This window comes from Pseudomonas sp. D(2018) (assembly GCF_005502555.1).
GTDB classification, from domain to species: domain Bacteria; phylum Pseudomonadota; class Gammaproteobacteria; order Pseudomonadales; family Pseudomonadaceae; genus Metapseudomonas; species Metapseudomonas resinovorans.
On sequence record NZ_SCOK01000035.1, the window covers coordinates 1 to 55,992 of the forward strand.

A 55,992-nucleotide genomic window follows, 5' to 3' on the forward strand; every position below is an offset into this window, starting at 1 on the left:
CGGCGAGGCCGTCGAGGGCGTCCTTGGCCTGGGGCACGTCCAGCAGCACCACGTCGGCACCGTCGCGGGCCAGGGTTTCGGCAATGGCGGCACCGATGCCGCGGGAGGCGCCGGTGACCAGCGCGCGCTTGCCGGCCAGCGGGCGGGTCCAGTCCTGCACCCGCTCGGCACAAGCGGTCAGGCGCAGCACCTGGGCCGAGACGTAAGCGCTCTTCGGCGAGAGGAAGAAGCGCAGGGCGCCTTCCAACTGGTCCTCGGCACCCTTGCCCACATAGACCAGCTGCACGTTGCCGCCACGGCGGATTTCCTTGCCCAGGGAGCGGATGAAGCCTTCCAGGGAGCGCTGCACGCTGGCGGCCACCAGGTCTTTGGTGGCTTCCGGTGCGCGGGCCAGCACGACCACTTTCGGGCATTTGCCCAGGCCTTTCATGGCCGGCTGGAAGAAGTTGCGCAGCTCGATCAGTTGCTCGAAACGGGTCAGGCCACTGGCATCGAAGATCAGCGCCTTGAGTTTCGGGCCGTGCTCGGCGGTCCAGCGTGGCAGGCCGAAGCGGCCGTCTGCGTCGGCGAAGTTCTGGTCAGTCAGTTTGTTCAGTACCGTGCTGGCGGCTTCCGCCAGGGCACCCTGGCCACCGATCAGCAGGGCACCGTCCACCGGCCGTGCGCGGCCCGCCATCCAGCGCTCCAGGCGCACCGGCGCCGGCAGGCCGAGGGCGCCAACCAGGCGCCGGCCGGCGTTGGAGTTGGCGAAGGCGAGGTAACGGTCGTTCATGGGGTAGCGCTCCTGCTGGAAAATCGAAAGTGGGCTCACTCTACGCAGGCGCAGGTTGCGCGCAATTGACCGCGCTGACCTGCCGCCCGGCAAGGCGGCCAATCCAGGCGTCTAGTCTTGTATCCGACACTGCAACCTGCCAACCCTCATCGCAAGGAGTCACCATGACCCAGCTTCGCCGGGTCGCCATCGTCGGCGGCAATCGCATCCCTTTCGCCCGCTCCAACACGGTCTACGCCACGGCGAGCAACCAGGACATGCTGACCAGCGCCCTCGAAGGCCTGGTGGAACGCTTCAACCTCCATGGCGTGCGCATTGGGGAGTTCGCAGCCGGTGCGGTGCTCAAGCACTCCCGGGATTTCAACCTGGCCCGCGAGTGCGTGTTGGGCTCGCGCCTGGCGCCGGAAACCCCGGCCTATGACATCCAGCAGGCCTGTGGCACGGGTCTCGAAGCCGCCATCCTGGTGGCCAACAAGATCGCCCTGGGGCAGATCGAGAGCGGTATCGCCGGCGGCGTGGACACCACTTCCGACGCGCCCATCGGCGTGCATGAGGAGCTGCGCAAGATCCTCCTGGAGGCCAATCGCGGCAAGACCACCGGCGACAAGATCAAGACGTTGCTGAAGGTGCGTCCGCGCCACTTGGCGCCGCACATTCCGCGTAACGGCGAGCCGCGCACCGGGCTGTCCATGGGCGAGCACTGCGAGCTGATGGCGCAGACCTGGGCCATTCCCCGTGATGAGCAGGACCTGCTGGCCATCGCCAGTCACCAGAAGCTGGCGGCCGCTTATGCCGAAGGCTGGCAGAACGACCTGATGAGCCCCTTCCGTGGCCTCAACCGCGACCAGAACCTGCGCCCGGACATCAACGCCGAGAAGCTGGCGAGCCTGAACCCGGTGTTCGAACGCGGCCCGCGCGGCACCCTGACGGCGGCCAACTCCACCCCGCTCACCGACGGCGCTTCGGTGGTGCTGCTGGCCAGCGAGGAATGGGCCAAGGCGCGCGGGCTGCCGATCCTCGCGTACTTCAAGGATGGCGAGGCGGCGGCGGTGGATTTCGTCAGTGGCGAGGAAGGTCTGCTGATGGCGCCGGTCTACGCCGTGCCGCGCCTGCTGGCGCGCAACAACCTGTGCCTGCAGGATTTCGATTACTACGAGATCCACGAAGCCTTCGCCGCCCAGGTGCTCTGTACCCTCAAGGCCTGGGAAGACGCCGACTACTGCAAGACCCGACTCGGCCTGGACAAACCGCTGGGCGCCATTGACCGCAACAAGATGAACGTCAAGGGCAGCTCACTGGCCGCCGGCCACCCCTTCGCCGCGACGGGCGGGCGCATCGTCGCCAACCTGGCCAAGCTGCTTTCGGTCGCCGGAGAGGGGCGCGGCCTCATCTCGATTTGCGCCGCCGGCGGCCAAGGTGTGACTGCGATCCTGGAAAAGTAATCCAATACCCGTGGCGGCAAGTCATCGCCGCCACGTGATGTAAGCAACTCCGTGATTTAGGGCGGCCCGCAATGTCGGGGCCGCCCTTTTTTTCGCCTTGCGCCAGGCCTCGGGGGCGTTACCCGCTCATCCGTCGATCAGCGCGCCGCGCCTGACGATCTTCACCATCTGGTTGAACTCGAGCCGCACCGGGTCGCGGCCGGTGATGCTCCAGCCCAGATAGAGCAGCAAGTCGATGTGGGCGCGCATGGCGTGATAGCAGCGTCGCTCATCCGGAGCCCGGCGTTTACGTACCACGACCCATTGCCCTGCCACGTACTCGATCCAGGGATGGTCGGCCTGGGGCTGGCCGGGGACGGCCTGAAGTCTTGCGTCTGTCATTCGAAAGAACCTCCCTATTGCTCGCCAGCGTGGGCGCGCGCTTGCAGCCTTCCCGGCCTGCACCTGGGTACTGAGCAGTTGCAGTCGTGTCGCAGCAATGGCTGTGCCATGCCGCCAGGGGCGCTCTAGCCCGCTAGTTTCAGAGGCTTGCGGCGGCTTTCAGGTGATTGGAGTGGGGATTTGCACTCAGGGGTGGGGCAAGCCTTACCCCGAACGGGGGAAGTGCTTCGAACAGGAGATTTCGGCTGGCGCGGGGGCCGGAAGGGCGGGGGTGAATCTACAGCGGTGCGCGGGACGGTGGGTATTGGGCGATCCGGTTTTCTAGAAGGTCTGGGCTGCGTCCCACTGAGGACGCAGCCGTCGTTTCAGGCCTTCCACTCCAGGTTCAGTTCCTCCTGCCATGCCACGCGGACGAAGTGGCTGCCGACGATATCTTTCAGGCGCTCCAGGCCCTCCGGCGTCTGGCTTTCCACGGCCAGGGTCAGGCCGTCGCCATCGACGCGCAGCAGGCCGAGGCCCAGGTCGAATTCGATGCGGCCCTGCTGTTCGTCGTAGCTCACGGGCACGCGGTGGGCGAAGTGCTTGCACAGGCGGCTGATGTAGCGCGCCGGGGTGGCGGTGGTGACATGGGCGGATGCGGTCAGGGTCATGGGGGCTCTCCTCAGTAGCCGACAGTGAAACGTTGGCGGATGTGCTGGGGTTGTTCCAGCTCGTCGATGATGGCCACGGCCAGGTCGGCGACGCTGATGCGCGCCGGGTGATCGCCGCTCATCAGCAACTGGTCGCCGCCAATACGGAAGCGGCCGCTGCGCTCGCCCGGCTCCAGCAGCGCGGGTGGGGAGAGGAAGGTCCAGTCCAGGCTGTGCTCTTCGCGGATCAGGTTGAGCGCCTGGCGCGCGCCTTCGGCGCCTTCCTTGTAGGCGGCGGGGAAGTCGGGCGTGTCGATCAGTTGCAGGTTCGGTGCGACATACAAGCTGCCGGCGCCGCCTACCACCAGCAGGCGTTTCAGGCCGGCTTGCTTGACCCCGGCGAAGATGGCCTGGGTGCCCTGGATGAACAGCTCGCGAATCCTCTCCTCGCCCCAGCCGGGGTTGAAGGCGTGGACCACCGCCTCGTGGCCGGCCACGGCCCGGGCGATGGCGGCGGCGTCATAGGCGTCACCTTTGAGGGCCGTCAGGTTGGGGTGCTGGGGGAGTTTTTCCGGGTGGCGGACGATGGCGGTCACTTGGTGGCCGCGTTGCAGGGCTTCGTCGAGGACGGCGGAACCGACGAAACCGCTGGCGCCGATCAGGGCGATTTTCATGAGCATCTCCAAGGTGGGTTGCGAGGTGGCGCATAATCGCTGCTGGATAATCGATGGAAAAAGTGCTTGAAAGCGCTTTCACAATTAAGCGGAGCTTACGAATGGAACAGCTCAAGCGCATGGCAGTGTTCGCCACGGTCGTGGAGCGCGGCAGCATGGTGGCCGCGGCAGAGGTGCTGGGCATGACGGCCTCGGCGGTCAGCCAGCAGATCCGCAAGCTGGAGGCGGAAACCCAGGTCAGCCTGCTGCACCGCACCACCCGCAAGCTGACCCTGACCGAAGCGGGCGCGGTGTTCTACAAGAGCTGCGCCCAGGTACTGGAACTGGCGCAGCAGGCCGAACAGCGCCTGGCCGAACTGCGTGATGCGCCGGTGGGCGAGTTGCGTATTGCCGCTCCGGTCGGCTTCTCCAACGGCATGCTCACCGAGGCGCTGGCGCCGTTGCTGGAGGCTCATCCGGGCCTGAGCCTCCAGCTGTTCTTCCATGACGAGCAGATCGACCTGGTGGAGCAGCGCATCGACCTGGCTATCCGCGTCGGCCGCCAGGAAGACTCCAGCCTCGTGGCCCGCCACCTCGCCGATTGGCCGGCGGTGCTCTGTTGTGCTCCGGCCTACCTGGCCCGCAGTGGGCCGATCCAACGCCCGGAACGCCTGCTGGAGCTGGATTGGATCAGTCTCAACGGCGAACGCCAGCAACACCAGGTGAGCTTCACCGGTCCAGGCGGGGAAGAGCAGCGGCTGCGCCTGGAGCCGCGAGTGGCCTGCAACAACATCCTCGCCGTGCGCAGCTTCACCCTGGCAGGGCTGGGCCTGTCCTTGCAGCCGGAGCCGGAGGTCCGGGAAGAATTGGCCAGCGGTCGGCTACTGGCGCTGCTGCCTGAGTGGCAGCCCAAGCCCGTGGGGCTCTACATCGTCACCCCTCGGCGCGATGCGCAGCCGGCCAAGGTGCGCTATGCCATCGAAACCCTTCGTCGTGGTCTTTCGCGTCGTGGATAGCCGTCGGAGCCTGCATGCCGTATAACGTCGGCCAGTGTTCCACTTCCCCCGACGATGCCCGCTGCACCTGAATGAAGACCCCGAAACGCCTTGAGCCACTGCTGGAAGATGGCCTGATCGATGAAGTCCTGCGCCCGCTGATGAGCGGCAAGGAAGCCTCCGTGTACGTGGTGCGCTGCGGCAGCGAGCTGCGTTGCGCCAAGGTTTACAAGGAGGCCAACAAGCGCGGATTCCGCCAGGCCGCCGAGTACCAGGAGGGCCGCAAAGTCCGCAACAGCCGTGATGCCCGGGCCATGGCCAAGGGCTCGAAATACGGCCGTCGCGAGCGCGAGGACTCCTGGCAGAACGCCGAGGTGGCCGCGTTGTTCCGCCTGGCCAACGCCGGGGTGCGGGTACCCAAGCCTTACGACTTCCTCGATGGTGTGCTGCTGATGGAGCTGGTCAGCGATGGCGAGGGCGATGCCGCACCGCGCCTGAATGACGTCGACCTGACGCCCGAGGATGCCCGCGAATTCCACGCCTTCATGATCGGCGAGATCGTCAAGATGCTCTGCGCCGGCCTGGTCCATGGCGACCTGTCCGAGTTCAACGTGCTCCTCGATCCTTATGGTCCGGTGATCATCGACCTGCCCCAGGCCGTGGACGCTGCTGGCAACAATCACGCATTCCGCATGCTCGAGCGTGATGTCGGCAACATGTCGGCCTATTTCGGGCAGTTCGCGCCTGAGCTGCTGTACACCCGCTATGCGAAGGAAATGTGGGCGCTCTTCGAAGAAGGCAAACTGACCCCGGAAACCCCGCTTACCGGCGAGTTCGCCGAGACCGAGGACACCGCTGATCTGGATGCCGTGATGCGCGAAATCAAGGCCGCCCTCGCCGATGAAGCCCGTCGCCAGGCGGCCTTGTCCGAGCAGGACGCTCCGGTCGGACGGGAAGAACCGACACCGCCATGGATGGTCAGCTGAGACTGACTTGACCGGGCTGGATCGGCGCACGATCCTTGTTCATTGGTTTTTTCAGGAGATGGGCAGATGCAAGGCCAAGCTGAAGTGGTGGATTACCTCAAGGACCTGTTGCGCGGTGAACTGGCCGCCCGGGACCAGTACTTCCTGCATTCGCGGATGTACCAGGACTGGGGCTTCAACAAGCTGTTCGAGCGCATCAACCACGAGATGGAAGAGGAAACCCAGCACGCTGACGCCCTGCTGCAGCGCATCCTTTTCCTCGAGGCCACCCCGGATATGCGCCCGCGCACCATCCACCCCGGCCAGACCGTGCCAGACATGCTGCGCGCCGACCTCAAGCTGGAATACGAAGTACGCGCCGCGCTGAGCAAGGGCATCACCCTGTGCGAGAAGCACAAGGACTACATGAGCCGCGATATCCTCGTCGCCCAGCTCAAGGACACCGAAGAAGACCATGCCTACTGGCTGGAGCAGCAGCTCGGCATGATCGACCGCATCGGCCTGAAGAACTACCTGCAGTCCCAGGCTTGAGCTGATCGAATTGAACCGGAAAGGCCGCGCTTGCGGCCTTTTTCATTTGGCTCGGACGTTGGACTTCGCGGGCCGAGCGGCTTGCCGCCTGGCCCGACCTGCTGGATGGCTGCGCAATAATTCGCTCCGTCTGGCGGGTAGGATGGGTTGAGGCACGAAACCCATGCGGATCGCGGTTGATGGGTATCGCAGTCTCGCGGAGCGCCGCCCGACCCATCCTGCGGGACTGCTGCGCAGTCCTTGGTGAATGAATTCGCCCCCACAGGGGCGGGGAGAGGGGGAGGGCAGTGATACAGCGCCCAGTGATTTTTGCAGCCTTCTGTGTCCTTACATCCGCCCGCCAGGCTGTTAGCGTGTGCTGAGTTTCTGGAGCCCTCGCCATGCCTGTCCCGCACATCCTCCTGGCCCTGCTGGTCACCCTGATCTGGGGCGTCAATTTCGTGGTGATCAAGGTCGGCCTGGAAGACTTCCCGCCACTGCTGTTCTGCGTCTTGCGCTTTGCCCTCGCAGCCGTGCCGCTGTTGTTCCTGCGCGGGCCGATGCCGGCGCCGTTCTGGCGCATCGTGCAGATCGGCCTGTTGCTCGGGGTGATCAAGTTCGGCCTGCTCTTCGTCGGCATGCACCTGGGCATGCCCGCCGGGCTGTCGTCGCTGGTGCTGCAGAGCCAGGTGTTCTTCACCATCCTGATCGCGGCGCTGTTCCTCGGTGAGCGGCCCAGTCGCCGAGGTCTGATGGGGCTTTTGCTGGCCGCTTCCGGCCTGGTACTGATCGGCTTTGGTCGGCCGCTGGGAGACAGCCTGCTGGCCTTCATGCTGGTGATCGCCGCCGCGCTGGCCTGGGCCTTCGCCAACATCGCCACCAAGCGCAGCGGCGCGAAGGACATGCTGCGGCTGATCTGCTGGGTCAGCCTGATTCCGCCGCTTCCCCTGCTGGTGCTCTCGTACCTCTTCGAAGGTCCCGAGGCCATCGCCAGTGCTTTGAGCCACCCAAGCTGGGGCGGTATCGGCGCGCTGGTCTATATCGCGTTCCTGGCGACCACTGTGGGCTTTGGCCTCTGGAGCTTCCTGCTGCAGCGCTATCCCGCCAGCCTGGTGACGCCCTTTGCCCTGGCGGTTCCGGTGTCCGGCCTGCTGTCAGGCTGGCTGCTGTTGGGTGAACAGCTCAGCGCTGCCGGCTGGCTGGCGTGCGTGCTGGTGTTCGTCGGCCTGGCGATCACCGTGTTGCCCAAAGGTGCGCTCGGCCGAGTGTTCAGTGGCAGCAGCCGCCTGACTCCAGATCCTTGAGGATCGGGCAGTCGGGCCGGTGATCGCCCTGGCAGTGGTCCACCAATTCCTGAAGGGTGTCACGCAGGCCCTCCAGCTCGGCGATCTTGCGGTTCAGTGCTTCGATATGGTCGCGGGCCAGCGACTTCACATCGGCGCTGGCGCGCTGGCGGTCCTGCCAGAGCTCAAGTAAACGTCCCACTTCCTCCAGCGAGAAGCCCAGGTCCCGCGAGCGTTTGATGAAGGCGAGGGTATGCAGGTCCTGGGCGCTGTACTGGCGGTAGCCGCTGTCGGTGCGTCCGGCCTCCGGCAGCAGGCCGATGCCTTCGTAATAGCGGATCATCTTTGCGGTAAGCCCGCTTTTCTTGGCGGCTTGGCCGATGTTCATTGGCGTTTCCTCTGTTGCGGTCCCTCGACCGTAGGCGCGAGCTTGCTCGCGAACCTTCGCCAGCAAGCTGGCTCCCACGGAGCAGGGTTCATTCTTCAGGCTTCCAGGTTTTCAGCAGCAGCGCATTACTCACCACGCTGACGCTGGACAGCGCCATGGCGGCGCCCGCTACCACCGGGCTGAGCAGGCCGGCGGCGGCCAGGGGAATGCCGATCAGGTTGTAGATGAAGGCCCAGAACAGGTTCTGGCGGATCTTCGCATAGGTGCGCCGCGAGATATCCAGGGCCGCCGGCACCAGGCGCGGGTCGCCGCGCATCAGGGTGATGCCGGCCGCGTGCATGGCCACGTCCGTGCCGCTGCCCATGGCGATGCCGACGTCGGCAGCGGCCAGGGCCGGGGCGTCGTTTATACCGTCGCCGACCATGGCGACCACGACTCCGTTGGCCTTGAGCGCGGCCACGGTGGCCGCCTTGTCGGCGGGGAGCACCTCGGCATGGACCGAATCGATACCCAGCGCCTCGGCCACCACCCGCGCGCTGCCACGGTTGTCGCCGGTGATCAGGTGGCTGTGGATATTCCGCTTGCGCAGGGCCTCTACGGCTTCGGCCGCGCCGTCCTTCAGCGTGTCGCCGAAGGCGAACAGGCCGAGCACGCGCTGCTCAGGCTTCAACTCCAGCAGCCACGACAGGGTGCGGCCCTCGGCTTCCCACGCCGTGGCGTAGTTGGTCAACTCACCGGCCGCGAGTTTCTGTTCGTCCAGCAAGCGACGATTGCCCAAGGCCAGCAGGCGGTCGTTCACCCGTCCTTGAATGCCGCGCCCGGCGAGGGCCTGGCTGGCCTCAACGACGGGGGTTTCCAGGTGGCGTTCGGCGCAGGCGTCCAGCACCGCCTTGGCCAATGGGTGTTCACTGCCGCGCTGCAGGGCGCCGGCCAGTTGCAGCAGCTGATCTTCATTGCCATCCAGCGCCGCCAGGTGGGCGATGCGCGGGCTGCCGGAGGTCAGGGTGCCGGTCTTGTCGAAGGCCACCGCCTGCACGGCATGTGCGACTTCCAGGGCTTCGGCGTCCTTGATCAGGATGCCGTGGCGCGCCGCCACGCCGGTACCGGCCATGATGGCGGTGGGGGTGGCCAGGCCGAGTGCGCAAGGGCAGGCGATGACCAGCACGGCCACGGCGTTGATCAAGGCGGTCTCGACGCTGGCGCCGGCAAGCAGCCAGCCGGCCAGGGTGGCGAAGGCGATCAGCAGCACGGCCGGGACGAATACCTGGCTGACCCGGTCCACCAGTTTCTGGATCGGCGCCTTGGCCGCCTGGGCGTCTTCTACCAGGCGGATGATCCGCGCCAGCACGGTTTCGCCGCCAAGGGCCGTGGTGCGTACCAGCAACCGGCCTTCACCGTTGATGGCGCCAGCAGTGACGCGATCGCCGGGTTGTTTGGGCACGGGCAGGCTCTCGCCGCTGATCAAGGCTTCGTCGGCATGGCTCAGGCCTTCGCTCACCTCGCCGTCAGCGGGGAAGCGCTCTCCGGGCTTGACCACCAGCAGGTCGCCCAGTTGCAAGGCGGCGATGGCGACGTCTTCCTCCCTGCCTTCTACAAGACGGGTGGCGCGTTCCGGGCGCAGGGCTTCCAGTGCGCGAATGGCCGCGCTGGTCTGGCGTTTGGCGCGGCTTTCCAGGTACTTGCCCAGCAGCACCAGGGCGATTACCACGGCTGACGCCTCGAAATAGAGGTGCGGCGTGTGGCCGGGATGGGCCGCCCACCATTGATAGAGGCTCAGGCCGTAACCGGCGCTGGTGCCGATGGCCACCAACAGGTCCATGTTGCCGGCGCCGGCTTTCACCGCCTTCCAGGCCGCGCGATAGAAGCGTGCGCCGAGGATGAACTGCACGGGGGTGGCCAGGGCGAACTGTGCCCAGGCCGGTAGCATCCAGTGCAAGCCGAACCCTTCCAGCAGCATTGGCACCACCAATGGCAGGGCGAGGGCGAGGGCGATCAGGACCGCCCAGCGCTCCCGACGCAGGCGGGTTTCGGCGTCGGCTACGGGCGGGTGGGCATCGTCCACCAGGCTGGCGGAATAGCCGGCGGCCTCCACGGCCTGGATCAGACGCTCGTTGTCGGGTTGGCCGAAGAGCTGCAAATGGGCACGTTCGCTGGCCAGGTTCACCGTCACTTCAGCGACCCCCGGCACCTTGCGCAGGGCACGTTCGACGCGACCGACGCAACTGGCGCAGGTCATGCCGCCGATGGCCAGTTCCAGGCGCTGGGCGGGTACCCGGTAGCCCGCGGCCTCCACCGCCGCCACCAGGGCCGGCAGGCTTTCGCCGGGGGCCTGGACGCGGGCGTGTTCAGTGGCCAGGTTGACGCTGGCGGCCTGCACGCCCGGCACTTTGGCCAGGGCGCGCTCGACACGGCCGGCGCAACTGGCGCAGGTCATGCCTGATATGGGCAGGTCGAAGGCGGTTGGGTTGGTCATGGGCTGATCCTCCTAATCTGCGGACTAGGTTCAACCTTGACACGAGGGAAAGGTCAAGAGGTCACTGGACCGCAGTGGTTGGCACCAGATAGAGGCCTTGCGTGCTTTGCGCCAGCCGGTATTTGCGCACCTCGCCGGCCATCAAGGTAATGCTCTGGTTTCGGAGTTGCTCGACACCCGGCTTGCAGGGACCCGGACCGAGCAGGCTGAGGCGGATCGACAGGCGCCCGGGCGGCAGGTTGAAGGAAACGATCTGTCCTTGCACCAGCCGCGCAGCCAACTGGTCCTCCAGGTAGAGGCCGACGTCGCAGGCAGTGGCCAGCTCCAGCCGTTCGCGGGAGACGATCAGTACGCCGTAATCGAGGGGTGGCTGGGCCTGCGCCAGCAGCGGGGCGGTCAGCAGGCCGAGCAGGGCAGGGCGGAGGCCGTACATGGCGGAGTTCTCCTGCAGGTTGGACAGAATCAGTGTAGGAGCGGGGCTTGACCTTGCCACCGTGGAAAGGATGAGACTGGCGCCAGGTTCCACTCACAAGGAGAACGACCATGCAGGTATTCAAGGTTCAAGGCATGTCTTGCGGGCACTGCGTCCGCGCCGTTACCCAGGCCGTGCAGGCCCGTGACCAGGCCGCCGAGGTACAGGTGGATCTGGCGGCCGGCGAGGTACGTGTTGCCACCCGGTTGGCGGAAGAACAGGTGCTGGAGGCGATTCGCGAAGAGGGCTATCAGGCTGAGCCGGCCTGATAGCCCGTCCTCTGGATGATTTCGGGGCAGCTTCGCTGCCCTTTTGCGAATGAATTGGCGATGTCTGCGTTAGCTGTTGCGAGAGACTTCCCAGCGGGCCAAGAGCCTTGTAGGAGCTGGCTTGCCAGCGAAGCGGGGCCATTCGCTGGCAAGCCAGCTCCTACGGGCAATGCAGCTGCCTGCAACACGCAATGCAGAGAGAGCTATTTCAATCGCCATTCGAACCACAGGTTCGCCATTCCAGCCTCGTGGGTCGGCTGCGCCGCCCTTGGCTAATGGATCCCCCCGCATTGAGCCCTTAATCAGTCCCAGTCCTTCACCAGCCCGCGGAACAGCGCGTCCACCATGGGTGCGGCATCCTGCAACGGGTCGAACAGCCGCGGGTCGCGGGTCCAGTCGCTGAACAGACCGATAACCAGGGCGTGGACCGCCCGGGACGCGTGCAACGGCTTGATGCCCGGGCGCAGCCGTTCGCGGCAGGCAGGGCGGTCGAACAGGGCCTCGCACAGCTGGATGAACTGGTCGACGAAGGCATAGTGGCGCTCTTCGGCCTCCCGCAGTTCCTCGGTGAACTCACAGCGATGCAGCAGGATGTTGAAGATGCGCTTGCGCTGCTCATCCCGCGCCAGGTTGATGATGGCCTCCAGGCAGAGGTCGCGCAGGGACAGCATCGGGTCCTGGCCATTGCAGCCGCACAGGCGGTCGATCATCTGTTCCTGGGGCAGGCGCACCTGGGACAGCATTTCGTGGAACAAGTGGGCCTTGTTCTGGAAATGCCAGTAGACCGCGCCACGGGTCACCCCGGCGGCGCGCGCGATCTGTTCCAGGGACGTATGCGCCACGCCGTTTTCCAGGAAAAGGTGCTCGGCAGCGTCGAGGATTGCGACTCGGGTTTTCTCAGCTTCTTCTTTTGTTCTGCGCATAGCAGTTGGGCCAATACTGTCTAGGCTTCTTGTTGGGGAGCGGAGTGTACCGATTTTGCTGGTACATGACCTTTACAGACACGAATGAATGTATAGTTCAGCGCTTGATTCTTTTGCCGACTCGGCACCGTATGGAGACGCCTCATGCCGTTTGCTCGAAACCTTTCCTTCAGCCTTGCACTATTCGTCGCAAGTACCAGTTTTTTTGGCCTTGCGGGCGCAGCTGATGCTCCGGGTGGCGCGCCGACGGCTCCGGAGGTGGTCGTGGAAACCGCCAAGGCCGCTCCGCTTCCGCTGATTCTCGAGTATGCCGGGCGCACAGCGGGCTTTCGTGAGGTGGAGGTCCGTGCCCAGGTCAGCGGCATCCTCCAGCAGCGGACCTACACCGAAGGCAGCCGGGTGAAGCAGGGGCAGGTGCTGTTCCGCATCGACCCGCGCACCTACGAGGCGGCTCTGGCGCGGGCCAAGGGGGCCTTGGCGCAGGAGCAGGCGCGTTACCGCCAGACCGAGCGCGACCTCAAGCGGACCCGCGAGCTGCAGAAGAAGGGCTTCGCCAGCGAGAGCGAACTGGATAACGCGATTTCCAACTTCGAACAGAGCAAGGCCAACGTCGAGGCGGCACAAGCCGAGGTGAAGGCCCGGCAGATCGACCTCGACTACACCACGGTGGAAGCCCCCATCTCCGGCATGACCAGCAAGGAGACCCGGTCCGAAGGCAGCCTGGTGGTAGCCGGCGACCCGAACGGCAGCCTGCTGACCCAACTCACCCAGCTCGATCCCATCTACGTCAACTTCGCCTACCCGGACACCGAAGCCGAGCGCCTGCGTGACGGCGTGAAGAACGGCAAGGTCGAGCTGCCTCCGGACGGCCTGCTCAGCGCGGACCTGAAGTTCGGCGACGGTTCCACCTATCCGCTCTCCGGCCGGGTCGACTTCACCGACAGCTTCGTCAACACAGGCACCGGCACCGTAAGCGCCCGGGCCGTGGTACCCAACCCGGAACAGAAACTGCTGCCCGGCATGTTCGTGCGAGTGCTGGTGAAGGGCTTCACCCGTCCGCAGGCCATTACCCTGCCTGAACGCGCCCTGGCCCAAGGACCGCGCGGCACCTTCGTCTATGTGGTCGACCAGGACGGCATGGCGCGCGTGCGCCAGGTCAAGACCGGCGATACCCGCGATGGCCGCTGGGTGATCGAGTCCGGTGTTACGGCTGGCGACAGGGTGATAGTCGAGGGCCTGCCCAAGGTACGCCCCGACTCGCCGGTGAAGGCGGTCGAGGCCAGCCAGGCGCCTGCCGACCAAACCTCCAAGAAATCCTGAAGGAGCGCCTAACGTGATCTCGCGCTTCTTTATCGATCGCCCTGTCTTTGCCGCGGTCATCTCCATCGTCATCGTGCTTGCCGGCCTCGCCGCCATGCGCGCACTGCCCATCGCCCAGTACCCGGAAATCCTTCCGCCGCAGGTTTCGGTTTCGGCCGTGTATCCCGGTGCCAGTTCGCAGGTGATCGCCGAAACCGTCGCCGCGCCCCTGGAACAGGAAATCAACGGCGTGGAGGGCATGATCTATCAGCTGTCCAACTCCGACAGCAGCGGCGCCATGAGCCTGACTGTGTACTTCGAGGTGGGGCGCGATCCGGACCAGGCCACCATCGACGTCAACAACAAGGTCCAGGCCGCACTGGCCAAGCTGCCGGAAGAAGTGCGCCGGCAGGGTGTGAAGGTCGAGAAGAAATCCTCCGACATCCTCCAGGTGGTCACCCTCTATTCGCCGGACAACTCCCGCGATCCGATCTTCATCAGCAACTACGCGCTGATCAACGTCATCGACGAGCTGAAGCGGATTCCTGGCGTGGGGGATGCCAGCCAGTTCGGCTCCAAGGACTACTCCATGCGCATCTGGCTGCGGCCGGACAAGCTGGCGCAGTACGATCTCACCCCCACGGATGTGGTCAACGCCATCCGCGAGCAGAACTCCCAGTTCGCCGCCGGCAGCTTTGGTCAGCAGCCGCTGAATCAGGCGCAGGACTTCACCTACACCGTCACCACCCAGGGCCGCTTCACCGATCCCAAGGAGTTCGAGAGCGTCATCCTGCGCTCCGACGCCACCGGCGCCAGCCTGTTGCTGAAAGATGTGGCGCGGGTCGAGCTGGGGGCCCAGGACTACTCCTTGATGACCTCGCTGAACGGCCAGCAGAACGCCGCCTTCGGTATCTACTTGCAACCAGGCGCCAACGCCCTGGACACCGCCGAAGCGGTGAGGTCCACCATGGAGCGGCTGGCCAAGCGCTTCCCCGAAGGCATCACCTACAAGATCCCTTACGACACCACCAAGTTCGTCGAAGTCTCCATCGAAGAGGTGATCCACACCTTCTTCGAGGCCCTGGTACTGGTGGTGCTGGTGGTCTTCATCTTCCTGCAGAACTGGCGTGCCACGCTGATCCCGGTGCTGGCGATCCCGGTGTCGTTGATCGGTACCTTCGCCGGCATGTACATGCTCGGGTTCTCCATCAACCTGCTGACCCTGTTTGGCATGGTGCTGGCCATCGGCATCGTGGTGGACGACGCCATCGTGGTGATCGAGAACGTCGAACGGGTGATGGCGACCAAGAAGATCGGCCCGCGTGAGGCGGCCATCGAAGCCATGGAGGAGGTGACTGGCCCGATCGTCGCCATCGTGCTGGTGCTCTGTGCGGTGTTCATCCCGGTAGGCTTTCTCGGCGGCCTGGCCGGACAGATGTACCAGCAGTTCGCGATCACCATCGCGGTCTCGGTGGTGATCTCCGGTATCGTCGCCCTGACCTTGTCGCCGGCCCTCTGCGCCCTGATGCTCAAACCCGGCCATGGTGAGCCGGCGGCCCCATTCCGCTGGTTCAACACCTTCTTCGAGCGCATGACCTCAGGCTATCGCGCTGGCGTTCAGTTCTTCCTCAAGCGTTCGCTGATCGGCCTGGTGCTGTTCGGTGGGATGATCGCGCTGATGGTCGTGCTGTTCGGCCGGGTACCCGGCTCCCTGGTGCCCGACGAGGACCAGGGCTATGTGCTCAATGCCTATTTCTTGCCGCCCGCCGCGTCCCTGACCCGCACCGAGGAAGTCACCAGCGCCGTCACCGAGGAATTGATGGAGCATCCAGCGGTACAGGATGTGGTCACCTTCGCCGGTTTCGACATTCTCACCTTCGGTACTCGCAGCAACGCCGGGGTGTCCTTCGTGCCGCTGAAGGACTGGAGCGAGCGCACCACGCCCGAGCTGGACGCGCGCAACCTGACGCACACCTTCATGGCCATGGCCGCCGGGCAGAAGGATGCCGTCGTGATGACCTTCAACCCGCCGCCGATTTCCGGTATGAGCACAACCGGCGGCTTCGAGGCCTATATCCAGGACCGTAGCGGCGGTACCGTGCAGCAGCTGGAAGGCGTGGTGCAGAAGTTCGTCGCGGCAGCGGCCAAGCGGCCAGAATTGGCCGGGGTCAACACCACCTTCAACGCCAGCGTGCCGCAGTACTACATCGACCTTGATCGCACCAAGGCTCGCGCCCTGGGCGTGGCCATCAACGATGTGTTCACGGCCATGCAGTCGACGTTCGGCAGCTATTACGTCAACGACTTCACCCTCTACGGGCGTACCTGGCAGGTGAGCCTGCAGTCGGAACCGGAGTTCCGCCGCAAACCGGAGGACCTGAGCCAGGTCTACGTGCGCTCAGCCAGCGATGACCTCGTCCCGCTGTCATCCCTGGTTCGGGTGGAGCGCATCCTCGGCCCGGACTCCTACGCCCGCTTCAACGTCTACCCGGCAGCCAAGATCCTCGGCGGACCGGCGCCGGGCTACAGTTCCGGCCAGGCGCTGGAGGCCATGCAGGCAGTGGCGGACGAAGTACTCGGCGAAGACTACAGCCTCGGCTGGATCGGTTCGGCCTTTCAGGAGCTGGCGTCCCATGGCTCCGGCAGTATCGCGTTCGTTTTCGGCCTGATCATGGTGTTCCTGATCCTCGCCGCCCAGTACGAACGCTGGACCCTCCCGTTGGCGGTGGTCACCGCGGTGCCCTTCGCCGTGTTCGGCGCCATCCTCGCGGTGTGGCTGCGCGGCATCCAGAACGACGTGTACTTCCAGGTCGGCCTGGTGACCCTGATCGGCCTGGGGGCGAAGAACGCCATCCTGATCGTCGAGTTCGCGGTCTTGTGTCGCGAACAGGGCATGAAGCCTGCGCAGGCGGCGCTGGAGGCCGCCAAGCTGCGCTTCCGGCCGATCGTGATGACCTCCCTGGCCTTCATCCTTGGTTGCGTGCCGTTGGCCATCAGTTCGGGTGCCGGTTCGGCAAGCCGCCATTCCATCGGTACCGGGGTGATCGGCGGCATGCTCGCTGCGACCCTGCTGGCGACCTTCCTCATCCCCATGTTCTTCATGCTGGTGGAGCAGGCCTCGGAATGGCTGGACCGCAAGAAAGCGCCCAAGGCCGAGCAGGCCCATGAGGGTTAGGGGGCCTGTGGAAAACATTGTGGGGGCGAATTCATTCGCTGATGGGCGCGCAGCGCCCATTCTCGGACTCCTGTGCCGGACCTGCCGGTCCGGTTAGCGAATGAATTCACCCCCATAGAAGAGCCTCTCCGCCGCGGTCCCCTTTACCCCTGTTACTATCTGGCGCCTTAACCGCAAGGGATGGCGCCAGCCTCGACCATGACTTTCCGCATCCTCCTGCTCCTTGGCGCGCTCAGTGCCTTCGGCCCCATGGCCATCGACTTCTACCTGCCCAGCTTCCCGGCGATTGCCCAGGCCTTCGTCACGGACGTGGAGCATGTGCAACTGACCCTGGCGTCCTACTTCGTCGGCCTGGCCTTCGGTCAGCTCATCTACGGCCCGCTGGCGGACCGTTTCGGCCGGCGTCCGCCACTGCTGGTCGGTGTGACCATCTTCACCCTGGCTTCGGTGGCCTGTGCCATGGCACCCACTCTGGAATGGCTGATAGGCGCACGCTTCGTCCAGGCGCTGGGCGGCTGTGCCGGCATGGTGGTTTCGCGGGCGGTGGTGCGTGACCTGTGTGACCCCATCGGCTCGGCCAAGGCCTTCTCGCAATTGATGCTGGTGATGGGGCTGGCGCCGCTCCTGGCGCCGCTGGGTGGCGGCCTGCTGCTGGAGTTGTTCGGCTGGCAGTCGATCTTCTGGGCACTCACGCTGTTCAGCACGCTGGTGCTGCTGGGTATCGCTGCCTGGCTGCCGGAAACCCTCTCAGACGTGGCTCCCCGCGCGCCCCTGAACGGCGCCCTGGGGCAGTACCGGCGGTTGTTCGGTGACTGGCAGTTCCTCGCCTATGGCATGACCGGTGGCTTTGCCATCGCCGGCATGTTCGCCTATATCGCCGGCTCGCCTTTTGTTTTCATCCAGCTGTATGGCGTGCCGCCGGAGCACTACGGCTGGTTGTTCGCCATCAATGCGGCGGGCTTCATTCTGGTGGCGCAAGTCAATGCCTACCTGATGCGCTTTCGCGGGCCAGCCTTCTGGATGCGGCGGGTGGTCTGGATCTATCTGGTGTGCGCGCTGGCGCTGCTGGTGGTGTCCAGCCTGCATACCCAAGCGCTCTGGCCTCTGCTCTTGCCGCTGTTCGGCTGCATCGCCAGTCTGGGGTGCATCCTGCCCAACGGCTCGGCCTGCGCCATGGCCGGTCAGGGCCAGAACGCGGGTAGCGCCTCCGCGCTGATGGGCAGTCTGCAATTTGCGGTGGCGGCGGGTGCCGCCACCCTGGTGGGGGTGCTGCACGACGGCAGCGCCATCCCCCTGGCCCTGGTCATCAGCCTGTGCGGCTGCGCGGCAGTCGCCTGTTCGCTTCTGACCTGGCGCCTCGACCGCAACGGCCAGGCGCCCTTGGGCTAACTCGCGATTCGTCGAGACTCTTCCGGCAGTACGTGAGGAGCCTTCAGGCGCTCCTCAAGGACGCTGACGAATCGGCGTGCTTCGGCTTCACTACGGAAGCTCACCGCGTGCTGGTCCAGGCAGACTTGCCAGCTCGCCCCCTGAGGGGTGGTAGTCGGACGAACGAGAATTTTCACCTCAGTCATCTCCCAATCAAGTGGTGGGGAAAATCAGTGTAGACCTGCGCAGATGACAGAAAATGACGTGGGTCAAGCAGCCGACTGGTGGTAATCGCCGTTCGTCCTAGCCCTGCTCGCCGTGACTGGATTGGCTCTGCGGAGCATGCTGGTCGAGGCTATCCAGCAGCTCCTGGTAACGATTCTCGCTTTGCCGCAAGGCGTCGCGCGCAGACTCCAAAGCGCTGAAATCGATATCCACGCAGTAGAGCTCCAACTGGTTGTGCAGATTGCGTAGCACCAGGTGACTGGAGAACACGGTCACCGGGCTACCGTCACGGCGTTGCAGGGTCAGCTCGCTGGCGGGAATGGCCGGGCCGCCGATCATCCAGTTATTGATGTCGGCGATGACCTGGGTGCGCATGGCGGGCGGGATTATCAGGTCTTCGAGATAGCGGCCCATGGCCTGGTCCACCGTGTAGCCGTAGAGCTGTTCGCTGGCGTGGTTCCAGTAGATCACCCGGCGCTGGCGGTCGTAGCCCTGCACGGCAATGCGCGGGGTCTGCTCGAACAACTGCCGGAATCGAAGCTCGCTGGCACGCAGCGCTTCTTCGTCGCGCTTCTGGGCGCTGATGTCCTGCACCGTGCCGAAGGAGCGGCCATCGGGCTGGGCTTCTCCGCGCAGGGCCAGCCAGACGGGCGACTGGTCGCTGGGCAGGTTCAGGCGTGCGTTCACTGCCAGCGCAGTGCCGCCCACGAGCAACGCCTCCAGGCCGCGTTGCACGCTGTTGCGGTCGGCCGGATGGAAACGGTTCAGCAGGCCGGCGAGGCTGTCTTCGTCGCTGCAGCCGAGAATTCGCTGGGCGCCCGGGCTCAAGGCGAAGCTTTGCTCGTATTCCCAGTTGCCAAGGATGGCGTCGCGCTGCGCCTGCTCCAGTTGCAGGCTGGTGCGCCGCAGGCCCTGGCGCAGCCGTTCGCGACCCAGGCGGTGACGGCGTTCGAGGAAGAAAATCAGCAAGGCGGTGAGCAGGAGTAGTCCGAGCATGCTCAGCGCCCCTGTGCCCCAGACCAGAAGCCAGGCACCGGCGCATAGCAGGTAGAGGCCCGCACGAATAGCGGGCCGGACAAGGGTGGGATGCATCCAGGACCCCGGCAAAGCGGAAGCGATGCGGCGCGGCCGGCCGCTGGCGAAACCAGGGAAATTCTAGTCGCTTTGCATTGGCGTACCGGACCATTCGCCAGTCCATTCGCTCGCCGGTCAGCCAGGACCCCGGCGAAGCCTTTCCACCCGCGCGTAGGGTGGGCTTCAGCCCACCATCAGGACTTGGGAGTTCAAGGCTTTCAGGCAAACCCTTCCAGCACGATCTTGCCCTTGGCCGTGCCGCTTTCCAGCAGGGCATGGGCGCGGCGCAGGTTGGCCGCGTTGATACGGCCGAAGTGCTCGCCCAGGGTGGTCTTCAGTACGCCGGCGTCGATCAGTTGGCTGACGCGTTCCAGCAGGCGGTGTTGTTCGAGGATGTCCGGGGTCTGGAACATCGAGCGGGTGTACATGAACTCCCAGTGCAGCGACAGGCTCTTGCGCTTGAGCTTGGCCACATCCAGCTGCGCCGGGTCATCGATCAGGCCGAGGCGGCCCTGGGGCGCCAGGGCTTCCACCAACTGGTCAAGGTGTTGGTCGGTCTGGGTCAGGCTGGCCACATGGCTGACCTGGGCAAGGCCGGCGCGGCGCAACTCCTCGGCCAGGGGCTGGCTGTGGTCCAGCACCTGATGGGCGCCCAGCTCGCGGACCCAGGCCTGGGTTTGCGCGCGCGAAGCAGTGCCGATCACGGTCAGGCCGGTGAGCTGGCGGGCCAGTTGCACCAGGATCGAACCGACGCCGCCAGCGGCACCCACCACCAGCAGGCTCTGGCCCAGGTCGGTCTTGCCTTCGGCAATTTGCAGGCGGTCGAACAGCAGCTCCCAGGCGGTGATGGAGGTCAGCGGCAAGGCGGCGGCCTGGGCGAAGTCCAGGGTCTTCGGCATATGGCCGACGATGCGTTCGTCCACGCGATGGAACTCCGCGTTGCCGCCCGGACGGGTCAGGTCGCCGGCGTAGAACACGCGGTCGCCCGGCTGGAACAGGGTGACGTCGCTGCCCACCGCCTTGACCACGCCCGCGACGTCCCAGCCCAGCACCTTGGGTTGACCGGCTTCCGGCGTGGCGTTGCGGCGGACCTTGGTATCCACCGGATTGACGGAAATGGCGCGGACTTCCACCAGCAGGTCGCGCGGACCTGGCTGCGGTTCCGGCAGCTCGATGTCCTGCAGGGAGTCGGGGTTATCGATAGGCAGGTTCTGGAAGTAGGCGACGGCTTTCATCGGGATTCTCCGCGTGAGGGCTTGAGGGTCCGCATGGTCGGTTATTTCGCAAGCGAGAAAAATCGGCTAGAAAGCGACAGTCTTTCAAAGGGGGTTTGAAAATGCTGCGCCTCGACGATCTCGCCTTGTTCGTCAGCACCGCTGACCACGGTAGCCTCTCGGCCGCCGCCCGCAAGCTGGACGTATCGCCGGCCGTGGCCAGCGCCGCGCTCAAGCGCCTGGAGCAGCAGCTCGACACCCGCCTCTTCGTGCGGTCCACGCGCAGCCTGCGCCTGACGCCGGAGGGCGAGCAGTTCCTCGTCCATGCGCGCAATGCCCTGGCCAGCCTGGAGGAGGGCCAGCGCCAGTTGGCCGGCGGCCGCGAGGACATTGCCGGCCTGTTGCAGCTGTCGGCACCGTCGGACTTTGGCCGCAACGTGCTGTTGCCCTGGCTCGACGAGCTCCAGCGCGAGCACCCTCGCCTCTGCATTCGCCTGCACCTCAGCGACCGGATCGCCGACCTGTACCGCCAGGCTGTGGACATCGCCATCCGCTATGGTGAGCCGGAAGACTCCAGCCTGGTGGCGCTGCCACTGGCCGCCAGCAATCGCCGCGTGCTCTGCGGCGCGCCCGACTACTTCGCCCGCCATGGCCGGCCGCGCCAGCCCGAGGACCTGGCCGGGCACAACTGCCTGCTCTACCAACTGGGCGGCCGCGTCCATGACCGCTGGAGCTTCAGCGAGGGGCGCCGCGAGCAGGTGGTGGCGGTGGCCGGCAACCGCGTGTGTGACGATGCCGATGTGGTGCGGCGCTGGGCGCTGGCCGGGCAGGGGCTGACCTACAAGTCCTGGCTGGATGTGGCTGGCGACATCCAGGCCGGGCGCCTGGAACTGGCCCTGCCGGAGTACCGCGGCCAGGCCACGCCGCTGAACCTGATCTGTGCCCACCGGGCCCAGCTCAGCAAACCGGTGCGCCTGCTCCGCGAGTTCGTCCAGGCGCGATGCTCCACGCTACTCGTCGGCGCGCCCTGGAGTTGAGTGTCGGTCGCGGCAACGTCGACGTCTGATCGTCGAATTGCTCGGAACCCAGGTTCCGCTATTGTCTGGATGAGCTGTGGCCGGCGTGGAGATTCCCGTGGCTGACTTGTTTCCGACCTGCCTGAATCCTGCCGGGCCCGCGCCCGGCGCCCGCCGTGGGAGACCCGGCTGATGCCCCGTACACGCGAACCAGGCGCTTTCTTGCCGACCCTGTTGCTGGTCTTCTCCGGCTATCTGCTGCTGGCCCTGGGGGCTGTCTGGCTGTCGCGCCAGCCCGGCAGCATCGCCACCCTCTGGTACGCCAACGCCTTCACCGTCGCCCTGCTCTGGGACCAACCGCTGCGCCGCTGGGCACCGATTCTGACGGTGGCGATGCTGGCCGACCTGCTGGCCAACCTGGCCTTTGGCGATGGCCTGGCGCTCGCGGCCAGCTTCATTGCGCCCAACCTGCTGGAGATCATTCTTGCCGCGGCATTGTTGCGGGTCAGTGGCGCCGCGCTGCGGATGAACGAAAGCCCTGGGGCCTTCCTGCAGTTCATGTTCTTTGGTGCCCTGCTGCCGCCACTGATGGGGGCCAGTCTGGGGGCCAGTATCCTCGCCTGGCAGGGGCTGGACTCCTTCGAAAGCGGCTGGATGTACTGGGTCGAGGGCGCCATGCTCGGCGCCGTCTCGGTGCTGCCCCTGGCGGTCTGGATGCGCCAGCACAGCTGGTGGGAGTTCATTGGCGAGCGTCGTCGCCACGAGCTGCTGTTCTACGGCGGCCTCGTGTTGCTGGGCACCCCTCTCGCGCTGCTGTGGCTGCCCTTTCCCTTCGTCTACCTGTCCCTGCCGTTGATGATCGCGGCGGTGCGCCTGACCTTCGCCAGTACTGCGCTGCTGGTGGCCATGACCTCCGTGAGCGGCGGCTTGATCATCGCCCTTGGCCTGCTCGATGCCACGACCCTGGAAAAAGGCTGGCGCGATCTGCTGGTCTACCTGCCGTTGCTGCTGGCCTTGCTGCCAGCCCTGCTGCTGGCGTCGGCGGTCGAGCAGTTGCGCAAGCGCCGTCGCGAACTGGCGGCGAGTGAAACGCGCTTTCGCGACGCCATGGACCACTCCGCCATCGGCATGGCCCTGGTGGGGTTGGACGGCCGCTGGCAGCGGGTCAACCATGCGCTGTGCGACATGCTTGGCTACAGCGAGGATGAACTCACCGCGCTGAGCTTCCACGACCTCACCCATCCCGAAGACCTCGCCGACGACCTCGAACTGGTCCGGGAAGTCCTCGCCGGGCGGCGCCACAGCTATCGCCTGGAGAAACGCTACCTGCACAAGAGCGGCCGGGAAATCTGGGGCCTGCTGGCGGTATCCCTGGTGCGCGACCACGAGGGCGAGCCGATGTATTTCATCTCGCAGATCGAAGACATCGATCGGCGTAAGCGTGCCGAAGAGCGCGAAGCGGAACTGGCGCGGCGCTACTCGGTGGCCACCGAAGCCAGCGGTGTCGGTGTCTGGGAATGGGACCTGGCCAGCGACCGCCTGCTCTGGGACGAAGGCATGTGCCGCCTCTACGGGCGTAGCCTTGGCGACGACCTGTCCTTTGCCGATTGGCGCGCCCACCTGCACCCGGACGATGCCGAACGGGCCGAGCGCGAAGTGCTGGCCGCGCGCGAAGGCAGTCGTCGCCTGGACATCGAGTTCCGTATCCGTCGCGCCGATGGCGGCCAGCGGGTGCTCAAGGGACACGCGCGCCTGGTCTGTGATGCCGACGGCACGCCGCTGCGCATGGTCGGTACCAACTGGGACGTCAGCGAGCTTCGCCAGTTGGCCGAACGCCTGCACGACGAGCGCGAGCGATTGCAGGTGACCCTCGACGCCATCGGCGACGGCGTCATCACCACCGACCTGGAAGGCCGGGTCAGCTTCCTCAACCCGGTGGCCGTACGCCTGAGTGGTTGGCAGAGCGACGAGGCCCAGGGGTTGCCCATCGAACAGGTCCTGTTGCTGGAAGGCGAAGACGGCCGCCTGGTTCCCAACCCGGTGCGCGAATGCCTGGAGCAGGGCAGTGCCACCAGCCTCCAGGGCCTCGCCTCGCTGCGCCACCCGGCAGGCGGCACCATCGCCCTGCGCGGTCAGGCGGCCCCCATGCGCAGTGGTGACGGCACCCTGCTGGGCAGCGTGCTGGTGCTTACCGACGTCAGCGAGGCGCGGGCCATGCAGAAGCACCTGCGCTATGCCGCCACTCACGATGCCCTCACCGGCCTGCTCAACCGCCCGGCCTTCGAGGATGCCCTCGCCGAAAGCTGTCGCGATGTACTGCAGAACGATGGCAGCAGCGTGCTCTGCTTCATCGACCTCGACCGTTTCAAGCAGGTCAACGACAGCGCCGGCCACGCCGCTGGCGATGAACTGCTGCGCCAGCTCGCGCGGCTGATGCAATCCCAGGTCCGCGCCGGGGACCAGCTGGCGCGCCTGGGGGGCGACGAGTTCGCCCTGATCTTGCGCAGTTGCCCTTTGCCTCAGGCAGAACTGCTGGCAGCGCGGCTGATCGCGCAGATCCAGGGCGTGGTGCTGGAGTGGGAAGGGCAACAGTTTCGCGTGGGCGCCAGCATCGGCATGTCCTGCATCCACGGCTCTAACGCGCAGCCTGCAGAGCTCTTGAAACAGGCTGATACAGCTTGTTACCGAGCCAAGCACGCAGGTCGGGGTCAATTTGCGGTCGAACATCGCTGAGACCGGCCGGCCCCGAAATGACAGCCCTCCAAGCCTGGCCTAATCTCCATCGTCATGGCAGTGAATGAGAAAGCATTGCATTGCCTTTAGCCAAAGCACGTACAACTCGAGGTTATTCCCATGCGTAAGCTCCTGCTTCTTTCCCTGGCCCTCGTCAGCCCGCTGACGTTCGCCAAGACCGAATGCACCACTGCCGACAAAGCCACCTGGCAAGACCAGACCAAGTTCCAGGACGACCTCAAGTCCCAGGGTTACGACATCAAGAAGTTCAAGGTGACCGAGGGCAACTGCTACGAGATCTACGGCTGGGACAAGGACAAGCGCAAGGTCGAGATCTACTTCGACCCGGTTGACGGCAAGGTGGTCAAGCAGGAGATCGAGGACTGACCCGTGAGCGCTGACACCGTTCGCCTCTGGGACCCGGTGATCAGGATTGGTCACTGGTCCCTGGTGGCGGCCTTCATCGGCGACTACTTCCTCAACGAGGCAGGTGACGGCTGGCACCGCTGGCTCGGCTACTACGCCGTGGCGGTGGTGCTGGTGCGGCTGGTCTGGGGCTTCGTCGGCCCCCGGCCGGCACGCTGGGCCGATTTCTGGCCGCGTCCGGCACGCCTGCTGGCTCACGCCAAGGCGCTGCTTTCCGGTGGCCACATGCACCGCCTGGGGCACTCGCCCCTGGGCGGGCTGGTGATGATCCTCATGCTCCTGCTGATGCTGGGGCTGGGCGTCACCGGTTTCCTGATGGAAGAAATCGACTACTTCTGGGGCGAGGACCTGCCCCGGGATATCCATGTCTTCATGGCCGACAGCCTGTTCTGGCTGGCCTGCGTGCATGTCACGGCGGCGCTGGTGGAAAGCGTGCGCACGCGCGAGAACTTGCCGTGGTCCATGGTGACCGGGCGACGCAAGGTACCGAACGAATAGGGGCCGCTGTGCGGCCCTTCTCGCATGCGCTCCCTTTGTGGGGGCGAATTCATTGGCTATGTCTGCGTTAGTTGTCGCAACGTTGAGTCAGTAGCCCGGATGTAATCCGGGGAAAGTCCAATCGCCGCTCCCGGATTTCATCCGGGCTACGATGTGCCAGCCTGCACCGAGAGTTGGCCACGCCCCCTTACAGGGGGCAAAAAGCAAGTCCAGGTTCTACGAACGTGGATGATTACTCGTCACCCTGGATGCTCGCGCCCAAACGAAGCGGCTTTTCCTGACGCGCGGGTCAAGTTAGAATGCGCGCCGTCGTTGGCCAGGGGGCCGCGACATGGGTTCCCTCACCCCATCGGTAAAAAGGATGCCAATCACCATGCCCGCTGCTTCTCCCACGGTCTGGCGCCCGGCGCTGACCGGCCTGATCGCGTTCCACATCCTTATCATCATCGCCAGCAACTATCTGGTGCAGCTGCCGATCACCCTGTTCGGCTGGCACACCACCTGGGGCGCATTCAGCTTTCCGTTCATCTTCCTGGCCACCGACCTGACCGTGCGCCTGATGGGCAAGCAGGCCGCGCGGCGGGTGATCGCGCGGGTCATGCTGCCGGCCCTGCTGGCGTCCTATGTGGTGTCGGTGCTGTTCCAGGAGGCGGCCTTCCGCGGCCTCTCGGCCCTGGGCGAGTTCAACCTGTTCGTTGCGCGCATTTCCCTGGCCAGTTTCCTGGCCTATGTGCTGGGCCAGGTGCTGGATATCCAGGTCTTTGACCGTCTGCGGCAGATGCGCCAATGGTGGATAGCCCCGGTGGCTTCGACCATCGCGGGCAACCTGCTAGACACCTTCGCCTTCTTCTCCGTGGCGTTCTGGCGCAGTGATAACCCGTTCATGGCCGAACACTGGGTGGAAATCGCCACCGTGGATTACGGCGTCAAGCTTGCGATCAGCCTGGTGTTCTTCGTGCCGCTCTACGGCATGCTGCTGGGCGGCATCCTGCGCCTGCTGTCGCCCAGCCCGGCACGGGTTTCCTGAGGCGCCTCCACCACCATCCGCGCCTTCACGTCAGCCTCTCGGCTGACGTCCATCCCCAGCGACACCACCTCCACACCGCTGTCTTCCAGTCGTTCCATCCAGGCGAGCACGCTGTCGAGCGTGCCCGCCAGGTGGAGGTTCACGCGCCCCGAGTCGTCGCCGTCCATGCGTTCGAGGGTGATGTCGGCATTGGCACTGGTCCTGGCGAGGTAACCCGGCAGGGCGGTCGGGGGGATGCGCTCGCCTGGCGGAGCGGGGTTGTGGGGCAGGTTGGCAAGGTCGATCTGCAACTGGAGTTCCTCCTGGTAACGGCGTTCGGCGTGCTGCAAGGCGTGTTGCTGGGGCTGCCAGATCAGTCGCCAGGCCAGCACCAGGCCGACGAACAGGGCCAGTGCCAGCAAGGCGCGGCGCTCCCGAGCGGGCAGGCGCTGCCAGTGCTGGTGCAGCGGGTTCAGTAGTCGGGACATATGTCAGTCCTTGATTTGCAGGCGTGCGCTGACCCCATCGGAATCGCGCACGGCGGAGTCGGAAAGGACGATCAGGCCCTGGCGCACCAGGCCTTCACGCAAGCGTTCGAGATCGGCGAAGGCCGGCGCGCGAACGCGCAGGGTCCAGCCCTCGCCCGCCTGGTAGTCGAGCCGGTCAACCTGGGCGATGGCACCGCCGCTGCTTTTCCATAGGCGCGCCAGGCTGTCCAGGCCGTGGGCAAGGCCAAGGTGGGGCTGGCCGGCCTGCTGCATCCGCGCGCGCACTTGACGGGGCAGGTCGACGACGGGGCCCGGGTCAGGGGCGTGCAGTTGCCAGACGGCCAGGTTGGCCTGGGCCAGTTCGTGGGCGCGCTGCTCCAGCATGAGCCGGTGAGCGATGTCCTGGCCCAGCTGCGCAGCCACGCCCAGGGCCGCCAGCAGCACCAGGGTCCGCCAGGGCAGGCGGCGCCCGGAAGCGCGGGCAAACTCGTCCTGGCGCAGGTCGATGGCGTGCCGCGAGCCTTCGGCCAGCAGTGGCCAGGGGGCTTCCTCACACCACTGGAGGTCGTCCGGCAGGCGCGCGCCGAGGTCGCTCCGTTGCTGGTCGTCCACGGCCAGGCGCAGGGGCGCGGCACCGCCGATCAGCCAGCGGCCGGCGCAGCGCACTGCCAGGGCACGCTCGCCCGGCAGGCAGTCGGCGTCGATATGGATGCGCCCGGGCGCAAGGCCGTGCTTGGCGAGCCGGGCGAGGACCTGGCGCAGCCAGTCGCGGCGCACCGCGAACAGGCGGCAGTGGCGCCGCTGCTGCAAGGGCCCTCGGGCCAGCAGCATGTCATCGAGGTTGTCCAGCAGCCGTTCCTCCAGAGCCGAATGGATCGCCTGGCGCAGCCAGCGGCCGCTACGGGCGGGCACCTCGATACGGTGATGGCTGGCGGCCTCGGCCGGCAGCAGCAGGGTCAGGTCAAGGCCGGCGAGGTCCCGGGCGGCCTGTTCGAGGTCGCCCTGGATGACAGCGCCATTGGCGCGCCACCAGCACAGCGACCAGTCGCCGTCCGCCGGGGCAGGGGGGCTGAGATGAAGCCAGGCTTGCACGTTGGTTACTCCGAAAAGCGGGTGTCGGGAGGGGCGAGCCGGCGGCGCAGGACCTCCACGCGGCCATCGGCGCGGGTGTGCAAGTCACTGACCAGACGCAGGCGCCGCTCGCCCAGCTCGACATCCAGGGTGGCGCGGAAATGCTCGCTGCTGATGCCAAGTCCCAAGGAGCGGACCTGGCGGTCCTGCAGCAGCGGTTGTTCGAGAAAGGCCTGGACGCTGGCATAGCCTTCCGCAGGCCGGGCGTGGACCATGGCGCGGGCGACGGACAGGTCGAGGCTTTCGAGGGCGGCCAGTACTTCGGCCGGGGCGGTGCTGACGTTCAGCGCGCCTTCCGTGGTGCGGACCCAGGGCCGCAGCCGGCGCAGGCTCACAGCGTCCAGTGGCGCGAGGCGCTGCAGCTCGCTGATGTCGGCCAGGGGCAGCGGCTTGCCATCGCGGCCTAGGCGGGGCAGCAGGCTGGCCGGGTCATGGGCGGGGAGACCGAGCACGCCCAGCAGGCGCTGGTAGCGGGCACGCAGCACGGGGTCGCTGTTCCCATTCTGGGTATTCAGGTCGAGGCGGCCGCTGAGGTCGTCCAGACGGATGCGGATGTGCCCGCCTTCGATGTCGAACGCATGCTCGCCCTGGGCCCAGCGTTGACCGAGGTGCACGCGACCGAGTTCGTCCGTGTCGCGCAGGTCCGCCAGCAGTTGCTGGCGTGCCCAGGCCTCGCCGCTCAGGGCCAGTTGCCAGAGCTGCTGCTGGTTCAGTTGGTTGGCGCTGCTGGCCAGGCTCAGGCGCTGGCGGGCGAGCATGTCGCTGACGATCAGGGTGACCAGGGCGGTGACCAGCAGCACGCTGATCAGGGCCACGCCCCGTTGGCGGCGGTACTCAGGCATCGCCGTCCCCTTCGAAACCGGGTAGCAGGATGACCCGGCGGACGCCGGGATAGCCGGGGGCGTCCAGTTCCAGCTCCAGGGCACGGGGCAGGCTCAGCGGCGCGCTGGCGACCGGCCAGCTGTCATGGCCCTCGCCCTGGCTGTCGATGTAGCGCAGGCGAACCCCGTTGATGCCGTCGAGCAGCCGCTGGCTATGCTGGGGCGGCGTTTCCAGCTCGCGGCGGGGCGGGCTGCGGTATTGGCGCCGCCACTGGCCATCGCGCCAGGTATGGCCGACCTCCAGCACCTCGCTGCGTGGCTGGTGCAGCGGGTTGCTCCAGCCACCGCGCACCAGCCGCAGGTTATCCGGTTGGCCGATCAGTGCCTGGCGCCGGCTGGGGTCGTCGCCCAGCGGAGAGGCGATGGCCTGGGTCAGGTCGCGCTCGAATAGGCCGAGGGCGCGTTGCAACTGGCGCAACTGGACTTCGTGCGCGGCGATGCGCTGGTCGCTGTGCATCACTCGCTCCAGCAGGCGATAGCAGGCCAAACCCAGCAGGCTGAACAGCGCCACGGCAATCAGCACCTCCAGCAGGGTGAAACCGCGCTGGGTCATGGCTGGGCCTCGATGAAACCCACCAGGTGCGCGCGGCGGACGGGGCGAGCGCCGTCCACCAGGACCTCCAGGCTGACCTTGAGCAAACGCGGGTCAGGCGCCGGGCCGACCTCGCTGACCAGCCGCCAGTCGCGCCCGGCGAAGCCGAGACGCTCCTCGTCATGGCCGCTGGGGGCCGGACGCATATGCGCGCGCAGCTCGCTCAGGCGGTTGTCCGCGAGCCAGTGGGCCAGGCTGCGTTCGGTCAGCGCGGCACTGGTGCCGGCCACGTGAATCGCCGCGTTGTAGAGGGCAATGGAAAGGGTGGCGAAGATCGCCAGGGCGACCATTACTTCCAGCAGGGTGAAACCCTGTTGCTCAGGGCGCGAGGCGTTCAAGGCGAACCTCCTCCAGACCGTCGCTGGACAGGGCGAGCAGGGGCACCAGCCGGTACTCCAGGCGCAGGGTGAAGGGCGATACCTCATCGCTGGAAAGCACCAGCAGTTGCGGTGCCTGGCGCCGCTCGCCGCGATTCGGGGCGGGGGCCTCGTCGTCCAGTTGCAGATGCAGGCGCAGGTTGGCTGGCAGGCGTTGCGCGCGGTAATCGGGGGCGGGCTGCCACTGGCCGTCCAGGTCCAGGCGTTGCACGGAGTAGCCCTCGGCGTCGATGCGCAGGCCGAAGTCGCGATGACTGAGCACCGCCTCTTCCCGCAGCAGGCCGAGCAGGCTGCGCAGCCGCTCGGCCTCGCGCAGCGCCTGCTGGCCACCGTTGTCGCGCTGCACGAGGGTCGCGAGGCCGGCGAGCAGGCCGATCACGACAATCACCACCAGCACTTCCAGCAGGGTGAAACCCGCACTCCCGCGTTGCACGTCAGAGGTCCCAGTTGCCGATGTCGGCGTTAAGCCCGTCGCCGCCCGAACGGCCATCGGCGCCGAAGGAGAACAGGTCGTAGGCGTTGCCGTCGCTGCCGGGGGCGATGTACTGGTAGGCGTTGCCCCAGGGGTCGACGGGCAGGCGCTTGAGGTAGCCGTCGAGGTTCCAGTTGCGCGCCGGCGGGGTGCCGGAGGGGCGGCTCACCAGGGCGTCGAGGCCCTGCTGGGTGCTGGGGTAGACGTGGTTGTCGAGCCGGTAGATATCCAGGGCCATGGCGATGGCCTTGATGTCGCTCTGCGCGGCGGTGACCTTGGCCTGGTCGGGGCGGCTCATGAGTTGCGGGACCACCAGGGCGGCGAGCACCCCGAGGATGACCACCACCACCATGATTTCGATCAGGGTGAAACCCCGTTGTTGCGATTGCGTGGGCATGACTGTGCCTATCTGTCAGGTAACGAGTTGGTTGAGGCTGAGGATGGGCATCAGGATCGCCAGCACGATGAGCAGCACGCTGGCGCCCATGAACACCAGCATGGCCGGCTCGAACAGACCAACCAGCAGGGCGATGCGGTTGGCCAGGTGTGCTTCCTGCTGGCGCGCGGCGCGTTCGAGCATGGCGTCCAGCTCACCGGAGCGTTCGCCGCTGGCGATCATGTAGAGCATCATCGGCGGGAAGTGGCCGCTGCGCTCCAGAGCCCGGGTCAGGCCGCCACCTTCGCGCACGGCACGCGATACGTCTTTCAGACCGGTCCGAATCTGCTGGTTGGCCACCACCTCGGCGGCGATCTCCAGGGCATCCACCAGCGGCACGCCGCTGCGTCCGAGGATCGCCAGGGTGCTGATGAAGCGGCTGCAACTGCCAGCGCGCAGGACCTTGCCCAGGACCGGCAGACGCAATTGCGCCGCATGCCAGCGCAGGCGCGTGGCGGGCCTGTGCAGCATCAGCCGGGACGCGCCGACGAGGCCCGCAAGCAGCACCAGCATGATCAGGCCGTAGTCGCGCAAGGTGGCGCTGGCGGCGATCAGGCCACGGGTCAGTGCCGGCAGCTCCTGGCCGCTGTCGATGAACACCTTCACCACGTCCGGCACCACGAAGCCGAGCAGGAAACCGACGATGCCGAAAGCCGCCAGCAGCAGGATGCTCGGGTAGAGCAGTGCCAGTTGGATCTGCTGCCGCGCGGCGTGGCGCGCTTCGGTGTAGTCGGCCAGTTGCAACAGCACCTGGCCCAGGTGCCCGGCGCGTTCGCCAGCGGCGACCGTGGCGCGATACAGCGCCGGGAAAGCGCGGGGGAATTCGGCCATGGCGCGGGCCAGGCCGTGGCCTTCGAGCACGCGCGCGCGAATGGCCAGCAGCATGCCCTGGTGGCTGCGTTTCTCGCATTGGGCCGCCACCGCGGCGAGCACTTCTTCCAGCGGCAGCGCCGCTTGCACCAGGGTGGCGAGCTGGCGGGTGAGCATGGCCAGCTCGGCCGCGCCGAGGCCACGTCGATTGTTGCTGCCCACCGTGCGCAGACTGCCACGGGCCGCGCGCAAGCGCAGCGGTACCAGGTGACGCTCGCGCAGCAATTGGCGGGCCTGGCGTTCGCTGTCGGCCTCCTGCACGCCGCGCAGCTTGCGGCCGGTCTGGTCCATGGCGAGGTATTCGTAGGCGGCCATGCTCAATCCTCGCGGGTTACGCGCAGCAGTTCTTCGAGGCTGGTGACGCCTTCCAGCACCTTGGCGCGGCCATCGGCGAACAGGCTGGCGCCGTGCAGGCGGGCGTGGCGGGCCAGCTCGGCTTCGCCTGCGCCCTGGTGAATCAGTTGGCGCAGGGTTTCGTCCAGCAGCACCAGTTCGTAGATGCCCTGGCGGCCTCGGTAGCCGCTGTGCTGGCAGGCATCGCAGCCCACCGCGTGCCACAGCGCTGGCGGCTTGGCCCGGTCCAGCCCGAGGTGGTCGCAGGCAGCGGCGTCGGCCGGGGCCTGCGTCTTGCAAGTAGGGCAGAGCACGCGCACCAGTCGCTGGGCCAGCACGCCCAGCAGCGAGGTGCTGAGCAGGAAGGGTTCGACGCCCATGTCCACCAGGCGGGTGACGGCGCCCACGGCGCTGTTGGTGTGCAGGGTGGAGAGCACCAGGTGGCCGGTGAGCGAAGCCTGCACGGCGATCTCGGCGGTTTCGCGGTCGCGGATCTCGCCCACCATCACCACGTCCGGGTCCTGCCGCAGGATGGCGCGCAAACCCCGGGCGAAGGTCATGTCCACCTTGGTGTTGACCTGGGTCTGGCCGATGCCCGGCAGGTGGTACTCCACCGGGTCTTCGATGGTGAGGATGTTGCGGGTCAGGCTGTTGAGGCTGGCCAGCCCGGCGTAGAGCGTGGTGGTCTTGCCCGAGCCGGTGGGGCCGGTGACCAGCAGGATGCCGTGGGGTCGGTGCAGGGCGCCCTCCAGCCGTTCGCGGCGGTCCGCGGCCATGCCCAGGCGGCCGAGGTCCAGGCGCCCGGCCTGCTTGTCCAGCAGGCGCATCACCACCCGCTCGCCATGGGCCGAGGGCAGGGTGGAGACGCGCACGTCCACCTCGTGACCGGCGATGCGCAGGGCGATGCGGCCGTCCTGGGGGATGCGCTTTTCGGCGATGTCCAGCTTGGCCATCACCTTGATCCGCGACACCAGCAGCCCCGCCAGCTCGCGGCGGGGGCGCAGGACTTCGCGCAACAGGCCGTCCACTCGCAGGCGTACCGAAAGGTGTTGCTCGAAGGTTTCCAGGTGGATGTCCGAGGCCTTGGCCTTCACCGCCTCGCCGAGGATGGCGTTGATCAGGCGGATGATCGGCGCGTCGTCCTCCTGCTCCAGCAGGTCGGTGGTCTGCGGCAGTTGTTCGGCGAGGCTGGCGAGGTCGTCCTGGCCGGCGATTTCGGCCCCGAGCCCCTCGGCCACCTGCATGGCGTCATCGCGACCGTCGCGGTAACGCTCGGCCAGACGCTGGGCGAAGTCCTCGGCATCGAGTACCTGGAGGCGTCCGCCGCCAGCGCCGTGCCGGCGCACTTCAGCGAGGATTTCCAGTGGCGTATCCGCCCGGCACACCAGCAGCGGGCCGCCTTCGCCAGGCTCCAGCAGCACGCCGTGGCGCCGGGCATAGCTGAACGGCAGGTTGGTCACGACGGTCACGGACGCTGCTCCTGCTGGCGCATGTCCAGCACCTGATCCTTCTTCGATGCGTCGAACAGGCCGCGGCTGTCCTTGGGCAACAGCAGGCGGTTGTCGCCTCCGTTGGCCGGGCGCAACTGGCGCAGGTCGTTGTACTTGCGCGCGCTGGCCTGGGCGCTTGAGCTGCTGTCGCGCAGCAGGGTCGGGCGCAGGAAGACCATCAGGTTGGTCTTTTCGCTGACTTCGCGGGTACTGCGGAACAGGCGGCCGAGCAGCGGGATGTCGCCCAGCAGCGGCACCTTGCTCACCTGGGTCTTGAGGTTGTCCTTGATCAGGCCGCCAAGCACGATGATCTGCCCGTCGTCGGCAAGGATGGTGCTCTTCACCGCGCGCTTGTTGGTGACCACGTCGCTGGTGCTGACACCGGCCGGGGTGGTGGCCAGTTCGGAGCTTTCCTGCTCCACCTTCAGCCGCAGCGAGGCGCCCTCGTTGATGTGCGGGGTCACCTTGAGGGTGATGCCGACATCCTTGCGCTCGACGGTGGTGAAGGGGTTGCTGGCACCGGCGGTATCGGTGGTGTAGGAACCGGTCTGGAAGGGCACGTTCTGGCCCACGAGGATTTCCGCCGTCTCGTTGTCCAGGGTCAGCAGGCTCGGGGTGGACAGCAGGTTGTTGTTGGCGTTGCTGGACAGCGCGGTGACCAGCGCGCCGAAGTTGCGGCTGCCCAGGCCGATGATGGCGCCCTCCGGGAGGTTCGGCAGCTTGTCCAGATTGGCTTTGGCGAGGGTGCCGATGGCCAGGCCCGTACCGGGGAAGTTGCTGGCGCCGAACCCGTGCTCCCCGCTTCCGGCCCACTGCACGCCGAGGGCGTCGCTGATATCGCCGCTGACTTCGACGATGGCCGCTTCCACCAGCACCTGGGCGCGCGGCCGGTCGAGCTCGCCAATGACCTTGTCGAGCATGGCCAGTTGGGCCGGCTCGGCCATCAGCACCAGGGCGTTCTGGCTCTTGTCGGCGCTGACCAGCACGCTGCCGGCGGCGCTGCCGCCCTCGTTGCCGCGGCCATTGTCCAGGTGCTTGCCAATGCCATTGAGCAGTTCTTCCAGTTGCTTGGCGTCGCTATGGTGCAGGCGCACGACGCGGGCGCTGTCGTTGGCGCCGCCCGGCACGTCGAGGGACCTGGCCAGCTCGGCCATGCGCTGGCGCGCCTGGGACGGGCCGATGAGGATCAACCGGTTGCTGCGGGCGTCGCCGACGGCCTTGGTGTTGCTCGGGCCGTTGCCGTTCTGGGTGACGCTGTCGGTCAGGGTCTTGGCAACGTCGACCGCCCAGGCGTGCTTGAGTTCGAGGGTGCTGAAGGCCGGATTGCCGGCGCCGTCCAGCTCGCGCACCACCTGGCGGATGCGTGCGACATTGCTGGCGCTGTCGGTCACCACCAGGGCGTTGGAACTGGCCGAGGGCGCCACATAGGCGTCCGGCGCCACCAGCGGGCGCACCACGGCGGCCACTTCGCTGGAGGTGGCGTTGTGCAGCGTCAGGACTTCGGTGACGAACTCGTCGCCGGCCGTGTCACTGGCACGGGTCTTGGCGTCGGCGACGGGAACGATCAGCACCCGGTCGCCTTGGTCGAGGGCGGCGAAGCCCTGGCTGCGCAGCACGGTGAGGAACAGCGAGTAGATGCCGTCCTGGTCCATGGCTGTGGAGGATTGCACCGTCACGCGGCCGCTCATGTTCGGGTCGAGCACCATGGTTTTGCCGGTGATGTCGCCCACCTCGCTGACCAGGTCGCGCAGTTCCGCATCCTTCATGTTCAGGGTCCACTGGCGTTCGGCGCCCTTGGCGGCCAGCGTCGGCAGCGGGGAGAGCAGGGTGCCGAGCATCAGCAGGGCGCCCGTGAGTCGGGTCAGGTTCATGGCGTTGTCTCTACCGGGTTGGTCAGGGCGCGGTGCGTGGCGCCAGCAGGCGTTCGCGGGAGTGGGGAAAGGACAGGCGCTGCTCGTGGCCGCCCGCCTGGATCACCACGTGGTCGGGGTGTACGGCCTTTAGCCGGGCACCACCGGGCAGGCGATCGCCGAGGCGGTAAAAGGCGCTGCCCTCGGGCGACTGGATCAGCGCGCGGGAGAGCACCGCGCGGCCCTCGCTGAGGCTGGCCAGCAGGGTCAGGTCGACGGCGTGCGAGCTGGCTTCCAGCGGTGTGGCCGACAGGGCGCCGAAGAGTTCGGCGATGGCACGGTTGTCCAGTGGATGGTGGACCGGGGCTGACTCGGCGATCGACGCGATCGTCTGGGCCGGTGGTGTATCCAGCGCTTGCCAGTCGTGCCAGCCCTGCAGGCCGAGCCAGCCCAGCCAGGTGCCCAGGGCGGCGAGGCCGAGGGGAATCAGGCCGCGCTGCAGCGAAGGGAAGAGGTTGCGCAGCATGGCGATCACAGGGCCATGCGCCGCAGCACACCGTGCCCGCGCATCTGATGCACGGCCACGGCGGCGACGTGGCCGATCACCAGCAGGGCCAGGGCGATGCAGCTGTAGCGGTGGATTTCGTCGAAGAATTCGATCAGCACCGGCTCGCTGAGGGGCTGCGGCAGCACCAGCAGGTCGAACACGCTGATGGGGCGATCCATCATCAACACGCCGGTCAGCAGCACCACGGCCATGGTCACGTAGAGCGCCAGGTGGCCGGCCTGGGCCAGCAGGTGGGCGCTGCGGCTCTCATGGGTGGGGCCATGGGGCGCCGGGTGGGCCAGGACGTAATACAGGCGCAGGGCGAAAAGCGGGATCAGCAGCGCGGTCAGCGAGACGTTGATGAAGGCGATGGCGTTCTCGACGGATTCGGGCAGGTGCGTCAGCGAGTTGAAAAAGCCAGTGGCGGTGGCCCAGATGATCACCGCGGCGAAGCACCAGTGCAGCAGCCGGCGTGGCTTGGAGTAGCGTTCGGAGGTCATGTCGGTTCCCGGGCGGGAGCGTGGCGCCGGGGCGCCACGCTCGTTCAGGTTGCGGGAGGGGTTACTTGCGGATCCAGGCCTGCGACCAGAACTGGCCTACGCCGGGCTCGAAGTGGTTGGCGCCGGTGCTCCACTGCGGGCAGTAGCTGCCGTAGGGGAACGGCTTGCACTCGTAGATGTTGCCGTCCTTGGCCAGGACGCGGACGCCGGCACGGTAGCTCTTCACGCCATCGGGGAAGACGTAGTCGTACTTGGCGTTACCGCCGCCATTGCCGCTTTCATCCTTGAGGGTGAAGTGGTGGGTCTTCTGCAGCAGCTCGCCCTTCTCCGGCTTGGCCAGCACCACCAGGTCGTATTCACCGGCCTGGACGTTCTTCAGCGGCAGGCTGAAGTGCGGCATGTTGTTGCCGGCCTCGCCTTGCTGGTAGGCGATGCTCTCGCCCTTGGCGTTGAACACGGTCGCGTCGATGGTGTACTTGCCGCCCTGGGCGATGGCGTTGAAGTGCAGCTCGGCGGAGCCGTTCTTCAGGGTGTAGCTGTCCTTGAGGCTGGAGAGGCTGAGCGCGGCCGGAATGCTCGGCTGCTCCTTCTGGATCTCCACGCGGACCACGTCACTGCCGGCCTTGGTGTAGATGTTGTTGGTGCCGTAGTTCGGTACCACTTTGCCGTCGGCGTTCAGCTGGCCCATCAGGTAGCCGGCGTTGGCCTGGTTGGCCTTCTGCGCCAGCAGGTAGGGCCAGGTATTGGCCTGGGCCTGCTGGGCGTTGTCGATGCGCAGCAGGGTCTGGCGGTTGGCCTGCTCGCCGGCCTTGGTGAAGACGCGGGTCGTCACCTTGTCGCCGATGCTCAGGGCTTCCGGCTGGACGGCGCCGATGGTGGTCCATTCGCTCGGCGGCGCGCCCTTGTTATCGATGTTGACGTCGATGGCCTGGTAGAAGGTGGCCGCGGTGTCACCGATCTTCCAGGTGGCCAGGACCACGTGGTAGCCGCTGCGGTCGGATGGGATGTTCACCTTGTGCGTGGTGCGGGTGCCGGACGACGGCCGCGCGCCATTGGCGTTCTCGTGCAGCAGGGGCTTGGACTCGAAGGACTCGCGGGTCAGCGGCTGGTTCGGGTTCCAGTCCTTCTTGGTGATGTAGAACTGGTAGTAGGCCGTGGCATGGCCGGCGGTATAGCGCCAGGTGAAGTCGTTGATGCCCGGCTTGATGGTGGTCTTCTGCCAGCGGGTCGCCGACTGCTCGTTCAGCTTGGCGAAACCCTTGATGCCGCCAGAGGGGATGGTGCCGTCGGCCGGGCCGCATTTGGTGAAATCGTCCGCGCAGTAGCGGCCCTTGTAGTGGTGGCCGACGCTCGGCGAGTACTCGATGCTTTGCGGTTCCCAGGCTGCGGAGCCGCAGTCCTTGTTCAGGCTGCCGCCGGACGCGGCGCACATGTAAGCACGGGATTTCGGGCTATCGACGTAGCCGTGGGCGGAAGCCTGCTGGGCACCGAGTGCAGCCAGGCCGAGAGCGGCTGCCAGCGGCAGCATGCGCGCTGCCAGGGGGCGAGTGGAATGGTTCATCGAATTACCTTTTATAGCGTTGGAAATGTCCATTGGGGTGCCCGGCTTTTCCGGCCGACGGGGATGGGGGACACCGACGGCGTGGGGCGTTCCGGGCCAGTGCAGAGTGACGGGTCAGCTCGAGTGGCCCCATGGGACGAGTCCGAAAGCGTGGTGCTCGCTCAGGAATGAGGGCGCCACGGGCTGGCTCCAGCCAGCCGTTCCTCGACGTGCCGCAACAGTGTTTCGAGGCTCGCCACGACCTCGGCCTGTTGTCGGCGAAGGTCGTTGGCGCCTCGCGCCAGGGCTGGGGAAAGCCCGTGGCAGGCCTGCATGAGACCCGGCGCATCGATGGTGCAGGCGAGGCCGGCCAGGCGGTGCGCCACCTGGCCGACGGCTTCAGGGTCGTCCGCCGGCAACGGTGACTGCAGGCGTTGGCGCTCCTGGGTGAGGCTGGCACGAAGCTCGGTGAGCAACCGGTCGAGCAGGGCCGGGTCGATGCCCTGCAGGCCTTCGAGGTGGGACAGGTCGAAACCCTGGCCGGCGCTTGCAGTCGCCGGGACCGGGTCGATCGCCGGCAGCGCACCGCCAAGGGCACCGCGCAGGCGGGCGAGGGTCACGGGCTTGATCATCAGTTCGTCCATGCCGGCCTCCCGGCAACGCGACTCCTCCCCGCTCAGGGCGCTGGCGGTGTAGCCGATGATCCGTATCGGCGCGACGCCTTGCGCGCTCTCGCGGGCACGCACTGCCCGGGTCAGCGCATAGCCGTCCATGCCGGGCATGTTGCAGTCGCTGATGAGGACGTCGAAGGGGCGTTCCGCCCAGGCGCGCAGCGCCGACTCCGCGTCGCTGACGAAGGTCCCGCGGTGACCGAGGCTGGCCAGTTGTTGCTGGAGGACCAGGCCGTTGGTGGAAACATCGTCGACGATCAGCACCTCGAGCCCTGTCAGGTCCCCGGCAACCGTTGCGACAGGCGCCGACTTCACGCTGTCATCGGCCGGGGTCCACGCCAGAGGCAGCTCGACGTGCACCCGGCAGCCCTGGCCAAGTTCGCTTTCCAGCCAGATGCGCCCGCCCATGAGACTGGTCAGGTGACGGCAGATGCTCAGGCCCAGCCCCGAACCGCCGTACTCGCTGGATACCTCGGTGTGCGCCTGCCGATAGGCGTCGAAGATGCGCGGCTGGAATTCCACCGGGATGCCGATGCCGCTGTCGCTGACCTCGATTCGCAGCAGGCATTTGCCTGTCGACTGTTCGAGCGCTGCGGCTTGCAGGGTCACGTGGCCCTGGTGAGTGAACCGCACGGCGTTGCCGAGCAGGTTGTGCAGCACCTGGCGCAGGCGCAGCGGGTCCAGCAGGTAGTGCCGGGCGGCTGGGAGCGCGCACTGAAAACTCAGGTCCAGGCCCTTTTCCCGCGCCTGGGCGGCGAACAGGTCGAGGCTGCCCCTGAGCAGCGCGTCGAGGTCGGTGGGCTGTGGCGCCAGTTGCATCTGTCCGGACTCGATCTTGTCCAGGTCGAGGATGTTGCCGATCAGGTCGATCATCGAGTGGGCCGACTGCTGGGCGATGCGCAGGTTTTCAGTGGGCGCTGCGCGGGTGGTGGTCTCCAGCTCCAGCAGTCCTACCAGGGCGTTGAGCGGGGTGCGCAGCTCATGACTCATGGTGGCGAGGAACCGGCTCTTGACCGCGCTGGCCTTGACGGCGGCCTGCTGCGCCTCGCGCAAGCGGTCTTCCAGGTGCTTGCGGTCGCTGATGTCGATCCAACCGCCGAGCAGGCCCTGAAGAGTGCCCCTGGCGCTGTAGAAGGGCACCAGCCAGTGATAGACGTGGAAGGTACGTCCGGCGCTTTCGATGCGGCAGTCGAAGTAGCGCGGCTGGCGATGCAACAGCAGTTGTCGGTACTCCGCCGCCAGCAGCTCCACCAGCTCGGGCGGGGCATCGGGCAGTTGCTGGACACGGGTGCCGCGCAGTTCCTCCAGGGAGCTACCGAAGAAGTTCTCGTAGGCGCGGTTGCAGGTCGTCAGCCGTCCTTCCAGGTCGCGGACATAGAGCGGCGTCGGCAGGCCGTTGAGCAGGGAGAACTGGAAGGCCAACTGGTCGCACAACTGGTCTTGTGCCGCGCGGCGTTCGCTCACCTGGCCCTGCAGGCGCCAGTTCCACAGCAGTGATGGCACCACGATCCAGGCCACCAGCAGAAAGGCGTGCCAGAACGGGTGCGACGGCGGGGCGTCCTCGTCACCGAGGGCCGTCATCGCCTCGGCCGGGTCCATCGGCAGGTGAGTTACGTCGTAGGACGGCACGGCGTCATTGGCCTGGGTGATGGCCGGAAGCGGCAGCAGGCAGGCGCAGCAAAGCGCCAGGCGCACCAGGAGCCTGTGGCGGTTGGGCATGGTGGTCTCCGGCGGGGCGTCAGGCGAGCCCGTGTTCCTGGATATAGAGGAACAGGGCGGCGTTGGTATCCAGGCCGAGCTTGCGCATGGCGCTGGTCTTCTGGGCGCTGATGGTCTGCTTGGAACGCACCAGGCGTGCGGCGATCTCCCCCACACTGAGGCCGGCGCCATAGAGGCGCAGCACCTCCACCTCGCGGGGAGACAGTTGCTCAGGTACCGCCAGGGCTTTGCCGTGTTCGGCCTCGCTGACGTCCAGCAGGTGTTGCAGGGCGGGGGAGAGGAAGGGCGCGCTGGAGCGGCTGCGGATGGCGCGTGGCAGGTCATTGAGCAATCCGCGCTTGCTCACCAGCCCCTGCACGCCCTGGCGCAGCACCGAGGTGATCAGCGCCGGGTTGTTGAGCATGGTGACGACAATGATCTTCAGCGCCGGGTAGTGCCGCCGGAGTCGCTGGATCAGGTGCAGGCCGTCGACCTGGCCGCTCTCCGGCATCATCAGGTCGGTCACCAGCAGGTCGCAGGGCTGGCGATCAAGCTGCTCGAACAGGCTGTCGACACAGTGAGCCTCGCCCACCACCTTGAGGTTGTCGCAGGTGCTGAGCAGGGCGCGCATGCCGATCAACGTGATGGGGTGGTCATCGACAATGACGATTCGGGTTGGCATGTAGGGGGAGCCTCGGTATCCATCGAGTTTTTGGTCTTGTGGCGAAGACTGCGCGGGCGGTCTCGCAAGGCGATGGGAGGCATCTTAAGGGGCGCCGGAAGCGGGTCTGGCGGGGCGTCCATCCCGGACTACCCGGCTCTAGGAAATTTCCTACAACTCGCTCGCCGATGGCATGGGTGGCGCACTCATTGGTGAAGAAAGAGGAGGGTGGACAGCGGATGTGCTGCCCACCAGGTGAAGCGAGTCATGACGTCGAAGGTGGTTGGAAAGGGCGCCATCCACCCTGCCTGGCGATCACTTCACCAGGCGCGCATCCAGGCTGTTCTGCGCCAGGCGCCTGGCCTGGTCCTGGGTCATGCCAAGGTGCTCGTGCAGGGCGGCGAAGTTTTCCGTGACATAGCCGCCGAAGTAGGCCGGGTCGTCGGAGTTCACCGTCACCTTCACGCCGCGCTCCAGCATCTCGAGGATGTTGTGCTGGCGCATGTGCTCGAACACGCGGAGCTTGATGTTGGACAGCGGGCAGACGGTGAGCGGGATCTGTTCGTCGATGATGCGCTGCATCAGGCGCTCGTCCTCGATGGCACGCACGCCGTGGTCGATACGCTCGATCTTGAGCAGGTCCAGCGCTTCCCAGATGTACTCCGGCGGGCCTTCTTCGCCGGCATGGGCGACGGTGAGGAAGCCTTCGCCACGGGCACGGTCGAACACGCGCTGGAACTTGCTCGGCGGATGGCCTTTCTCCGAACTGTCCAGGCCCACGGCGATGAAGGCATCGCGGAAGGGCAGGGCCTGGTCGAGGGTTTTCTGGGCTTCTTCCTCGGACAGGTGGCGCAGGAAGCTGAGGATCAGCCCGGAGCTGATGCCCAGTTGCTCGCGGCCGTCTTCCAGGGCCTGACGAATGCCGGTCAGCACCACCTCGAAGGGAATGCCCCGGTCGGTGTGGGTCTGCGGGTCGAAGAACGGCTCGGTGTGGATCACGTTCTGCGCCTTGCAGCGTTCCAGGTAGGCCCAGGTCAGGTCGTAGAAATCCTGCTCGGTGCGCAGCACATCGGCACCGGCGTAATAGAGGTCGAGGAATTCCTGCAGGTTGTTGAAGGCGTACGCCTTGCGCAGGGTTTCCACATCGGCCCAGGGCAGCGCCACCTTGTTGCGTTCGGCCAGGGCGAACAGCAGTTCAGGCTCCAGGGAGCCCTCCAGGTGCAGGTGCAACTCAGCCTTGGGCAGGGCATTCAGCCAGTCGTACATGGTGGTTTCTCGTTTTCAGGCTAGACCGCCGGAAAGTTTAACCGGCTGGATGGGAATGTGCTGAGCCAGCGCCTTGTGGGGGCGATTTCAATCGCCAGGTCTGCGTTAGCTGTTGCGAGAGATTGACCATCGGGCAAGGCATCTGCTTGCAACACGTCATGCAGACAGAGCGATTTCAATCGCCAATGAAATCGCCCCTACAGGGTTATGCGATTTCCTCACGGCGATAGGCGTAGGTATCGGTAAAACGCGAAAGCAGATAGTCGGCGCTGGTCACCGGTGGGTACTTGGGCGGGTTGGCTGCGCTGGAGCAGTTCGGCAGGCAGCTGATTTCGGTGTCCGGGTGCGGCTCGGCGAAGAAGGGCATGGAGTAGCGATCCACCCCCAGCGGGCTGATCACCCGGTGCGGCGTGGACGTGTAACGGTCGTTGCTCCAGCGCGCCATCATGTCGCCGAGGTTGACCACGAAGCTGCCCTCGATCGGCGGCGCGTCGATCCATTCGCCTTTCAGGTTGCGCACCTGCAAGCCGCCAGCCTCGTCCTGGTAGAGCAGGGTGATGCAGCCGTAGTCGGTGTGGGCACCGGCGCCTTGCTGCTCGGCGGAGCTGGCGGTGTGGCGCGGCGGGTAATGGATCATGCGGAACACGCTGATCGGCTCATGGAAGCGCTTGTCGAAGAAGTCCGGCTCGATATCGAGCGCCATGGCAATGGCCCGCAGCAGGGTCTGCGCCAGGGCCTGCATGTCCTGGTAGTGCTGCTCCAGCAGCGCTTCCCAACCGGGCAGCTGCGGGTGGCGATTGGGGCCGCGCAGCGGCTTTTCCGCCAGCACCTCGGGGTGGTCGGCGGCCATGTGGAAGCCCATGTCGAAGGTTTCCTTGAGGTCGCTGGGCTTGCTCGGGTCCAGTTGTTCGGTGGCGATGGCGCCGTAGCCACGGTGGTGGCGGGTCTGGGTGATGTCGATCTTCAGCTTCTCGGCATCCGGCAGGGCGAAGAAGGCCTTGGCGGCGTCCAGCAGGCTCTTGATTCGCACCGGGCTGATGGCGTGCCCGGTGATGTAGAAGAAGCCCCATTCGCGGCAGGCAGCATCTATCTGCGCGGCCACCTCGCGCCAGGCGTCTGGCTCGTCGGCGTAGAGCGGGGCGATGTCGATGATCGGGAGCTGGTTCATCGGGTGATCCTTGGATTCCTCGTGGGGCGCTGGCTCTTTCCCCAACCCTCTCCCGAGAGGAGAGGGTTGGCGGAAGGTTACTTCGGCAGTTCCGCCTTGATGCCTTCTACGTAGTAGTTCATCGAGGCCAGGTCGGCATTGGTGGCCACCACGCCGTCAGCCAGTTTCACCGCGCCGGTCTGGTCCTTGATCGGGCCGGTGAAGGGGTGGAACGCACCGCTCTTGATGCTGGCAATCAGTTTCTCGGCTTCGGCCTTCGCATCGGCCGGCACCAGGTCGCTGATGGGCAGCTCGATGGTTTCTTCACTCAGGCCGCCCCAGAAGTCCTGTGGCTTCCAGTTGCCGTCCATCACGCCCTGGGTGGCCTGGATGTAGTGCGGCCCCCAGTTGTTGACGATGGAGGTGAGCACGGCTTTCGGCCCGAAGTGGGCCATGTCCGAGGCGTAGCCCACCGAGTACACGCCGCGACGTTCGGCGGCCTGGATCGGTGCCGGGCTGTCGGTGTGCTGGAAGATCACGTCCACGCCCTGGTCGATCAGCGCGTTGGCCGCGTCGGATTCCTTGCCCGGGTCGAACCAGGTGTTGACCCACACCACCTTGATCTCCGCCTGCGGGTCGTACTTGTTCAGCGCCAGTTGGATGGCATTGATGTCGCGGATCACCTCGGGAATGGGAAAGGAGGCGATGTAGCCGATCTTGTGGGTCTTGGTCATCTTCGCTGCGAGGTAACCGCCGACATAGCGGCCTTCATAGGAACGCGACAGGTAGGTGCCGAGGTTCTTGTCCTGCTTGTAGCCGGTGGCGTGCTCGAAGGTGACCTTGGGGAACTGCTTGGCCACTTTGGCGGTGGGGTTCATGTAGCCGAAGGAGGTGGTGAACACCAGGTCATAGCCCCCCTTGGCCATGTTGCGGATCACCCGCTCGGCGTCGGCGCCTTCGGCCACGTTCTCGACGAAACTGGTCTGCACCTTGTCGCCGAACCTGGCTTCCAGCGCCTTGCGGCCCTGCTCGTGCTGGTAGGTCCAGCCGTGGTCGCCGATGGGGCCGACATAGACGAAGCCCACCTTCAGCGGGTCGGCGGCGCTGGCGGAAAGGATGCTGCTGAAGCCGATGGCGGCCGCCAGGGTACGCAGCACGTTCTTTTTGATGTTCTTGTGCATCACGGGTGTTGCTCCTTTGGTCCTGTAGTGGCGTTTACGCTGCAGGCTCGTTTGCAAAAAGCTGACCAAGCGGACAAACAACTGTGCAAACCCCGTAGGGTGGGCTTCAGCCCACCGGAAACGTCGAGGCCCCGCACTGGGCGGGGCCTGAAGTTGGTGCGGCACGCCTTCTGCTGGTGCGTCAGTGACCGGCGCGCCACGGCTGGCCCAGCGATACCGGCGCGAACAAGCGGGTGCGCAGGGCATCTCGCGAGAGCAGTACCAGCACCAGGATGGTCGCCACGTAGGGCAGCATCGCCAGCAGGTTGGCCGGGATCGCCAGCCCCAGGCCCTGGGCCACCAGGTGGAGGATGCTGGCCAGGCCGAACAGGTAAGCACCGAGCAGCACGCGCAATACCCGCCAGCTGGCGAACACCACCAGGGCGAGGGCGATCCAGCCACGTCCTGCGGTCATGTTTTCCGCCCACATCGGCGTGTAGGCCAGCGACAGGTAAGCCCCGGCCATGCCCGCCATGGCGCCGCCGAACAGCACCGCGAGGGTGCGCACGCGCATCACCGGCAGGCCCATGGCGCTGGCCGCGTCGGGGTTCTCGCCCACCGCCTGGATCACCAGGCCGATGCGGCTCTTCAGCAGTACCCAGGCCACCAGTGCGAACAGCGCGAAGCTGAGGTACACCAGCAGGTCCTGGGCAAAGAGCATGCGGCCCAGCAGTGGAATCTCGCTCAGCAGCGGAATGGCCACCGGCTCGAACCCCGCGAGCGGTTTGCCCACCCAGGCCGCGCCGACGAAGGACGCCAAGCCCACGCCGAAGATGGTCAGTGCCAGGCCCGTGGCCACCTGGTTGGCGTTGCAGCCCAGCGCCACCAGGGCGAAGAGGGCCGACAGCAGCATGCCGGCGGCTATCGCCAGCAACACGCCGAGCCAGAGGTTGCCGGTAGCCAGGGCGGCGATGAAACCCACCACGGCGCCGAACAGCATCATCCCCTCCTGGCCGAGGTTGAGCACGCCGCTCTTCTCGCACACCAGTTCGCCCAGGGCCACCAGCAGCAGGGGCGTACCGCAGCGCACCATGGCGAAAAGGATGTTGCTCAGCAGATCGAGGTCCATGGGGTGCTCCAAGATTGGTCTTCGTGTTTTGCTCTGCGTTCCTCACCCCCGGCCCCTCTCCCAAGGGGAGAGGGGAGGTTGACGAGGCTCGGGGAAAGTCCCCTCTCCCTCTGGGAGAGGGTTAGGGTGAGGGATGCCGGACTGTGCCTCACGCCATCGCCTCCCTGACCTGCTCCCTTCTTCGCCAGCGCACTGTCAGGCGCGGCCGGTAGAGAATCAGCACGTCACAGGCCAGCAGGAAGAACAGCATCATTCCCTGGAACAGTTCGGTGATGGATTGCGGCAGGTTCAGCGCCATCTGCGCGTTCTCGCCGCCCAGGTAGAGCAGGGCCATCAGCAGGCCGGCGGCGAGGATGCCGAAGGGATTCAACCGGCCGAGGAAGGCCACGGTAATCGCCGCGTAGCCATAGCCCGGCGATACCTGGGGCACCAGTTGGCCGATAGGCCCGGTGACTTCGCCCACGCCGGCCAGGCCCGCCAGGCCGCCGCTGATCAGCAGCACCAGCCAGACCAGGCGCTTCTCGCGGAAACCGACGAAGCCGGCGGCGCGCTGGTCCAGGCCCAGCACCTTGATCTGGAAGCCGAGGAAACTCTTCTGCAGCAGCACCCAGACCACCACCAGCGCCAGCAGGGTGAAGTACAGGCCGACATGCACCCGCAGGTCTTCCAGCAGCGGCGGCAGTCGCGAGGCGTCGCCGAACATCGCCGACTCGGGGAAGTTGAAACCGGCCGGGTCCTTCAAGGGGCCATGCACGAAATGCAGCAGCAGGTTCAGGGCGATGTAGTTGAGCATGATGGTGGTGAGGATTTCGTTGGCGTTGAAGCGCGTTCTCAGCCACGCCGCCAGACCGCCCCAGGCAGCGCCCGCCAGGGTGCCGGCAGCCAGTACCAACGCCAGGGCCCAGCGGCTTTCCCAGTCGATGATCTGCACGGCCAGCGCGCTGCCGGCCAGGGCGCCGATCAGCAACTGGCCCTCGGCGCCGATGTTCCACACCCGCGCCTGGTAGGCGACCGCCAGGCCCAGCGCGCAGAGCAGAATCGGCAGCGCTTTGACCAGCAGTTCGGAGAGCCCGTAGAGGTCGCTGATGGGCGCAATCAGCAGGGTATGCAGGGTTTCCAGCGGGTCATGGCCGAGGGCGGCGAACAGCAGGGCGCCGCTGGCCAGGGTGAGCAGTCCGGCCAGCAGCGGCGACAGTGCGAGCATCGCGCGCGACTGCTGCTGGCGGGGTTCCAGGGATAGCAACATGGAAGGGTCTCGTTCAGGCGGCTTGGGATTGATCGAACTGCCCGGCCATCCAGCGGCCGACTTCCACCGGGCTGGTGGCGGCGCAGGCTTTGAGCGGCGATAGGCGTCCGGCGCAGAGGGCGCCAATGCGATCGCTGATCTGGAACAGTTCGTCGAGGTCTTCGGAGATCACCAGGATGGCCGCGCCGGCGTCGCGCAGGGCGATCAGCGCGCGGTGGATGGCCGCTGCGGCGCCCACGTCCACGCCCCAGGTGGGGTGGGCGGCCACCAGCAGTTTCGGCTGCTGGAGGATTTCCCGTCCGAGGATGAATTTCTGCAGGTTGCCGCCGGACAGGCTACGGGCAGGCGCCTGGGCATCGGGCGTTTTCACGGCGAAGCGGCGGATGATGTCGTCGGCGAAGGCCAGCACCCGGCCACGGCGGATCAACCCACGACTCACAAGGCCCTGGCCGGATGCCGTGAGCAGGGCGTTGTCCGCCAGGCTCAGCTCCGGCACCGCACCATGGCCCAGGCGTTCGGCGGGGACGAAGGCAAGGCCAAGGGCGCGGCGCGCATCCGGGCGCAACTGGCCCACCGGACTGCCGGAGAAGCGCACGCTGCCGGCGTCGGCCCCGGTGAGGCGTTGTTCGCCTGAGAGCAGGGCGAGCAACTCGTCCTGGCCGTTGCCGGCGACCCCGGCGATGCCGACGATCTCGCCGCTGCGCACTTCCAGTTGCAGGTCGGCCAGGGAAATACCGAAGGGGTCGGGGTTGCTCCACGACAGCCCGGACAGATTCAGGAACGGCGCGCCGCCAGAGACTTTCGGGTAACTGGCCGACAACCCTTCGGCATCGCCCACCATCAGTCGCGCCAGTTCCAGGTCACTGCATTCAGCCGGTACGCAATGCCCGGATAACCGGCCGCCGCGCAGTACGGTGGCGCTTTGGCAAAGAGCGCGCACTTCGCCCAGCTTGTGGCTGATGAAGAGGATGCTGCAGCCCTCGTCGGCGAGCCGGCGCAGGGTGACGAACAACTCATCCGCCTCCTGCGGCGTGAGCACCGAGGTGGGTTCGTCGAGGATCAGCAGGCGGATGTCCTGCATCAGGCAGCGGACGATTTCCACCCGCTGCCGCTCGCCGATGGACAACCCATGCACCAGCCGTTCCGGCTCCAGTGCCATGCCATAGCGCCGCGAGACTTCGCGGATGCGCGGCTCCAGCTGCTTCGGCGTGCCGGCTTCGCTACCCAGGGCGAGGACGATGTTCTCCGCCACGGTCAGCGTCTCGAACAGCGAGAAGTGCTGGAACACCATGCCGATGCCCAGTTCGCGTGCCTGGGCCGGGTCGCGCACTTGCACGGCTTGCCCCATCCAGCGGATTTCGCCCGCGTCCGGCTGGGTCACGCCGTAGATGATCTTCATCAAGGTGCTCTTGCCGGCGCCGTTCTCGCCCAGCAAGGCATGGATTTCTCCCGGTCCTATGCACAGGTCGACGTGGTCGTTGGCCAGGCAGCCGGGGTAGCGTTTGGTGATGCCACGCAGTTCGAGGCGTGGCGGCGAATTGGAGCTGATCATGGGGCCTTTTCCTGAGGCAATGCGCAATGCCGGGGCCGAAGCAAAAAGCTGGCCATGAGGTCAGGAAAGCCGCCAGGGTGCATGACAGAAGGGCTGCGTCAGCAGGCGGGCGGCCACGTGTTGTGTGCGGACGCCCGCTGCTGGTGCGAGGTGAGCGTTTTCGATGCGAAGGTGCTGATCGTTTTTTGATCAATTTCTTGCAGGTGGCGTGGCCGCTGGGTTGTGGGGGCTATTCCCAAGCTTATCCACAGTCTTTTCCCCGTCCGGCGTGGACAAAAAGCCGCCCCCCACGGCGCCCCGCAGCCCCCTTGCGCTGCCTTGGTGCGCAAAGGAATGCCTTAGCAAATCAGCTGCTTATCTTTGGGGCGGGGGATAAGCCCGAGTCTGGGCAAAAAGCGAACAATTCTTGCTAAGCCGCACCGCAGCGGCGTTCCAGCAAACAGCCCACGAGTTATCCACAGCCGGCTCCACAGAAATTGTGGGTGGTACGCGCCTCCACAGATGGGGCTACAGCCGCTTCACCCCAATCCGTCCCCGGCTGATATCCCGCAGCAGCCGTTCCAGGTCGGCAATGCGGCCGTCGGGCAGGGCCAGCACCAGCTCCGCACCTTCGGCGTCGAACTGTTCGCTTTCCACCAACGCCTCGAATTCACCCAGGCGGGCTTTCAGCACGGGCAGTTCGGCAAAGGCGGGGTGACAGCTGACTCGGCTGCGGGCCACCAGCTCCACGCGCTGGCCGCCTTGCAGGCATTTGGCGGCGCTGCCGCCGTAGGCACGGGCGAGGCCACCGGTGCCGAGCTGGATGCCGCCGTAATAGCGGATCACCAGCACCGCCACCTGGTCACAGTCCTGGCCTTCGATGGCGGCGAGGATCGGGCGGCCGGCGGTGCCGCCGGGTTCGCCGTCGTCGCTGAAGCGGTACTGGTTGCCCAGCTTCCAGGCCCAGCAGTTGTGCGAGGCGCCAGGTTCGGACAGGCGCGCGATGAAGGCCTGCGCTTCCTCTACGCTGGCCACTGGCGCGGCATGGGCGATGAAGCGGCTCTTCTTGATCTCCTCGCGGTACTCGGCGGGGGCGGTGAGCGTGAAGGGCATCAGGCGGTCGCGGGCGGAGTCAGGCCGCAGCCCTTGAGGATGATCTGGATAAGGTTCTGCGTGGCCGTCTCGAAATCTTCCTTGGTCAGGCGTTTGCGCCCGGTGACGCGGCAGATCTGGGTGTTGAAGTCAGCGTAGTGCTGGGTGCTGCCCCAGAGCAGGAAGATCAGGTTGACCGGGTCCACCGGGTCCATCTTGCCGGCGGCGATCCAGGCTTCGAACACCCCGGCACGGCCCTTGAACCAGGTGCGGTAGTCCTGATCGAAATGAGCTTCGAGGCAGCCGCCGCCGCTGATGATCTCCATGGCGAAGATCTTCGAGGCTAGCGGGTGGCGTCGGGAGAATTCCATCTTGGCGCGAATGTAGCGGGCCAGGGCCTCGGCCGGATCGTCTTCGGCGGTGAGGGTGTTGAAGGTGCTGTCCCAGAGTTCCAGGTGGTTGCTCAGCACGGCGATGTACAGGCCCAGCTTGTTGCTGAAGTAGTAGTGCAGGTTGGCCTTGGGCAGCCCTGCGCGCAGGGCGATGGTGTTCATGCTGGTGCCCTTGAAGCCGTGGCGGGCGAACTCTTCTTCCGCAGCGGCCAGTATCAGCTCTTCGTTCTTCTGACGGATGCGGCCGGCGGGTTTTGCGGAAGGATTCGGGCTGTGGGCGGGCACCAGTGAAGTCATAGGTTTCCTGATTCTGAGTGGGGTTGGCGACAGCACTGATAACCCAGGATGGCGTGTCCGACAAGACAAAACTGTAGTGGCGGTCAGGTAATTTCACGGCTGCACCCGATTGGGGCCAGGATGCAGCCGTTTCGCACTGCCAGCGGTCAGATTCCGCTGCTTTCCAGTGCCGTTTCCCGCGCCGGCTCCGATGGCAACAGCAGGCTCAGCAGGATGGCCGTCACACCGCCGCAGGTGATGGCCGAGTCGAACAGGCTCTGCACGATCTGCGGCATCTGGTGCAGCAGGGTGGGCTGGGCCGCGACGCCCAGGCCGACGCCGAAGGAGCCGGCGATGATCAGCAGGCTGCGGCGGTCCAGGTCCACTTGCGCGAGGATGCGGATGCCGGCCGCTGCCACGCTGCCGAACATCACCAGCGTGGCGCCGCCCAGCACCGGCTTGGGAATCTGCTGCAGCAGGGCGCCGATCAGCGGGAACAGGCCGAGCACCAGCAGGACCGCACCTATATAGAGGCCGACGTGACGGCTGGCGACGCCGGTGAGCTGAATCACCCCGTTATTCTGCGCGAAGGTGGTATTGGGGAAGGCGCTGAAAGTGGCGGCGATCAGGCAGCTGACGCCATCACCCAGCACGCCGCCTTTCAGGCGCGCCTCGTACTCCGGGCCTTCGAAGGGTTTGCGCGAGAGCATGCAGTTGGCGGTGAGGTCGCCCACGGTCTCGATGGTGCTGATGAGGTAGATCAGCGCCACCGGGATGAACGCCGTCCAGTCGAAGCTGAACCCGAACTTGAAGGGTACCGGCATGCTGATCAGCGGCAGGTCAGGCAGCGGCTGTGGCGCCAGCTTGCCGGTGGCCAGGGCCACCAGGCTGCCCACGACCAGACCGATGAGGATCGACGACAGGCGCACCCAAGGGTTGCGCGAGCGGTTGAGCAGGATGATGGTCAGCAGCACCAGGGCGCCCAGGGCCAGGTTCCCCGGAGCGCCGAAATCCGCCGCCTTGAAGCCGCCGCCGATGTCGGTGATGCCGACCTTGATCAGGCTCACGCCGATCAGCGTGATGACGATACCCGTCACCAGCGGCGTGATGATCCGCCGCAACTGGCCGATGAAGCGGCTCAGCACGACCTGTACGAAGGCGCCGAAGAAGCACACGCCGAAGATCATGGCCAGGATGTCCTCCGGGCTGCCACCACGGCTCTTCACCAGGAAGCCGGCCGCGAGCACCGCGCCGAGGAAGGCGAAGCTGGTGCCTTGCAGGCAGATCATCCCGGCGCCGATACCCAGGGGCCGCCGTGCCTGGATGAAGGTGCCGACGCCGGACACCATCAGCGCCATGCTGATGAGGTAGGGCAGGTGCTCGCCCAGGCCCAGGGCGCCGCCGATTACCAGTGGCGGCGTGATGATGCCAACCACGCTGGCCAACACATGCTGCAGCGCGGCACAGAAGGACTGCAGGGGGTTGGGCCGGTCTTCCAGGCCGTAGATCAGATCGGTGTTGCTGGTTGCTTCGCTGTGCATGGTGCGCCCCGCGGGTAGTGAGTGGCGGCTGCACTGCAAGAAGCTGACCAGTTGAACAGTTTTTCAGGCGTGACGCGGCTTGCGACGGGACGCGGCGGTGTTCCGGGAGTGGGGGAGCGCACCAAAAGGAGGGCCCCTGCGCCGGGCTGGTGCAGGTATCGCCCTTCAGCTGGTCGCGGCCAGCGCGTCCAGGAAGCTCTCCAGCACCAGGTGCGGCCGGCGGCCCTTGCGCGTCACCGAGGACAGGGACAAGTCATAGAAGCGGCTTGCCGGTTTCAGTGCCCGCAGCCGGCCCTGCTGCACCCAGAAGGTGGCGTAGTGGTCCGGCAGGTAGCCGATATAGCGGCCAGTGAGGATCAGGAAGGCCATGCCTTCGCGGTCGGAGGCGCTGGCGCTGCAATTGAGCACCTGGTAGTGCGCCTGGATCTCCGCCGGCAGGCGGAAGGTGGGGGCGATGGCGTCCTGCTGGTTCAGGCGTTCGTCGCTGAGCTGGGCGTCGTCGGCGTAGAACAGCGGATGGCCCACGGCGCAGTAGAGCAGCGAGCGCTCGCTGTACAGCGGCTGGTACTCCAGGCCCGAAAGGGCGGCGGTCTGCGGCACCACGCCGACATGCAGGCGACCGTCGAGCACCCCTTGCTCCACCTCGCTGGGGGGCGTCATGCGGATGTTGATCTGCACGTCCGGTCCGCGCTCTTTCAACCGCGACAGGGCGTGGGTGATGCGCATGTGCGGCAGGGTCACCAGGTTGTCGGTGAGGCCGATGTTCAGCTCGCCGCGCAAGTGCTGGTGCAGGCCGTTGACCTCGGTGCGGAAGGTTTCCAGCGCTGCCAGCAATTGCATGGACGACTGGTACACCTCGCGGCCTTCCTCGGTCAGGGCGAAACCGGCACGGCCGCGCTGGCACAGGCGCAGGCCGAGGCGCTGTTCCAGGTCGCTCATCTGCTGGCTGATGGCCGAGCGACCGATGCCCAGGACGCTCTCGGCGGCGGAGAAACCGCCGCATTCCACCACGCTGCGGAAGATGCGCAGCAGGCGGATATCGAAATCGCTGACCTGTGCCAACGGCTCTGGGCGGCGGCTGCTCATGGTTTAGTAACCTCTGATCTAAAGATATGAAAAGTTGGATTTTCGTGACTTTATGCCCGTGGCAATGTCGGCATCAAGTTACTTGTCGCACCTCAGAACAAGACCCCCTCGAGGCCACTCATGAACATGCCGCAGACCGCCCAACTTCCCCTGGCCAGCCAGCTCAAGCTGGACGCCCACTGGATGCCCTTCTCCGCCAACCGCAACTTCCAGCGCGACCCGCGCCTGATCGTCGCGGCCGAAGGCAGCTGGCTGATCGATGACCAGGGCCGTCGTATCTATGACAGCCTGTCCGGCCTGTGGACCTGCGGCGCCGGTCACTCGCGCAAGGAAATCCAGGAAGCCGTGGCCAAGCAGCTCGGCACCCTCGACTATTCGCCAGGCTTCCAGTACGGCCACCCGCTGTCCTTCCAGTTGGCCGAGAAAATCGCCAACCTCACACCGGGCGAGTTGAACCACGTGTTCTTCACCGGTTCCGGCTCCGAGTGCGCCGACACCTCCATCAAGATGGCCCGTGCCTACTGGCGCCTGAAAGGCCAGCCGCAGAAGACCAAGCTGATCGGCCGCGCCCGTGGCTACCACGGCGTGAACGTCGCCGGCACCGCGCTGGGCGGCATCGGTGGCAACCGCAAGATGTTCGGCCAACTGATGGACGTCGACCACCTGCCGCACACCCTGCAGCCGGGCCTGGCCTTCACCAAGGGCGCTGCCGAAACCGGCGGCGTGGAGCTGGCCAACGAGCTGCTCAAGCTGATCGAACTGCATGACGCCTCCAACATCGCCGCCGTGATCGTCGAGCCGATGTCCGGCTCCGCTGGCGTGATCGTGCCGCCGGCGGGCTACCTGCAGCGCCTGCGTGAAATCTGCGACCAGCACAACATCCTGCTGATCTTCGACGAAGTGATCACCGCCTTCGGTCGCATGGGCACCATGACCGGTGCCGAGTACTTCGGCGTGACCCCGGACCTGATGAACGTGGCCAAGCAAATCACCAACGGCGCCATCCCCATGGGCGCGGTGATCGCCAGCCGCGAGATCTACCAGACCTTCATGAACCAGGCGACGCCGGAATATGCCGTCGAGTTCACCCACGGCTACACCTACTCCGCCCACCCGGTCGCCTGCGCCGCTGGCCTGGCCGCCCTGGACCTGCTGGAGAAGGAAAACCTGGTGCAGCAATCCGCCGAACTGGCCCCGCACTTCGAGAAGGCCATCCACGGCCTGAAGGGCGCCAAGCACGTCATCGACATCCGCAACTGCGGCCTGGCCGGTGCCCTGCAGATCGCCCCGCGTGACGGCGACGCCATCGTGCGTCCGTTCGAGGCCGGCATGGCCCTGTGGAAGGCCGGTTTCTACGTGCGCTTCGGTGGCGACACCCTGCAATTCGGCCCGACCTTCAACGCCAAGCCGGAAGAACTCGACCGCGTGTTCGACGCCGTCGGCCAGGCCCTGCAGGGCGTGAATTGATGAGTCAACGCCCGCAGGCCGTGCCCACCGTGCAGGTGGATAACGACGAGGTGATCGTCACCGAGTGGCGCTTCGCCCCCGGTGCCGAAACCGGTCGCCACCGCCATGGTTACGACTACATCGTGGTACCGATGACCAACGGCACCCTGCTGCTGGAAACCCCGGAGGGCGACAAACACGCCCCCCTGGTGGCCGGCCAGAGCTACTTCCGCAAGGCTGGCGTCGAGCACAACGTGATCAACGCCAGCGACCACGAAGTGGTCTTCGTGGAAACAGAATTGAAATAGTGCACGGACCCACTCCCTCTCCCTCTGGGAGAGGGCCGGGGTGAGGGGGTATCAGCCCCTCCGACTATCCGGCGCCGCACAGACAATAGCCCTACAAGAGACCCCACCCATGAGCCTCATCCCGCACCTGATCAACGGCGAACGCATCGACGACCAAGGCCGCACCGCAGACGTGTTCAACCCCGCCACCGGCGAAGCCCACCGCAAGGTCGGCCTGGCCAGCCGCGCCACCATCCAGCAAGCCATCGACGCCGCCAAGGCCGCGTTCCCGGCCTGGCGCAACACCCCGCCGGCCAAGCGCGCCCAGGTGCTGTTCCGCTTCAAGCAACTGCTGGAACAGAACGAAGCCATCATCTCCAAGCTGATCGCCGAAGAGCACGGCAAGACCCTGGAAGACGCCGCTGGCGAACTGAAGCGCGGCATCGAGAACGTCGAGTACGCCTGCGCCGCCCCGGAAATCCTCAAGGGCGAATACACCCGGAACGTTGGCCCGAACATCGACGCCTGGAGCGACTTCCAGCCGCTGGGCGTGGTCGCCGGCATCACCCCGTTCAACTTCCCGGCCATGGTGCCGCTGTGGATGTACCCGCTGGCGATCGCCTGCGGCAACACCTTCATCCTCAAGCCCTCCGAGCGCGACCCGAGTTCCACCCTGCTGATCGCCGAACTCTTCCACCAGGCCGGCCTGCCCAAGGGCGTGCTGAACGTGGTCAACGGCGACAAGGAAGCCGTGGACGCGCTGATCGAAGCACCGGAAGTCAAAGCTCTGAGCTTCGTCGGCTCGACGCCGATCGCCGAGTACATCTATGCCGAAGGCACCAAGCGCGGCAAGCGCGTGCAGGCCCTGGGCGGCGCCAAGAACCACGCCGTTCTGATGCCCGACGCCGACCTCGACAACGCCGTCAGCGCGCTGATGGGCGCCGCCTACGGTTCCTGCGGCGAGCGCTGCATGGCCATCTCCGTGGCTGTGTGCGTGGGCGACCAGATCGCCGATGCCCTGGTGGACAAGATCGTTCCGCAGATCAAGGCCCTGAAGATCGGCGCCGGCACCAACTGCGGCCTGGACATGGGCCCGCTGGTCACCGCCGCCGCCCGCGACAAGGTGGTCGGCTACATCGACGACGGCGTGGCCGCTGGCGCCAAACTGGTGGTGGATGGCCGTGGCTACCGCGTGGCCGGTCATGAAGACGGCTACTTCGTCGGCGGCACCCTGTTCGACAACGTCAAAGCCGACATGCGCATCTATCAGGAAGAAATCTTCGGCCCGGTGCTGTGCATCGTCCGCGTCGGCAGCCTGGAAGACGCCATGCAGCTGATCAACGACCACGAGTACGGCAACGGCACCTGCATCTTCACCCGCGACGGTGAAGCCGCGCGCCTGTTCTGCGACGAGATCGAAGTGGGCATGGTCGGCGTCAACGTGCCGCTGCCGGTACCGGTGGCCTACCACAGCTTCGGCGGCTGGAAGCGCTCCCTGTTCGGCGACCTGCACGCCTACGGTCCGGACGGCGTGCGCTTCTACACCCGCCGCAAGGCCATCACCCAGCGCTGGCCGCAGCGCGCCAGCCACGAGGCCGCGCAGTTCGCCTTCCCCAGCAACGGCTGAGTGATGCGTTGAATGAAAA

53 protein-coding genes are annotated in these 55,992 nt (G+C 66.3%); 17 read left to right on the forward strand and 36 right to left on the reverse strand.

The genetic code is table 11. The features are described 5' to 3' along the window. Positions 1-772: SDR family NAD(P)-dependent oxidoreductase (locus FFS60_RS20000; protein WP_137822936.1), on the reverse strand; the 772-nt coding region annotated here is incomplete at its 3' end. Between the two features lie 164 nt (positions 773-936). On the opposite strand from FFS60_RS20000, the gene FFS60_RS20005 reads away from it, so the two are divergent. Next, positions 937-2,214, forward strand: a complete 1,278-nt coding sequence (locus tag FFS60_RS20005; RefSeq protein WP_137822937.1) for an acetyl-CoA C-acetyltransferase — start codon at positions 937-939, stop codon at positions 2,212-2,214. A gap of 126 nt (positions 2,215-2,340) precedes the next feature. On the opposite strand, the gene FFS60_RS20010 is transcribed toward FFS60_RS20005, so the two are convergent. From FFS60_RS20010 to FFS60_RS20020, 3 genes are all read right to left on the reverse strand, one after another. Continuing rightward, positions 2,341-2,595, reverse strand: a complete 255-nt coding sequence (locus FFS60_RS20010; protein WP_171016548.1) for a hypothetical protein — start codon at positions 2,593-2,595, stop codon at positions 2,341-2,343. Between the two features lie 365 nt (positions 2,596-2,960). Beyond that, complete coding sequence (locus tag FFS60_RS20015) at positions 2,961-3,245, reverse strand: DUF2218 domain-containing protein (RefSeq protein ID WP_028630773.1); 285 nt, start codon at positions 3,243-3,245, stop codon at positions 2,961-2,963. An 11-nt stretch (positions 3,246-3,256) separates the two neighbouring features. Continuing rightward, a complete protein-coding gene (locus FFS60_RS20020) occupies positions 3,257-3,898 on the reverse strand; it encodes an NAD(P)-dependent oxidoreductase (RefSeq protein ID WP_137822938.1) in 642 nt (213 codons plus the stop codon). A gap of 101 nt (positions 3,899-3,999) precedes the next feature. On the opposite strand from FFS60_RS20020, the gene FFS60_RS20025 reads away from it, so the two are divergent. From FFS60_RS20025 to FFS60_RS20040, 4 genes are all read left to right on the forward strand, one after another. Continuing rightward, entirely contained in the window at positions 4,000-4,893 is an 894-nt protein-coding gene (locus FFS60_RS20025; RefSeq protein WP_028630775.1) for a LysR family transcriptional regulator, read from the forward strand. Positions 4,894-4,964: 71 nt separating this feature from the next. Continuing rightward, entirely contained in the window at positions 4,965-5,858 is an 894-nt protein-coding gene (locus FFS60_RS20030; RefSeq protein WP_028630776.1) for a PA4780 family RIO1-like protein kinase, read from the forward strand. Positions 5,859-5,924: 66 nt separating this feature from the next. Further along, on the forward strand, positions 5,925-6,389 hold the full coding sequence (bfr, locus tag FFS60_RS20035) for a bacterioferritin (RefSeq protein ID WP_028630777.1): 465 nt from the start codon (positions 5,925-5,927) through the stop codon (positions 6,387-6,389). A gap of 380 nt (positions 6,390-6,769) precedes the next feature. After that, positions 6,770-7,672: an EamA family transporter gene (locus FFS60_RS20040; RefSeq protein WP_137822939.1), complete on the forward strand. Its 903-nt coding sequence runs from the start codon at positions 6,770-6,772 to the stop codon at positions 7,670-7,672. Here the strand turns inward: FFS60_RS20040 and cueR are convergent. The 3 genes from cueR to FFS60_RS20055 all read right to left on the reverse strand — a co-directional run bounded on the left by cueR (position 7,638) and on the right by FFS60_RS20055 (position 10,945). Further along, the gene (cueR, locus tag FFS60_RS20045; protein ID WP_137822940.1) at positions 7,638-8,039 is read right to left on the reverse strand and encodes a Cu(I)-responsive transcriptional regulator; all 402 of its coding nucleotides are present in this window, start codon (positions 8,037-8,039) and stop codon (positions 7,638-7,640) included. The two genes, FFS60_RS20040 and cueR, sit on opposite strands and share 35 nt — an antisense overlap. Positions 8,040-8,127: 88 nt before the next feature. Beyond that, positions 8,128-10,512 (reverse strand): heavy metal translocating P-type ATPase, encoded by a 2,385-nt coding sequence (locus FFS60_RS20050; protein ID WP_137822941.1) that lies wholly within the window; start codon positions 10,510-10,512, stop codon positions 8,128-8,130. A 61-nt stretch (positions 10,513-10,573) separates the two neighbouring features. Further along, on the reverse strand, positions 10,574-10,945 hold the full coding sequence (locus FFS60_RS20055) for a hypothetical protein (RefSeq protein ID WP_137822942.1): 372 nt from the start codon (positions 10,943-10,945) through the stop codon (positions 10,574-10,576). A 110-nt stretch (positions 10,946-11,055) separates the two neighbouring features. On the opposite strand from FFS60_RS20055, the gene FFS60_RS20060 reads away from it, so the two are divergent. Then, on the forward strand, positions 11,056-11,253 hold the full coding sequence (locus FFS60_RS20060) for a heavy-metal-associated domain-containing protein (RefSeq protein WP_137822943.1): 198 nt from the start codon (positions 11,056-11,058) through the stop codon (positions 11,251-11,253). Positions 11,254-11,555: 302 nt separating this feature from the next. Here FFS60_RS20060 and FFS60_RS20065 read toward each other — a convergent pair whose 3' ends face one another. Next, positions 11,556-12,176, reverse strand: coding sequence for a TetR family transcriptional regulator (locus tag FFS60_RS20065; RefSeq protein ID WP_137822944.1), 621 nt, complete (start codon positions 12,174-12,176; stop codon positions 11,556-11,558). A gap of 144 nt (positions 12,177-12,320) precedes the next feature. Here FFS60_RS20065 and FFS60_RS20070 point away from each other — a divergent pair, with 144 nt between their 5' ends. The 3 genes from FFS60_RS20070 to FFS60_RS20080 all read left to right on the forward strand — a co-directional run bounded on the left by FFS60_RS20070 (position 12,321) and on the right by FFS60_RS20080 (position 18,039). Then, positions 12,321-13,496 carry an efflux RND transporter periplasmic adaptor subunit gene (locus FFS60_RS20070; RefSeq protein ID WP_137822945.1) on the forward strand — a complete coding sequence of 392 codons (1,176 nt, stop codon included), beginning with the start codon at positions 12,321-12,323 and terminating at the stop codon, positions 13,494-13,496. 13 nt (positions 13,497-13,509) lie between these two features. Further along, complete coding sequence (locus tag FFS60_RS20075) at positions 13,510-16,650, forward strand: efflux RND transporter permease subunit (RefSeq protein ID WP_137822946.1); 3,141 nt, start codon at positions 13,510-13,512, stop codon at positions 16,648-16,650. Between the two features lie 198 nt (positions 16,651-16,848). Beyond that, a complete protein-coding gene (locus FFS60_RS20080) occupies positions 16,849-18,039 on the forward strand; it encodes a Bcr/CflA family multidrug efflux MFS transporter (protein ID WP_028630786.1) in 1,191 nt (396 codons plus the stop codon). Here FFS60_RS20080 and FFS60_RS20085 read toward each other — a convergent pair. The 3 genes from FFS60_RS20085 to FFS60_RS20095 all read right to left on the reverse strand — a co-directional run bounded on the left by FFS60_RS20085 (position 18,036) and on the right by FFS60_RS20095 (position 20,552). Next, on the reverse strand, positions 18,036-18,215 hold the full coding sequence (locus FFS60_RS20085; RefSeq protein ID WP_137822969.1) for a hypothetical protein: 180 nt from the start codon (positions 18,213-18,215) through the stop codon (positions 18,036-18,038). The two genes, FFS60_RS20080 and FFS60_RS20085, sit on opposite strands and share 4 nt — an antisense overlap. A gap of 106 nt (positions 18,216-18,321) precedes the next feature. Further along, entirely contained in the window at positions 18,322-19,239 is a 918-nt protein-coding gene (locus FFS60_RS20090) for a PAS domain-containing protein (protein ID WP_218570607.1), read from the reverse strand. A 296-nt stretch (positions 19,240-19,535) separates the two neighbouring features. Beyond that, complete coding sequence (locus tag FFS60_RS20095) at positions 19,536-20,552, reverse strand: zinc-binding alcohol dehydrogenase family protein (protein ID WP_137822948.1); 1,017 nt, start codon at positions 20,550-20,552, stop codon at positions 19,536-19,538. A gap of 101 nt (positions 20,553-20,653) precedes the next feature. Here FFS60_RS20095 and FFS60_RS20100 point away from each other — a divergent pair, with 101 nt between their 5' ends. The 5 genes from FFS60_RS20100 (at position 20,654) to FFS60_RS20120 (ending at position 26,231) form a co-directional block, all read left to right on the forward strand. After that, the gene (locus tag FFS60_RS20100) at positions 20,654-21,568 is read left to right on the forward strand and encodes a LysR family transcriptional regulator (RefSeq protein ID WP_137822949.1); all 915 of its coding nucleotides are present in this window, start codon (positions 20,654-20,656) and stop codon (positions 21,566-21,568) included. Between the two features lie 171 nt (positions 21,569-21,739). Beyond that, positions 21,740-24,280, forward strand: a complete 2,541-nt coding sequence (locus FFS60_RS20105) for a PAS domain S-box protein (protein ID WP_137822950.1) — start codon at positions 21,740-21,742, stop codon at positions 24,278-24,280. 120 nt (positions 24,281-24,400) lie between these two features. Continuing rightward, positions 24,401-24,667, forward strand: a complete 267-nt coding sequence (locus FFS60_RS20110; RefSeq protein WP_028630790.1) for a PepSY domain-containing protein — start codon at positions 24,401-24,403, stop codon at positions 24,665-24,667. Positions 24,668-24,670: 3 nt separating this feature from the next. Continuing rightward, positions 24,671-25,204, forward strand: coding sequence for a cytochrome b/b6 domain-containing protein (locus tag FFS60_RS20115; protein WP_028630791.1), 534 nt, complete (start codon positions 24,671-24,673; stop codon positions 25,202-25,204). A 373-nt stretch (positions 25,205-25,577) separates the two neighbouring features. Beyond that, positions 25,578-26,231: a 7-cyano-7-deazaguanine/7-aminomethyl-7-deazaguanine transporter gene (locus tag FFS60_RS20120; RefSeq protein WP_028630792.1), complete on the forward strand. Its 654-nt coding sequence runs from the start codon at positions 25,578-25,580 to the stop codon at positions 26,229-26,231. On the opposite strand, the gene gspM is transcribed toward FFS60_RS20120, so the two are convergent. The 25 genes from gspM to FFS60_RS20245 all read right to left on the reverse strand — a co-directional run bounded on the left by gspM (position 26,168) and on the right by FFS60_RS20245 (position 52,613). Continuing rightward, positions 26,168-26,698, reverse strand: coding sequence for a type II secretion system protein GspM (gene gspM / locus FFS60_RS20125; RefSeq protein WP_081668157.1), 531 nt, complete (start codon positions 26,696-26,698; stop codon positions 26,168-26,170). The genes FFS60_RS20120 and gspM overlap by 64 nt on opposite strands. A 3-nt stretch (positions 26,699-26,701) precedes the next feature. Next, the gene (gene gspL / locus FFS60_RS20130) at positions 26,702-27,790 is read right to left on the reverse strand and encodes a type II secretion system protein GspL (protein WP_137822951.1); all 1,089 of its coding nucleotides are present in this window, start codon (positions 27,788-27,790) and stop codon (positions 26,702-26,704) included. Positions 27,791-27,795: 5 nt separating this feature from the next. Beyond that, positions 27,796-28,671 carry a type II secretion system minor pseudopilin GspK gene (gene gspK, locus FFS60_RS20135; protein ID WP_137822952.1) on the reverse strand — a complete coding sequence of 292 codons (876 nt, stop codon included), beginning with the start codon at positions 28,669-28,671 and terminating at the stop codon, positions 27,796-27,798. After that, entirely contained in the window at positions 28,664-29,263 is a 600-nt protein-coding gene (gene gspJ / locus FFS60_RS20140; protein ID WP_137822953.1) for a type II secretion system minor pseudopilin GspJ, read from the reverse strand. Before gspJ ends, gspK begins: the two co-directional genes overlap by 8 nt. Further along, on the reverse strand, positions 29,260-29,640 hold the full coding sequence (gene gspI / locus FFS60_RS20145) for a type II secretion system minor pseudopilin GspI (RefSeq protein ID WP_256658118.1): 381 nt from the start codon (positions 29,638-29,640) through the stop codon (positions 29,260-29,262). Before gspI ends, gspJ begins: the two co-directional genes overlap by 4 nt. Beyond that, the gene (gene gspH, locus FFS60_RS20150; protein ID WP_256658119.1) at positions 29,621-30,112 is read right to left on the reverse strand and encodes a type II secretion system minor pseudopilin GspH; all 492 of its coding nucleotides are present in this window, start codon (positions 30,110-30,112) and stop codon (positions 29,621-29,623) included. Before gspH ends, gspI begins: the two co-directional genes overlap by 20 nt. Before the next feature lies 1 nt (position 30,113). Next, positions 30,114-30,548 carry a type II secretion system major pseudopilin GspG gene (gene gspG / locus FFS60_RS20155; RefSeq protein ID WP_028630798.1) on the reverse strand — a complete coding sequence of 145 codons (435 nt, stop codon included), beginning with the start codon at positions 30,546-30,548 and terminating at the stop codon, positions 30,114-30,116. Positions 30,549-30,563: 15 nt separating this feature from the next. Beyond that, positions 30,564-31,772 (reverse strand): type II secretion system inner membrane protein GspF, encoded by a 1,209-nt coding sequence (gene gspF / locus FFS60_RS20160; RefSeq protein ID WP_137822956.1) that lies wholly within the window; start codon positions 31,770-31,772, stop codon positions 30,564-30,566. A gap of 2 nt (positions 31,773-31,774) precedes the next feature. Continuing rightward, positions 31,775-33,259 carry a type II secretion system ATPase GspE gene (gene gspE / locus FFS60_RS20165; RefSeq protein WP_137822957.1) on the reverse strand — a complete coding sequence of 495 codons (1,485 nt, stop codon included), beginning with the start codon at positions 33,257-33,259 and terminating at the stop codon, positions 31,775-31,777. Then, positions 33,256-35,151, reverse strand: a complete 1,896-nt coding sequence (gene gspD, locus FFS60_RS20170; RefSeq protein WP_137822958.1) for a type II secretion system secretin GspD — start codon at positions 35,149-35,151, stop codon at positions 33,256-33,258. The genes gspE and gspD overlap by 4 nt, the downstream gene beginning before the upstream one ends. Positions 35,152-35,173: 22 nt before the next feature. After that, positions 35,174-35,656: a type II secretion system protein N gene (locus tag FFS60_RS20175; protein WP_137822959.1), complete on the reverse strand. Its 483-nt coding sequence runs from the start codon at positions 35,654-35,656 to the stop codon at positions 35,174-35,176. 5 nt (positions 35,657-35,661) lie between these two features. Then, the gene (locus tag FFS60_RS20180) at positions 35,662-36,177 is read right to left on the reverse strand and encodes a cytochrome b (protein WP_028630802.1); all 516 of its coding nucleotides are present in this window, start codon (positions 36,175-36,177) and stop codon (positions 35,662-35,664) included. Positions 36,178-36,238: 61 nt separating this feature from the next. Further along, entirely contained in the window at positions 36,239-37,738 is a 1,500-nt protein-coding gene (gene gbpA / locus FFS60_RS20185) for an N-acetylglucosamine-binding protein GbpA (protein WP_028630803.1), read from the reverse strand. Between the two features lie 161 nt (positions 37,739-37,899). Further along, positions 37,900-40,107 (reverse strand): ATP-binding protein, encoded by a 2,208-nt coding sequence (locus tag FFS60_RS20190; RefSeq protein ID WP_137822960.1) that lies wholly within the window; start codon positions 40,105-40,107, stop codon positions 37,900-37,902. Between the two features lie 19 nt (positions 40,108-40,126). Next, a complete protein-coding gene (locus FFS60_RS20195) occupies positions 40,127-40,768 on the reverse strand; it encodes a response regulator transcription factor (RefSeq protein WP_028630804.1) in 642 nt (213 codons plus the stop codon). A gap of 294 nt (positions 40,769-41,062) precedes the next feature. Further along, entirely contained in the window at positions 41,063-42,013 is a 951-nt protein-coding gene (locus FFS60_RS20200) for an adenosine deaminase (protein WP_137822961.1), read from the reverse strand. 205 nt (positions 42,014-42,218) lie between these two features. Further along, a complete protein-coding gene (locus tag FFS60_RS20205) occupies positions 42,219-43,181 on the reverse strand; it encodes a 2-oxoglutarate and iron-dependent oxygenase domain-containing protein (RefSeq protein ID WP_137822962.1) in 963 nt (320 codons plus the stop codon). Positions 43,182-43,258: 77 nt separating this feature from the next. Next, positions 43,259-44,341 (reverse strand): BMP family ABC transporter substrate-binding protein, encoded by a 1,083-nt coding sequence (locus tag FFS60_RS20210; RefSeq protein ID WP_137822963.1) that lies wholly within the window; start codon positions 44,339-44,341, stop codon positions 43,259-43,261. Between the two features lie 181 nt (positions 44,342-44,522). Continuing rightward, complete coding sequence (locus tag FFS60_RS20215) at positions 44,523-45,449, reverse strand: ABC transporter permease (protein ID WP_137822964.1); 927 nt, start codon at positions 45,447-45,449, stop codon at positions 44,523-44,525. Positions 45,450-45,597: 148 nt separating this feature from the next. After that, positions 45,598-46,695 carry an ABC transporter permease gene (locus tag FFS60_RS20220; protein WP_028630809.1) on the reverse strand — a complete coding sequence of 366 codons (1,098 nt, stop codon included), beginning with the start codon at positions 46,693-46,695 and terminating at the stop codon, positions 45,598-45,600. 13 nt (positions 46,696-46,708) lie between these two features. Continuing rightward, positions 46,709-48,247, reverse strand: a complete 1,539-nt coding sequence (locus FFS60_RS20225; RefSeq protein WP_137822965.1) for an ABC transporter ATP-binding protein — start codon at positions 48,245-48,247, stop codon at positions 46,709-46,711. Between the two features lie 507 nt (positions 48,248-48,754). Continuing rightward, positions 48,755-49,339 (reverse strand): YigZ family protein, encoded by a 585-nt coding sequence (locus FFS60_RS20230; protein WP_028630811.1) that lies wholly within the window; start codon positions 49,337-49,339, stop codon positions 48,755-48,757. Next, positions 49,339-50,007 carry a TetR/AcrR family transcriptional regulator gene (locus FFS60_RS20235; RefSeq protein ID WP_028630812.1) on the reverse strand — a complete coding sequence of 223 codons (669 nt, stop codon included), beginning with the start codon at positions 50,005-50,007 and terminating at the stop codon, positions 49,339-49,341. The genes FFS60_RS20230 and FFS60_RS20235 overlap by 1 nt, the downstream gene beginning before the upstream one ends. 146 nt (positions 50,008-50,153) lie before the next feature. Continuing rightward, positions 50,154-51,527 (reverse strand): uracil-xanthine permease family protein, encoded by a 1,374-nt coding sequence (locus FFS60_RS20240; RefSeq protein ID WP_137822966.1) that lies wholly within the window; start codon positions 51,525-51,527, stop codon positions 50,154-50,156. 165 nt (positions 51,528-51,692) lie between these two features. Next, positions 51,693-52,613 (reverse strand): LysR family transcriptional regulator, encoded by a 921-nt coding sequence (locus FFS60_RS20245; RefSeq protein ID WP_028630814.1) that lies wholly within the window; start codon positions 52,611-52,613, stop codon positions 51,693-51,695. Positions 52,614-52,733: 120 nt separating this feature from the next. Here FFS60_RS20245 and FFS60_RS20250 point away from each other — a divergent pair, with 120 nt between their 5' ends. From FFS60_RS20250 to FFS60_RS20260, 3 genes are all read left to right on the forward strand, one after another. Next, entirely contained in the window at positions 52,734-54,080 is a 1,347-nt protein-coding gene (locus FFS60_RS20250) for an aspartate aminotransferase family protein (RefSeq protein ID WP_028630815.1), read from the forward strand. Further along, positions 54,080-54,367, forward strand: a complete 288-nt coding sequence (locus FFS60_RS20255; protein WP_028630816.1) for a cupin domain-containing protein — start codon at positions 54,080-54,082, stop codon at positions 54,365-54,367. Before FFS60_RS20250 ends, FFS60_RS20255 begins: the two co-directional genes overlap by 1 nt. Positions 54,368-54,476: 109 nt before the next feature. Then, positions 54,477-55,973: a CoA-acylating methylmalonate-semialdehyde dehydrogenase gene (locus tag FFS60_RS20260; protein ID WP_028630817.1), complete on the forward strand. Its 1,497-nt coding sequence runs from the start codon at positions 54,477-54,479 to the stop codon at positions 55,971-55,973. The last annotated feature ends 19 nt before the right edge of the window (positions 55,974-55,992 follow it).

Bases quoted from the DNA above. Each gene is read 5' to 3' on its own strand.
- FFS60_RS20005 (WP_137822937.1), top strand. From the start codon at position 937: ATGACCCAGCTTCGCCGGGTCGCCATCGTCGGCGGCAATCGCATCCCT.
- FFS60_RS20010 (WP_171016548.1), bottom strand. From the start codon at position 2,595: ATGACAGACGCAAGACTTCAGGCCGTCCCCGGCCAGCCCCAGGCCGAC.
- FFS60_RS20015 (WP_028630773.1), bottom strand. From the start codon at position 3,245: ATGACCCTGACCGCATCCGCCCATGTCACCACCGCCACCCCGGCGCGC.
- FFS60_RS20020 (WP_137822938.1), bottom strand. From the start codon at position 3,898: ATGAAAATCGCCCTGATCGGCGCCAGCGGTTTCGTCGGTTCCGCCGTC.
- FFS60_RS20025 (WP_028630775.1), top strand. From the start codon at position 4,000: ATGGAACAGCTCAAGCGCATGGCAGTGTTCGCCACGGTCGTGGAGCGC.
- FFS60_RS20030 (WP_028630776.1), top strand. From the start codon at position 4,965: ATGAAGACCCCGAAACGCCTTGAGCCACTGCTGGAAGATGGCCTGATC.
- bfr (WP_028630777.1), top strand. From the start codon at position 5,925: ATGCAAGGCCAAGCTGAAGTGGTGGATTACCTCAAGGACCTGTTGCGC.
- FFS60_RS20040 (WP_137822939.1), top strand. From the start codon at position 6,770: ATGCCTGTCCCGCACATCCTCCTGGCCCTGCTGGTCACCCTGATCTGG.
- cueR (WP_137822940.1), bottom strand. From the start codon at position 8,039: ATGAACATCGGCCAAGCCGCCAAGAAAAGCGGGCTTACCGCAAAGATG.
- FFS60_RS20050 (WP_137822941.1), bottom strand. From the start codon at position 10,512: ATGACCAACCCAACCGCCTTCGACCTGCCCATATCAGGCATGACCTGC.
- FFS60_RS20055 (WP_137822942.1), bottom strand. From the start codon at position 10,945: ATGTACGGCCTCCGCCCTGCCCTGCTCGGCCTGCTGACCGCCCCGCTG.
- FFS60_RS20060 (WP_137822943.1), top strand. From the start codon at position 11,056: ATGCAGGTATTCAAGGTTCAAGGCATGTCTTGCGGGCACTGCGTCCGC.
- FFS60_RS20065 (WP_137822944.1), bottom strand. From the start codon at position 12,176: ATGCGCAGAACAAAAGAAGAAGCTGAGAAAACCCGAGTCGCAATCCTC.
- FFS60_RS20070 (WP_137822945.1), top strand. From the start codon at position 12,321: ATGCCGTTTGCTCGAAACCTTTCCTTCAGCCTTGCACTATTCGTCGCA.
- FFS60_RS20080 (WP_028630786.1), top strand. From the start codon at position 16,849: ATGACTTTCCGCATCCTCCTGCTCCTTGGCGCGCTCAGTGCCTTCGGC.
- FFS60_RS20090 (WP_218570607.1), bottom strand. From the start codon at position 19,239: ATGCTCGGACTACTCCTGCTCACCGCCTTGCTGATTTTCTTCCTCGAA.
- FFS60_RS20095 (WP_137822948.1), bottom strand. From the start codon at position 20,552: ATGAAAGCCGTCGCCTACTTCCAGAACCTGCCTATCGATAACCCCGAC.
- FFS60_RS20100 (WP_137822949.1), top strand. From the start codon at position 20,654: ATGCTGCGCCTCGACGATCTCGCCTTGTTCGTCAGCACCGCTGACCAC.
- FFS60_RS20105 (WP_137822950.1), top strand. From the start codon at position 21,740: ATGCCCCGTACACGCGAACCAGGCGCTTTCTTGCCGACCCTGTTGCTG.
- FFS60_RS20110 (WP_028630790.1), top strand. From the start codon at position 24,401: ATGCGTAAGCTCCTGCTTCTTTCCCTGGCCCTCGTCAGCCCGCTGACG.
- FFS60_RS20120 (WP_028630792.1), top strand. From the start codon at position 25,578: ATGCCCGCTGCTTCTCCCACGGTCTGGCGCCCGGCGCTGACCGGCCTG.
- gspM (WP_081668157.1), bottom strand. From the start codon at position 26,698: ATGTCCCGACTACTGAACCCGCTGCACCAGCACTGGCAGCGCCTGCCC.
- gspK (WP_137822952.1), bottom strand. From the start codon at position 28,671: ATGCCTGAGTACCGCCGCCAACGGGGCGTGGCCCTGATCAGCGTGCTG.
- gspJ (WP_137822953.1), bottom strand. From the start codon at position 29,263: ATGACCCAGCGCGGTTTCACCCTGCTGGAGGTGCTGATTGCCGTGGCG.
- gspG (WP_028630798.1), bottom strand. From the start codon at position 30,548: ATGCCCACGCAATCGCAACAACGGGGTTTCACCCTGATCGAAATCATG.
- gspF (WP_137822956.1), bottom strand. From the start codon at position 31,772: ATGGCCGCCTACGAATACCTCGCCATGGACCAGACCGGCCGCAAGCTG.
- gspD (WP_137822958.1), bottom strand. From the start codon at position 35,151: ATGAACCTGACCCGACTCACGGGCGCCCTGCTGATGCTCGGCACCCTG.
- FFS60_RS20175 (WP_137822959.1), bottom strand. From the start codon at position 35,656: ATGCTGCGCAACCTCTTCCCTTCGCTGCAGCGCGGCCTGATTCCCCTC.
- FFS60_RS20180 (WP_028630802.1), bottom strand. From the start codon at position 36,177: ATGACCTCCGAACGCTACTCCAAGCCACGCCGGCTGCTGCACTGGTGC.
- gbpA (WP_028630803.1), bottom strand. From the start codon at position 37,738: ATGAACCATTCCACTCGCCCCCTGGCAGCGCGCATGCTGCCGCTGGCA.
- FFS60_RS20190 (WP_137822960.1), bottom strand. From the start codon at position 40,107: ATGCCCAACCGCCACAGGCTCCTGGTGCGCCTGGCGCTTTGCTGCGCC.
- FFS60_RS20195 (WP_028630804.1), bottom strand. From the start codon at position 40,768: ATGCCAACCCGAATCGTCATTGTCGATGACCACCCCATCACGTTGATC.
- FFS60_RS20200 (WP_137822961.1), bottom strand. From the start codon at position 42,013: ATGTACGACTGGCTGAATGCCCTGCCCAAGGCTGAGTTGCACCTGCAC.
- FFS60_RS20205 (WP_137822962.1), bottom strand. From the start codon at position 43,181: ATGAACCAGCTCCCGATCATCGACATCGCCCCGCTCTACGCCGACGAG.
- FFS60_RS20210 (WP_137822963.1), bottom strand. From the start codon at position 44,341: ATGCACAAGAACATCAAAAAGAACGTGCTGCGTACCCTGGCGGCCGCC.
- FFS60_RS20215 (WP_137822964.1), bottom strand. From the start codon at position 45,449: ATGGACCTCGATCTGCTGAGCAACATCCTTTTCGCCATGGTGCGCTGC.
- FFS60_RS20220 (WP_028630809.1), bottom strand. From the start codon at position 46,695: ATGTTGCTATCCCTGGAACCCCGCCAGCAGCAGTCGCGCGCGATGCTC.
- FFS60_RS20225 (WP_137822965.1), bottom strand. From the start codon at position 48,247: ATGATCAGCTCCAATTCGCCGCCACGCCTCGAACTGCGTGGCATCACC.
- FFS60_RS20230 (WP_028630811.1), bottom strand. From the start codon at position 49,339: ATGCCCTTCACGCTCACCGCCCCCGCCGAGTACCGCGAGGAGATCAAG.
- FFS60_RS20235 (WP_028630812.1), bottom strand. From the start codon at position 50,007: ATGACTTCACTGGTGCCCGCCCACAGCCCGAATCCTTCCGCAAAACCC.
- FFS60_RS20240 (WP_137822966.1), bottom strand. From the start codon at position 51,527: ATGCACAGCGAAGCAACCAGCAACACCGATCTGATCTACGGCCTGGAA.
- FFS60_RS20245 (WP_028630814.1), bottom strand. From the start codon at position 52,613: ATGAGCAGCCGCCGCCCAGAGCCGTTGGCACAGGTCAGCGATTTCGAT.
- FFS60_RS20250 (WP_028630815.1), top strand. From the start codon at position 52,734: ATGAACATGCCGCAGACCGCCCAACTTCCCCTGGCCAGCCAGCTCAAG.
- FFS60_RS20255 (WP_028630816.1), top strand. From the start codon at position 54,080: ATGAGTCAACGCCCGCAGGCCGTGCCCACCGTGCAGGTGGATAACGAC.
- FFS60_RS20260 (WP_028630817.1), top strand. From the start codon at position 54,477: ATGAGCCTCATCCCGCACCTGATCAACGGCGAACGCATCGACGACCAA.